Below are 55,960 nucleotides of genomic sequence, written 5' to 3'. Positions count from 1 at the left end.
CGCCCTCGACGCGGGTGCGGCGGGTCTCGGCCGACTCCAGCGTCGTCGAGTACACGACCTTGTCGGCCGCCCGCCACATCTCCTGGAAGTCGCGGATGAACGCGAACTCCTCCGCCAGTGCCCAGGTCTGCTCCCACGCGCGCATGACCTCGTACATGCGCCGCCCGTACAGGTACGTGCGCACCCGCCCCTCGCGCTCCGTGATGAAGCGGTGCACGGCGGGTCGCGGCTCCGCCCAGGCGAATCCGCCGTCCGCGTCGTTCACGTAGCCGTCGAGCGACGCGATCGAGCTGTAGATGAGCGCGCCCACGTCGGCCTCTCTCCGTGGCCGGCTTCGGGACCGCCCACGGGCGCGACCGTAGGCCTCCCGCCTCCGTCCGGCAATGTCCGCCGGGGCCTCTGGCGCGGATCGACGGGTCGCCGCTGCTCCTGGTGGCGCTCCCGGCGGTCGGCGCCCCCTCCCGGACCGCGTACCGTGGTCGTGCCGCAGGGAGCGGCCGTGAAGGGTTCGGGATGAAGATCAGCCAGCTGCGCCACTTCGTGGCGGTCGCCGAGGAGCTGCACTTCGTGCGCGCCGCCGAGCGCCTCGGCATCTCGCGGCAGAAGCTCGACTCCTCCGTCGCCGCCGTCGAGCTCGACCTCGGCAAGCCGCTCTTCGAGCCCGGTGCCGCCGCCACGACCCTCACCGCGGCCGGGCGGCAGCGCCTCGCCTCGGCCCGCGAGGAGCTCGCCGCGCTCGGCGACGAGCCGGAGGCGGCCCCGAAGTCGGGAGGCAAGGCCAAGGCCTCCAAGGGGACCGGGCGCGCCCCGATCGTCAAGGGCCAGCCGAAGCCCTACAAGCGCCGCCAGTCCCGCTGACGCGCAGCGTCCGATCGACGGAGGTGGGCCCTACCGGGCTCGAACCGATGACATCCACGGTGTAAACGTGGCGCTCTACCAACTGAGCTAAAGGCCCCCGTCGCGGGAGCACCCGCGGACGATCGACTCGATCCTACGGCAGGCGGAGCGGCCCCCTGCGGGCACTAGCCTCGGCACATGACCGCCGACAGCGACTCCCGCGCGAGGCGGCGCGCCGAGAGCCGCTGGCCCGCCTCCGCCGCGATCCTGGTGGCCGTCGCACTGAACGTGGCCGGCCACAGCGCCGACACCTCGGTGGTCCGCCTCGTCGCCGCCGGCATCACGCTCGCGCTGCTCGTGCCGCTGTTCGTCGTCAACCCGCACCGGCTCGACAGCGAGACGCGCTGGTCGCGCGGGGTCTCCATCGCCCTGGCGGTCGTGCTCGCCGTGGCGAACCAGGTGAACGTGGTCGCCGTGGTGATCGACCTCGTCGACGGGACGGCCGACGGCCCGCCGCTGCTGCTCACCGCGCTCCAGGTCTGGGTCACCAACGTCGTCGCGTACGCGCTGCTGTTCTGGGAGCTCGACCGCGGCGGTCCGGTCGCCCGCGGAACGCTTCCCCGCACCGAGCTGCCGGCGGCCGACTTCGCCTTCCCGCAGGACACCTACCGCGACACCGCGCCCGAGGTCGCCGCGACCTCCTCCGAGCGCGCCGACTGGCGGCCCGGCTTCGTCGACTACCTCTCGGTCTCGACGACGAACACCATGGCGTTCAGCCCGACCGACACGATGCCGCTGTCGAGCCGGATGAAGCTCCTGATGATCGCCGAGGCGTTCACCGGATTCGTCCTGCTGGCTCTCGTGATCTCGCGGGCCGTCAACATCCTCAGCTGACGACCGGGGCGGTCCGCCTCCGGAGGGTCAGACGTGCGCGGGGGCGAGCGCGTCGATCGCGGCGCGGTAGGCGTCGATCGAGCGCGCCTCGCCCGGGGCGGTCATGAACGTGTCCCGGATGACGCCGGCCTTGTCGATGAGGAAGGTCGCGCGGGTCGCGTAGCCCTTCGCCTCGGTGAACACGCCGTACTGCTTGGCGACGTCGCCGTGCGGCCAGAAGTCGGAGAGGAGCGTGAAGTCGTAGCCCTGCTTCTCGCCCCAGGCGCGCAGCGTGTGCTTGGAGTCGACCGAGATGCCGATCAGCTCCACGTCGGCGTGCTCGAAGAGGGAGAGGTTCTCGCGCAGCGCGCAGAACTCGCCCGTGCAGGTGCCGGAGAAGGCGAGGGGGAAGAACACCAGGGCGACGTTGCGCCGCCCGTGGAAGTCGCCCAGCTGGATGCGCTCGCCGTACTGGTTCGCGAGTTCGAAGTCGGGAGCCAGGGTCAGCTTCTCGAGAGCCATCGGTCCGATGTCCTTCCGTGCGCACGAGAGTCGCGCGAGCACGAGGGGCAATGCTAGACCCGCTCCGCGCAGACTCCAAGGAACGGCCCGTCTCCCCCGATCACGGGCCGGTCGACGCGTCCCGTCTGGCGCTCTCCTACAGTCGTCGGCGCCCATTCCTCGTGGATCACCACAGTGCGATTCCAGGTTCGGGGCACGGGAATCGCTAGGCTGACGGAGGTGCCCGCGCGCGGCTCGTCATCCGAGCCCCGGATCCGCGGATCCGCACCGCTTCATGAGAGTGATGTCTCGGGCACGATCTGCCCCCAGAGAGAGGTCGAGGGTGACTGTTAACGATCAGGACCCGTATTCCGTCGGTCACGTGGACTCGGACCCCGAGGAAACGTCGGAGTGGAACGAGTCGCTCGATGCGCTCGTCGAGGAGCGGGGCCGGGGTCGCGGGCGCGACGTCATGCTCAGCCTCCTCAAGCGCTCCAAGGAGCTCCACCTCGGCGTGCCGATGGTGCCCACCACGGACTACATCAACACCATCGCGCCCGAGAACGAGCCCGACTTCCCGGGCGACGAGGACGTCGAGCGCCGCTACCGCGCGTGGATCCGCTGGAACGCGGCCATCCTCGTGCACCGCGCGCAGCGTCCCGGCATCGGGGTCGGCGGCCACATCTCGACGTACGCGTCGAGCGCCTCGCTGTACGAGGTCGGCTTCAACCACTTCTTCCGCGGCCAGGACCACCCGGGCGGCGGCGACCAGATCTTCATCCAGGGCCACGCCTCGCCCGGCCCGTACGCGCGCGCCTTCCTCGAGGGACGCCTGAGCGAGCACCAGCTCGACGGATTCCGCCAGGAGAAGTCGCACCGGGGCGGCGGGCTCTCCAGCTACCCGCACCCGCGGCTCATGCCGGAGTTCTGGCAGTTCCCGACCGTGTCGATGGGCCTCGGCCCGATCAACGCGATCTACCAGGCGCAGGCGAACAAGTACCTCACCAACCGCGGCATCAAGGACGCCTCCGACCAGCAGGTCTGGGCGTTCCTCGGCGACGGCGAGATGGACGAGGTCGAGTCGCGCGGTCAGCTCCAGGTCGCCGCGAACGACGGCCTCGACAACCTGAACTTCATCGTCAACTGCAACCTCCAGCGCCTCGACGGACCCGTCCGCGGCAACGGCAAGATCGTGCAGGAGCTCGAGTCGTACTTCCGCGGCGCGGGCTGGAACGTCATCAAGCTCATCTGGGGCCGCGAGTGGGACGACCTGCTCGCCCGCGACACCGAGGGCGCGCTGCTCGACCTGATGAACAAGACGCCCGACGGCGACTTCCAGACCTACAAGACGGAGGACGGCGCCTACGTCCGCGAGAACTTCTTCGGCCGCGACCCGCGCGCCAAGAAGCTCGTCGAGGGCTACTCCGACGAGCAGATCTGGGGCCTGCGCCGCGGCGGCCACGACTACCGCAAGATCTACGCGGCCATGAAGGCCGCGACGGAGCACAAGGGCCAGCCCACCGTCATCCTCGCCCACACCATCAAGGGCTACGGTCTCGGCCGCAGCTTCGAGGGCCGCAACGCGACCCACCAGATGAAGAAGATGACGCTGGACAACCTCAAGTCGTTCCGCGACACCATGCGCATCCCGATCACGGACGCGCAGCTCGAGGAGAACCCCTACCTGCCGCCGTACTACCACCCCGGTCAGAACGACGAGGCGATCGAGTACCTGCAGGAGCGCCGCCGCGCGCTCGGCGGCTACCTCCCCGAGCGCCGCTCGAAGTACACGCAGCTGAACCTTCCCGAGGACTCGGCCTACGCGGTCGGCAAGAAGGGCTCCGGGACGCAGGAGATCGCCACCACCATGGCGTTCGTCCGCATCCTGAAGGACATCCTCCGCTCGAAGGACTTCGGCAACCGCGTCGTCCCGATCATCCCGGACGAGGCGCGCACCTTCGGCATGGACGCGTTCTTCCCGAACGCGAAGATCTACAACCCGCGCGGCCAGCACTACACGTCGGTCGACCGCGAGCTCCTCCTGGCCTACAAGGAGAGCCCGCAGGGCCAGATCCTCCATGTCGGCATCAACGAGGCGGGCGCCCTCGCGGCGTTCACCGCGATCGGCACCTCGTACTCGACGCAGGGCGAGCCGCTCATCCCGGTCTACGTCTTCTACTCGATGTTCGGGTTCCAGCGCACGGGCGACGCGATCTGGGCGGCCGGCGACATGATGTCGCGCGGCTTCATGATCGGCGCCACCGCGGGACGCACCACGCTGACCGGCGAGGGCCTCCAGCACGCGGACGGGCACTCCCCGATCCTCGCGGCGACCAACCCCGCCGTCGTGAGCTACGACCCGGCCTACGGGTACGAGATCGCGCACATCGTGCAGTCCGGACTCGAGCGCATGTACGGCGGGAAGCACACCGACCCGAACGTCATGTACTACATCACGGTCTACAACGAGCCGATCGTGCAGCCGAAGGAGCCGGAGGACGTCGACGTCGAGGGCATCGTCCGCGGCATCCACCGCATCTCCTGGGGCCAGTGGGACGGGCCGAAGGCACAGCTCCTCGCCTCGGGCGTCGCGGTGCCGTGGGCGATCGAGGCGCAGAAGCTCCTCGCAGAGGACTGGGGCGTCTCGGCGGACGTCTGGTCGGTCACCTCGTGGAACGAGCTGCGCCGCGACGGCATCAAGGCCGAGCAGCACAACTTCCTCCACCCCGAGGACGCCGAGCAGGTGCCGTACGTGACGCAGAAGCTGGCCGACGCGAAGGGCCCCTTCGTCGCCGTCTCGGACTTCTCGCACCAGGTCCCCGACCAGCTGCGCCAGTTCATCCCGGGCGACTTCGCGACGCTCGGCGCGGACGACTTCGGCTTCTCGGACACCCGTGCGGCGGCGCGGCGCTACTTCCAGATCGACGGCCCCTCGGTCGTCGTGCGGACGCTGCAGCTGCTCGCCAAGCGCGGCGAGGTCGACCCCTCGCTCGCCGTCCAGGCGATCGAGAAGTACCGCCTCCTCGACGTCAACGCCGGCACCACCGGCAACGCGGGCGGCGAGAGCTGACGGACGAGTCCGTGCTCTCGCAGGAACCCGCACCGTCGAGTGCGCGGGGTCCTGCTCCTGCGGCGGAGCGTCCGGCCACCCGGCCGGGCGCTCCCCGCACGAAGGAGCAGACCCTCGCCTGGCTGCGCACCCTCGCCGGTGAGCTCTCGACGCAGACGATCAAGCGACTCGAGGACACGCTGCCCTGGTACGGCAGCATGCCCCCCGGTCGGCGCTCGGCGGTCGGCCTCGTCGCCCAGGCCGGCATCACCTCGTTCATCTCGTGGTTCGACGACCCGTCGGCCACGCCGTGGATCGCGGCGGACGTGTTCGGAGCCGCTCCCCGCGAGCTGCTGCGCTCCGTCTCGCTGACGCAGACGCTGCAGCTGATCAAGGTGACGGTCGAGGTCGTCGAGGACCGGATCAAGAACGGCGGGGAGGACCTCCGCGAGGCGATCCTCCTCTACTCGCGCGAGATCGCCTTCGCCGCGGCCGACGTCTACGCGCGCGCCGCCGAGGCCCGAGGACTCTGGGACGCGCGCCTGGAGGCGCTGGTCGTCGACTCGATCCTCACGGGCGAGGCCGACGACGAGCTGCCCAGCCGGATCGCCGCCCTCGGCTGGCACGGCCACGGCGAGGTCGCCGTCCTGGTGGGCACCGCCCCCAAGATGCTCGACGTCGACCAGCTGCGCCGCACGGCCCGGCACATGGACGCCGACGTGCTGATCGGCGTGCAGGGCAGCCGGCTCGTCCTGGTCATCGGCCGCGCCGAGCCGAGCGAGAACGCCACGGAGGAGACCGGTCCGCCGGTCGCGTTCCTCGAGATCGCGGAGGCGCTCGAGCCCGGCTTCGGGACGGGCCACCTCGTCCTCGGCCACGAGGTGCCGACCCTGGTCGAGGCGTCCCGCAGCGCCCGCGCGGCCCTCGCCGGGTTCGCGGTCGCCCGCTCCTGGCGGAACGCGCCGCGACCGGTCAACGCCGACGACCTCCTTCCCGAGCGCGCCCTCGCCGGCGACCCGCTCGCCCGCCAGAGCCTCATCACGCAGATCTACCGGCCCCTGCAGAAGCACTCGACCGAGCTGCTGACCACGCTGTGGGCCTACCTCGACAACGGCCGCTCGCTCGAGGCGACCGCCCGCGAGCTGTTCGTGCACCCGAACACGGTGCGCTACCGCCTCAAGCGGGTCGCCGAGGTGATCGGCTGGGACGCGACGGGCGCCCGCGAGGCGCTCATCCTCCAGTCCGCCCTCATCCTCGGCTCCATGAGCGACCCGGACGGCGCCGTCCGCCGGAAGCCGTCCCGACGCTGAGGCCCTCCGCTCGCCGAACCCCTCCCGCCCCTGAACACTTGTAGACCCGCGACAAGCTCTTTGTGCTTTGTCAGTGGCTCCACGCGCCGCACGTGCGAGCGCAGATCGGAAGACTGGATACCGTGATCGTCGTCGTCGCCCCGGGTCAGGGCTCCCAGACCCCCGGATTCCTCGCCCCCTGGCTCGAGATCCCCTCCGTGGCCGAGCAGGTCGCCGCGCACTCGGAGGCGGTCGGCATCGACCTCGCCGCGCACGGCACCGTCTCGGACGCGGACACCATCCGCGACACCGCGGTCGCTCAGCCCCTGATCGTCTCCGCGGGACTCGTGAGCCTCGCCGCCCTCCTCGAGGGTGGACGGCGCGATCGCATCGCGGGCATCGCCGGCCACTCCGTCGGCGAGATCACCGCGGCCGCCGGAGCCGGAGTCCTCACCGAGGCCGACGCGCTGGTGTTCGTCCGCGAGCGCGCCCGTGCCATGGCCGCTGCGGCCGCCGCCGAGCCGACCGCGATGAGCGCGGTCCTCGGCGGCGACGAGCAGGCCCTGATCGCCCGTCTCGACGAGCTCGGCCTCGAGCCGGCCAACTACAACGGCGGCGGGCAGATCGTCGTCGCCGGCGCGGTCGACGCGCTCGAGGCGCTCAAGGCGGAGCCGCTCCGCGGGACCCGCGTGATCCCCCTGCAGGTGGCCGGCGCCTTCCACACCCGCTACATGGCGCCCGCCCGCGACTCCCTCGCCGGCGTCGCAGCCGGGCTGACCCCCTCCGACCCGACGCTCCGGCTCTGGACGAACCGCGACGGGTCGGTCGTCGACTCCGGCGCCGCGTTCCTCGAGCTGCTCGTCGGCCAGGTCGCCTCCCCCGTCCGCTGGGACCTCTGCATGGCGGCCTTCGCCGACGCGGGCGTCACCGGGATCATCGAGCTGGCACCCGCCGGCGCGCTGGTCGGCCTCGCCAAGCGCGGCCTCAAGGGCGTGCCGAGCATCGCCATCACGACCCCCGACGACGTGGACGCCGCCCGCGCCTTCCTCGACGAGCACGCCGCCTAGCAGGAGAGACCCCATGACGACCCCTTCCCTCACCCAGTCCAGCGGCAGCGCGTACACCCGGATCCTCGGCATCGGCGCGGCACGCGGCGACCTCGTCGTCCCGAACGACGACCTGATCGAGCCGATCAACTCCTCCGACGAGTGGATCCGCCAGCGCACCGGCATCATCGAGCGCCGCCGCGCCTCCGCCGACATCCACGCGGTCGACCTCGCGACCACCGCCTCCCTCGAGGCGATCGAGAAGGCGGGCATCCGCCCGGACCAGATCGGCGTCGTGCTCGTCTCCACGATCAGCAACACTGTGCAGACCCCGTCGCTGGCCGCGCTCCTCGCGGACCGCATCGGCGCGAACCCCGCCCCGGCGTACGACATCTCGGCCGCCTGCGCCGGCTACACCTACGGCATCGCCCAGGCCGACTCCTTCATCCGCTCCGGCCTGGCCGAGTACGTGCTCGTCGTCGGAGCCGAGAAGCTGTCCGAGCTGGTCAAGTCGACCGACCGCAGCATCTCCTTCCTCCTGGGCGACGGCGCGGGCGCCGCGGTCGTCGGCCCCAGCGACACCGCCGGCATCTCGAAGACCGTGTGGGGTTCCGACGGCTCCAAGTGGGACACCGTCGGCATGGACAACCCGCTCGCGGCCTACCGCGACGGCACCGCCGAATGGCCCACCCTCCGCCAGGACGGCCCGTCGGTCTTCCGCTGGGCGGTCTGGGAGATGGCCAAGGTCGCCAAGCAGGCGCTCGCGGAGGCGGGCGTCCAGCCCGAGGACCTCGCCGCGTTCATCCCCCACCAGGCGAACATGCGCATCATCGACGAGCTCGCGAAGCAGCTGAAGCTCCCCGAGACCGTCGCTATCGGCCGCGACATCGAGACCACCGGCAACACCTCCGCCGCGTCGATCCCGCTCGCCACCCACCGCCTGCTCGAGGAGCACCCGGAGCTGCACGGCGGACTCGCGCTGCAGATCGGCTTCGGCGCCGGACTGGTGTTCGGCGCGCAGGTCGTGGTGCTCCCGTGACCGGCGCGACCCCACCCCTAAACTGACCTACGGTCACTGACGAACACCCGAAAAACCCCCAAGGAGAGAACCATGGCACTGTCCAACGAAGAAGTCCTCGCCGGCCTGGCCGAGCTTGTCAACGACGAGACGGGCATCGCCACCGACTCCGTCGAGATGGACAAGTCGTTCACCGACGACCTCGACATCGACTCCATCTCGATGATGACCATCGTCGTCAACGCCGAGGAGAAGTTCGACGTGAAGATCCCCGACGACGAGGTCAAGAACCTCAAGACGGTCGGCGACGCGGTCCGCTTCATCGTCAAGGCGTCCGAGTAGTCGTCGCCCGCGCACCCCGTCCTCGTGGCGGACACCCCGGCCGGCGATCGTCGGCCGGGGTGAGCCCGGCACCCACCCACACGGAACAGAGAAGCTCGTCATGACCAAGAAGATCGTCGTCACCGGAATCGGTGCCAGCACTCCCCTCGGCGGGACCGCCCGGGAGTCCTGGAACGCACTCCTCGCCGGCGAATCAGGCGTCCGCTCCCTCGAGCAGGACTGGGTCGCCCAGTACGACATCCCGGTCACCTTCGCCGCCCAGGCCAAGGTCCGCCCGGAGGAGGTGCTCTCCCGCCCCGAGGCGAAGCGCCTCGACCCCTCCAGCCAGTTCGCGCTCATCTCGGCCCGCGAGGCCTGGGCCGACTCCGGCATCACCGACGTCGACCCGCTCCGCGTGGGCGTCGACTACTCGACCGGCATCGGCGGCCTCTGGACCCTCGTCGACGCGTGGGACACCCTCCGCGAGCGCGGACCCCGCCGGGTCCTCCCGATGACCATCCCGATGCTCATGCCCAACGCGGCCGCCGCCGCCATCAGCATGGCCATCCCCTCCCGCGCCTACGCCCGCACCGACGTGTCGGCCTGCGCCTCCAGCACCGAGGCCCTCGCGAACGCCTACGAGCACATGCAGCTCGGCCTCGCCGACGTGGTCGTCGCCGGCGGCACGGAGTCGGTCGTCCACCCGCTCCCGATCGCCGCCTTCGCGTCGATGCAGGCCCTCTCGCGCCGCAACGACGACCCGGCGACCGCCTCGCGCCCCTACGACGTCTCCCGCGACGGCTTCGTCCTCGGAGAAGGCGCCGCGACACTCATCCTCGAGACCGAGGAGCACGCCCTCGCCCGCGGAGCCCGCATCTACGCGGAGCTCGCCGGCGGCGCCGTCACCAGCGACTCGTACCACATCACGGCGCCGGACCCCGAGGGCTCCGCCGCCGCCCGCGCCATGATCGGCGCCCTCGAGCAGGCCGGAGCCGCGCTCACCGACGTCACCCACGTCAACGCCCACGCGACGAGCACCCCGGTCGGCGACATCGCCGAGTACCGCGCCCTGCTGCGCGTCTTCGGCGACCACCTCCCGAACATCGCCGTCTCCGCGACCAAGGCGTCCACCGGCCACCTCCTCGGCGGCACCGGCGCGCTCGAGGCCATCTTCACCGTGCTCGCCCTCCACGAGCGCACCGCACCCCCCACCATCAACCTCTTCGAGCAGGACCCCCAGATCCCCCTCGACGTCGTCACCAGCCCCCGGGCCCTCGGCGACGGACCGCTGGTCGCCATCTCGAACTCGTTCGGGTTCGGGGGGCACAATGCTGTTGCCGCTTTCCGGACGGTGTAGCGGGGCGTAGCCCCGCTCCACCGTGCGGAAAGCGGGCTGCGCCGCTCCTTGCGCGGCGCAGGCGCGTCCGCTGGGGTGGGGGGCGGGGTTCCCGAGGGCCGGTGCGGTGCGGCGACGGTGATCCGCTGGAACGCGGATCCCCGGATACGCCTCGTGCCGCGAGAGATCTGCGCCGCCGTCTGGTGCGGGCTGGTGAGCACGCCGTGCTGGTGGGGAGCGCGGGCTTCGCCGCGGCTCGGGTCGGATGCTCGGATCAACGAAGCTGTCCGGGTGGGAGCGCGGGCTTCGCCGCGGCTCGGGTAGAAAGCTTCGGTTCAAGCAGCTGTGCTCGAAGGGAGCGCGGGCTTCGCCGCGACTCGGGTCGGATGCTCGGATCAGGGCGGCTGCGCTCGTGGGGAGCGTGCGACTCGCCATTACTCGAGCCGTCGGTGTCGTGCGCAACAGAGGTGCGGGCGGCTCCACGAGCTTTCCGACGCCCTCCGCCGGAACGCGGTGCTCCGCCGACCGTCTGGTCGACGTGCGCAGCGAGCGGCAACCGCGAGGCGACGGCGCGACTTCGAGGCGGACCTCTGCCGGAACGGGGGGGGTCCGCTGGCCGCCTGGTTCAGGGGTGCGGGAGCGAGCGGTGCCCGCGAGGCGTATCCGCCGATCCGCGTGCCAGCGGATCGGCGTCGCCGGACGCAAGCCGCTCCAAGGAACCCGACCACCTCCCCGAGCCGACTGCGCGACGCCGCGCGAGGAGCGGCGTCGAACGAACTCAGCCGACCCCGTGCATCCAGACGACGGGGGCGAAGTCGCCGCCGTAGCGGAAGGGCTCGAGCTCGTCCTCCCAGGCCTGGCCGAGGGCGAGGCGCAGCTCGCGGTGCAGCTCGATGGGGTCGGCGCCGGCGAGCTCCATGGCGGAGCGGATGCGGTCCTCGGGCACGACGGTGTTGCCCGCGCTGTCGGTCTGGGCGTAGAAGATGCCGAGCTCGGGCGTGTGCATCCAGCGGCCTCCGTCGACGCCGGGCGAGGGCTCCTCGGTGACCTCGTAACGGACGTCGGCCCAGCCGCGGAGAGCGGACGCGATGACGGCACCGGTTCCGACCGGGCCCTCCCAGGCGAACTCGGCGCGCAGTGTGCTGCGGAGCACGGGCTGCTCGATCCAGGCGAAGTTCACGGCACGACCAAGGGCGCGACCTGTCCCCCACTCGAGGTGGGGGCAGAGCGCGCGGGGGGCGGAGTGCACGAAGAGCACACCCCGAGTCTGCTGCGCCACCATGGTGTCCTCCGTTCGTCCCGGTGCGTCTTCCCCAACGACCCGGACCACGGAACACTCTGCGGTGCGCCTTCTTCGATTATGACGGTGGACATGCCACCATGCCCGATCATGCAGGAGCGGCGGACCTCCGTCAAGGCGGCTCGCCGCGCCTGCTCGACCGGCCGTGGGCGGCTCCTGCCTATACTCGGGTCGTCCGCGCCGCCGGACGCCGCACACCGCCAGACGCCCGCCGGGAGGAGCACCGTGTCCGTCCGCGACGGCCTGCTCGCCCTGCTCACGCTCGGCCCCGCCTACGGCCTCCAGCTGCACGCCGAGCTCCTCGACCGTGCCGCGCACCGGCCCCGGGTCAACGTCGGCCAGATCTACTCGACGCTCGAGCGCCTGCGCGAGCGGGGCCTCGTCGTCTCGGCCGGGTCCACCGACGACGGCCTCCCCCTGCACGCGCTCACCGACGAGGGCCGCGCGGAGGCGGCCGCCTGGCTGACGGGTGACGGAGCGTCCCCGGAGGAGGACTGGGACGACGTCCTCGACCGGGTGCTGCTGGCCTCGAGCCTGTCCGGCGCCGACCTCGCCGCCGTCCTCGACGCGTACGAGAGCTCGCTGCCCGCCACCGCCGACGAGCAGGCGGAGGAGGAGGACGCGCACCCGCAGCGCCGCCTCGCCGCGATCGCCGCCGGCGTGCGGGAGGAGGCCCTGCGGCGCCTCCTCGAGGCGGCCCGCGACGAGCTCACGGGCGACGGACCGGGACGGGGCGTCCGCGGATACGCTCTCGAGCGTCCCCGCCGGGGCCGTCGAGCCTCGAGCTAGGACGAGACAGGCGCGGGTGCCGTCGCCTAGGGTGGTTCGCATGTCCCGCACCCCCCTCGGTCTCCGCGTCCCCTCCCGGGCGCGCCGGCGCCTCGTCGCCGCCGGAGCGGGCACGGTCCTCGTCCTGTGCGCCGCCCTCGCCGCCCCGCTCTCCGCGTCCGCCGCCTACGACCCGTCCGACTACCCCTCGTGGTCCGATGTCGAGGCCGCGAAGTCGAGCGAGAGCGCCACCGCCGCCGAGGTCGACCGCATCACCGCCTTCCTCGCCGACCTGCGCGACCAGGCCGCCGCCCTCACCGACGCCGCCATCAGCCGGGCCGCCGAGGCGGACGCCGCGCAGAGCGCTCTCGACGAGGCGACCCAGCGCGTGAGCGCCCTGGAGGAGCGCGCCTCCGCCGCCCGCTCGGACGCCGACGCCGCGAAGGAGCAGGCCGGCCGTCTCGCCGCGCAGCTCTACCGCAACGGCGGGACCGATGCGACGCTCAACCTCCTCATCGGCGGCGACGAGTCGAGCGAGCTGCTCTACCGCCTCGGCACCATGACGCAGCTCACCCAGCAGACCAGCCGGCTCCAGACCGCGGCGCAGTCGACCGAGAACCAGGCCGTCTCCCTCGCCGCTCAGGCCGAGCAGGCCCGGGGCGAGCGCGTCTCCCTCGCCACCGCCGCGGCCGACGCGCTCTCGGTCGCCCGCTCCGCTCAGGCCGAGGCCGACGCCAAGGTCGCCGACCAGGAGAAGTACAGCCAGGAGCTCTACACCCAGCTCGCCTCGCTCAAGAACACCACCGCCGAGATCGAGCGGGAGTACGCCGACGGCCAGGACGCGAAGTCGGCGTTCGAGGAGCAGCAGCGCCTCTCCCGCCTCGCCGCCGAGGCCGAGGCCGCCCGCCAGCGCGCCGCGTCGGCTCCCGCCGCGGCCGCTGCTCCGGCAGCGCCCTCCAACAGCGGAGGCGGAGGCGGCGGAGGAGGCGGCCCGGTCGAGCTCGGCGACGACGACCCGACCGGCGCGCGCAACAGCTCCGCCAAGACCATCGCCGCCCTCGGCACCTACGCCGGACGCACGGACGGCCTCTCCCCCGCGCAGGCCCAGGCCTACGCCCGCACCGCTGTCGGCCGCTTCGGCTGGGGCGCCGACCAGGTCGACCGGTGCCTCATCCCGCTGTGGAACGGCGAGTCGGGGTGGCGCTGGAACGCGCTGAACCGCTCCTCCGGCGCCTACGGCATCCCGCAGGCCCTCCCGGCGAGCAAGATGGCCAACTCGGGAGCCGACTACCAGACGAACGCGGCGACGCAGGTCGACTGGGGTCTCTCGTACATCAAGAGCGCCTACGGCTCGCCCTGCAACGCGTGGTCGAGCTGGAACAACCGCTCGCCGCACTGGTACTGATCCCGCGTCTCACTTCGCCTGGTCGTAGGAGTCGACGACGGCGACGGTGACCGGGAAGTCGACCTCGCCCTCTCCGAAGAGCGAGCGTCCGGCGCGCACCGCCGCCTCGCGGACGATCGCGGCGACCCGCTCGCCGACGTCGGCGGGAGCGTGCACGATCACCTCGTCGTGCAGGAAGTAGACGAGGTGCGCCCGGCCGACCGCGCCGCCCTCGGCGCGCAGTCGCGCCCGCAGCTCGCCCATCCAGCAGAGCGCCCACTCGGCCGCGGTCCCCTGCACCACGAAGTTGCGGGTGAAGCGTCCCCATTCGCGCGCTCGCGCCGCATCCGCCGAGAGCCCCTCGGGTCCGGGAGGCGAGCTGCGCCCGAGCCACGTCGAGACGCTCACGCCGCGCTCGCCCGCCCGAGCCGCCGCCTCGACGTGCGCGACCGAGCGCGGGTAGGCACGGGCGAGCCTCGGGAGCAGCCGCCCGGCCTCGCCGCTCGTCGCCCCGTACATCGCCCCCAGCATCGCGACCTTCGCCCTCGGCCGGTCGGGGACCACGCCGGCGTCGACGATGCCCTGGTAGAGGTCGCGGCCCCGCCCGGCGGCGGCCATGGCCGAGTCGCCCGAGAGCGCGGCGAGGATGCGCGGCTCGAGCTGCGCGGCATCCGCGACCACGAGGCTCCAGCCCGGATCCGCGGTGACCGCGGCGCGGATCTGCCGCGGCAGCTGCAGCGCCCCTCCGCCCGAGGTCGCCCAGCGGCCGGTGACGACGCCGCCCACCACGTACTCCGGCCGGAACCGTCCGTCGCGCACCCACGCGTCGAGCCATGCCCAGCCGTTGGCGGTGAGCAGCCGGGAGAGCTTCTTGTACTCCAGGAGGGGCGGCACCGCGGGATGCTCGAGGGACTGCAGCTCCCAGGAGCGCGTCGACTCGACCGGCAGCCCCGCGCGCCGCAGCGCCTTGAGGAGCTCGGCCGGCGAGTCGGGATTGAGCTCGGGCGCGCCGAGCTCGTCGCGCAGACGGACGGCCAGCGCCTCCAGCAGGGCCGGGCGGCCGCCGAAGAGCGGGCGGGGGCCGAGCATCCCGGTGAGCACCCGGTCGTGCACATCGGCGCGCCACGGCAGCCCCGCGTGGGCGATCTCGCGAGCGATCAGGGCGCCGACGGATTCGGCGGCGAGCAGCAGGCGGAGCCGGCCGGCCTCGGCGGCGCCGGAGAGCGCCTCCTCCTGCAGGGCCAGCTCGAGGACGGGGTCGAGCTCGTCGGAGCCGCCCGCCGCCTCCTCGAACCCGATCAGCGTGTCCTGCGCGGCGGGGGCCGCGGCTCCCGCGTCCCACGGGTCGAGGGGCGAGCGCGCGAGAGCCGATGAGGCGGCGGAGACCGAGCGGCGGAGGATCGCGCGGGCCAGCCGGAGGTCGTGGCACCGGGCGACGACCACCCCGGCCGACAGCAGTGCGGGGTACCAGCGCGCGGTGTCGTCCCAGACCCAGCGCGGGCGCTCCGGCTCCCGCTCCCGGACGAACGCCGCCAGCTCGGCCGGCCCCCTGCCGCTCCCGGCCTCGGCGCCGCCGACGGGGTCGACCGCCCGCCACGCCCCCGTGGGGCCGCCGACGAGTGCGAGGAGCATCGGGCCATTCTCCCCCGTGGCGGACACGGAGGCCGCCGTCGTGGGGACGGCAGGGCCCCCTCTCGCTGAAGGAGTCACGCCGACGGCCGCGAGGGCGGGTAGCCGGGGAAGGGCTTCTCCTGCGCCGTCGGCGGCTGATGGGCCCACAGGGCGGCCGCGATGGTGTCCATCGAGCGGGAGTAGCCCACGAGCGTCCGCCTCTCCGGCTCGGCCGCCCAGGTCACCGCGCGGAACCAGGTCTCGCGGTACGGGCCGGTCTCGATGCGGCGCACCAGGCCGATCCGGCCGGTGCGCAGGGCGTCGACCATCACCCACTCGTCCTGCCCGCTGCTGCGCAGCATCTGGAGCGGACTCCACTCGATCATCGCGCCTCCCACCGGTCGATCCGCGGCCGTGGCGAGCACGAGCGCCGCGGCGTACACTCGCAGACTATCGAACACATGTTCGAACGGCCAACCGGGTCCGGCGAGTGAACGGGAGCACGACGATGGCGGTGACCGACGAGACGGCGCTGGTCTCGACCGACGGCGAGGGAGTGCCGATCGCGCTCGAGTGGCGGGGCGGGAGCTACCGGGTGACCGACCGGCCGACGGTGTGGACCTGCACGAGCGAGTGGTGGGCGCCCCTCGAGGGGTTCCCGCCGACGTTCGGGCGCACACCGGTGAGCATCGGCGGCTGGCGCTTCCAGGCGACGGACCTCGCGACCGGCGGAGCGTTCGTGCTCGACGTGGTCGCGTCGACGGAGCCGCAGTGGAGCGTGGTGCGGATCTACGAGTAGTGCCGGCGCGAGGCCGGCCGGGCGGCTACTTGTCGGCCGACCAGGGCGCCCGCGTCATGGCGATGAGAGCCGCGATTCCGGAGACGAGGCCGACACCGGCGATGGCGGACACGACGAGCCAGAGAACGAGTTCCATGCCGCCAGTCTACCGAGCCCCGGAGCGGATCCTCTCCGCCCCGCTTCCATCCCCCGGCTATGGAATAGCCTGGGCAGAGTGACCGACGCCCCCACCCGCGCGAGTGTCGGACTGCGCTCGGAGCGCGGCCCGATCCTGCTGTCCCTGATGATCTCGACCGCTCTGGTCGCCCTCGACGCCACGATCCTCTCGACGGCCGTGCCGTCCATCGTCGCCGACCTGGGGGGCTTCGAGCAGTTCCCCTGGCTGTTCTCGATCTACCTGCTGGCCCAGGCGGTCTCGGTCCCCCTCTACGGCAAGCTCGCCGACGTGATCGGGCGCAAGCCCATCATGCTGATCGGCATCGCCCTGTTCCTGGTCGGCTCGCTCCTGTGCGGCCTCGCCTGGAGCATGCCCGCGCTGATCGCGTTCCGAGCCCTGCAGGGCCTGGGGGCCGGAGCGATCCAGCCGATGGGCATCACCATCGCCGGCGACATCTACACGGTCGCCGAGCGTGCGAAGACCCAGGGCTACCTCGCGAGCGTCTGGGGCATCTCCTCTGTCGTCGGGCCGACCCTCGGCGGCGTGCTCTCGGACCTGGGCGCCTGGCGCGGCATCTTCCTCGTCAACATCCCCCTGTGCCTCCTGGCGGCGTTCCTCCTGATCCGCAGCTTCCGCGAGACCACGCGGGGCGAGAAGCAGCGGATCGACGTGGCGGGCGCCTCCGTGCTCGCCGTGGGCACCGCGCTGCTCATCCTCGGGCTGCTCGAGGGCGGCAGCGCCTGGCCGTGGCTCTCCCCCGCCGGAGTCGGCGTGTTCGTCGTCTCGGCCCTCGCGTTCGCCGGCTTCGTCGCGATCGAGCGGCGAGCTGCCGCCCCGGTGCTCCCCCTCTGGGTCCTCACGCGGCGCGTGCTGATCTCGACCAGCCTGGTCTCGGTGACCGTCGGCGCGATCACGCTCGGCGTCACCTCGTACTTCCCGACCTTCGCGCAGGGCGTGCTCGGCAGCTCCGCCCTCGGCGCGGGCTTCGCCGTCGCGGCGATGACGCTCGGCTGGCCGGTCGCGGCGAGCCTGTCGGGCCGGCTCTACCTGCGCATCGGCTTCCGCAACACGGGCTTCCTCGGAGCGGGGCTCGTCGTGATCGGCACGGCGCTGACCATCCTGCTCGGCGCCTCCTCGACGCTGTGGGAGATCGCCGGCTTCTGCGTGCTGATCGGCGCCGGCATGGGGCTCGTGGCGACTCCGACGCTGATCCGGGCGCAGTCGAGCGTCGACTGGAACGAGCGCGGAGTGGTCTCCTCGACCAACTTCTTCGCCCGCAACATCGGCAGCGCCGTCGCCGTGGCCGTGTTCGGCGCGATCGTGAACGCGAAGGCGGGCGGCGGCGTCCCCGCACCGGCGGACCTCGCCGAGGGCACCCGCTTCGTCTGCATCGCGCTCACGGTCCTCGCCGTGGGCATGCTCGCCGCGGTCTGGGCGATGCCGAAGGAGGGGCGCACCGCGCCCGGAGAGGATCGGGCGGCGGAGGCCGAGCCCGACGCGGCCCGGCCGGACGCGGCCCAGCCCTAGCCTTCAGGCGGCGCCGTCGGTTCTCGTCGTCAGCCGGAGCGGCGCGCCGCGGCCGTCGCTCGCAGTCGGTCGCGGTGGGTGCGGCGCACCCGGTGCGTCCAGCGCTGCAGGGACGACCCCATCCCGGGGTGCCGCGCCAGCGTGTGGAGAGCGCGGTCGAACCGGCGGAGCATGTCCGCGAAGGCGCCGAAGGGGCGGGCCGAGATGCCGACCTCGAGGTGGCGGTCGAGCACGATCCGGTGTCGGAGTCCCAGGTGCACGCTGATCTCGACGTCGTCGTGCACGTAGGCGTCGTGCCGGTGCATCTCCTCCGCGATCTCCTCCCACGCCGACCGGCGGACGGCGCAGTTGGAGCCGAAGAGCGGCCAGTTGGCCAGCGCCGACCCCATCAGCACGAAGTAGGCGTCCATGTAGGCGACCCGCGCGATCACCCGGGCGATCGGGCCGAGCTCGTCGAAGCGTCCGGGACCGGTCACCGCTCCGACCTCGGGATCGGCGAAGTGGCCGGCCAGGCGCGCCAGCCAGTCGGGTCCCGGGCGGGAGTCGGCGTCGAGCCGTGCGAGGACGTCGCCGTGCGCCTCGTCGAAGCCGTGCGCCGTGCTCGCCGGGATCCCGGCTCCGTCGTGCCGCACCACCCGCGCGCCCGCCGCTCGCGCGACGGCGGCGCTGTCGTCGGTGCTCCCGTCGTCGACGACGACGATCTCGAACGGAGCGAGCGTCTGCTCGCGGAGGAGCTCGAGCAGCTGCTCGAGGTGGCGGGCGTCGTCCTTCACGGGGACGACGACCGAGATGCGCCGGTGATCCATCCGCCCAGTCAACGCGATCGGGGCGCTCAGCGGGGACACCGCCACGCGTCTCGCGCGAGCCCGGACCTGTCAACCGGCTCCCGAGCGCGTCGGATCCCCTGATGGGATCGACCCGTGTCCGCCGGATCGGCGGCCCGATCGAGACAGGAGACGACATGACCCAGGGACCTCGAGACTTCCGGCCCACCCGTGCACTGGTGACCGCTTCTGACTCCGGCATCGGCCGGGCGACCGCGGTGGCACTGGCCGAGGCGGGCATGGACGTCGGCATCACCTGGCACAGCGACGAGGAGGGCGCGCAGGGCACGGCGGAGGAGGTGCGCTCCCTCGGCCGGCGCGCCGAGATCGCGCGCCTCGACACGACGGATCTGGAGGGCGCGGGCGACGTGATCGACGACCTCGCGGATCGACTGGGCGGGCTCGACGTCGCCGTCAGCAATGCGGGCGGAGGCGGAGGCGAGCCCTTCCTCGAGCAGAGCCTCGACAGCTGGCGCTCGACCGTCGCCCTGAACCTCGACGGAGCGTTCGTCTGCCTCCAGCGCGCCGCGCGGCGCATGGCGGCCCAGGGCACGGGCGGCAGGATCATCGCGGTCACCAGTGTCCACGAGCACCAGCCGCGGGTCGGCTCCGTCGCCTACACCGCTGCCAAGCACGGGCTGGGCGGCCTGCTGAAGGTGGCCGCACTCGAGCTCGGCTCCCTCGGCATCACCGTCAACGCCGTCGCCCCCGGGGAGATCGCGACGCCGATGAACGACGCCGAGGATGTGGACCCCGTCACGATCGACCGCCCCGGCATCCCCCTCGGCCGCCCCGGCGACGCCCGCGAGATCGCGGCGGTGGTCGCCTTCCTGGCCTCTCCCGCCGCCTCCTACATCACCGGATCCTCGTACGTCGTGGACGGCGGGATGCTGCAGATGGGGCCGCAGGCCGGCTCCCACCTCCGGCAGGACGACTGGCGCGAGGCCTGAGCCGCCGACCACGGCGCCCGCCCGCCGGGTACTCTCGAAGAGGTGCTCCGGCGGGCGGGGCGCCTGCTCCGGGATGTAGGTGACGCACGTGTGGTTCCGGCGTCGACGCAGGTTCAAGATGGAGCCGTACGACCCCGATGAGAACCCGTCGCGCGAGCCCGCCTCCGTCGAGGAGGCCGCCGAGGAGGGCCTGATGCTCGCGCAGTACGCGAGCCGGATGGCCGTGAAGAACCGTGTGCTGATGGACGGCCTCGGTGCTGACGTCCCCTTCGACTCGGGCCGCTACTCCGTCGTCGCCGCGGAGGAGCTCGAGAAGCTGGCGCGCGAGTCCGAGGCAGCCGCCGAGCGCCTGCGCGGCATCGCCGCCGACGTGACCTCGGTGGGCGGCCGCTCCGACCACGTGCACGACTACCGCTCGGCCGACGTCGACAACCTCGACCACCGCGAGCGGCTCTCGCTCCTGGTCGCCGACTCCCTCCACAGGCGGGCGCAGGACGAGGAGTACCTCGCGACGCTCGTCGACGACGCCCGCCAGGACGCGTGGCGCGAGCTCGCGCAGTCGATCGAGGAGACCCTCGACCGCACCTCGCGGATCGACCCGGACGACGAGGAGTACCGCCGCGACCGCTCGGTGCGGATGGCGCTCGTGGTCGTCGACGACCTGGTCAAGCTGGCGGAGGAGCGCGGCGTCAGCCTCGAGGACTGACGGGCTCGTCGTGGGACGCCGGGACGGGGCTCAGGCCCAGCCGGCGCGGAACGACTCGGTCGCCTCGGCGGAGCGCTCCCGGACCGACTCCAGCAGCTCCTCCATGGTGGAGCTGCGGAGGAACGCGAGGCGGTCGAGCTCGGTGACCGGTGCGACGCCGGCGAGCTGCCAAGCGTGCGCGGCCGGATCCTCGGCGAGCTCGACGACCGCGCCGTAGCGCTGCTCGACGAACTCGCTCGCGACCGCCAGTGCCGTGCGGACCGCCGACTCCGCCGCAGCCAGCGCGGGGGCGTGCTTCTCGTCCCACTCCAGATCGGGCAGCAGGCGGACCTCGGCGCGCGGGTACGGGTCGTCCTCGTACCAGCGGACGACCTCGAAGCGCTCCTCGCCCACGGAGTCGAGCGTGACGAACGACTCCGCCCCGTCGATGTTCAGGATGCGCGCGCGGGCGCCGACCGCGAACCGCTGGTCGCCGCCGCCCACCTCCTGGCCGCGCTCGATGAGCACGACGCCGAACGCGAGGGTCTCGTCCTCGAGGACGTCGCCGAGCATCCGCAGGTACCGCGGCTCGAACAGCCGGAGCGGGAGCGGCATGTGCGGCAGGAGCACGGAGCCGAGCGGGAACATCGGAAGATCAGGCACAGGATCAGGCAATCACGTCGAGCGGGGAGCGGCCAGTACGGGCGCGGCGCGTCGGGACGTGCTAGCGCATCGCGCCACCGTGTCGTCCGCTCGCGGATGCTCGCCACGCCCCGGACGATCTCCGACGGCCCGGACCCACCCGCGAGGCGCCCACTCAGACTGGGAGCATGGATCTCGCTGACCTCCGCGCCGTCGTCCGCGCGGACCTGGCCGCCAAGGGCCACGCCTCCGACCGGCTCACCGTCCTCGTCCTCCGACTCGGGCAGTACTCGAGCTCTCGGAGGACCCGGCTCCCCCTCCACCTCGTCTACCGCCTGGTCGATCTCGTCTGGACCCGCATGATCGTCGGAGCCGAGCTGCCGCCGGCCGCTCAGGTCGGGCCCGGCCTGCGGCTCCCCCACTGGGGCCGCGGCGTGATCCTGCACCCGCGCACGGTCATCGGGAGGAACGCGTTCATCTACCACGGCGTCACCATAGGCGAGTCGAAGGGTCGGACGCCCGTCATCGGCGACGACGTCTACATCGGCGCCCGCGCGACGATCGTCGGGGACGTGACCGTCGGCGACCGTGTGCGGGTCGGAGCCGGCGCCGTCGTTGTCCGCGACGTCGCATCCGACTCGTCCGCGGTCGGCGTGCCGGCGAGGACCGCGTCGGCGCCGTCCTGAGGCACGGCCCGTCGGCCTGACGGGGCCGGACCGTCCGCTCCGACGAGAACGACATCAGGTGGAGGCCCGACCCGGCGCTGGAGAGGAGGAACCACCGCGGGTGGAGCGGAGTAGGGCGTACGGGACTTGAACCCGTGACCGACGGATTATGAGTCCGCTGCTCTGACCGGCTGAGCTAACGCCCCGCGGCGGCCGTCCGAGCGGCCGTCAGGTGGCGGCGGGTGCGGACGCTGCGTCGGAGGCCGGATCGGCCACCGGCTCCCCACGATACAGGCTCTCGAAGGTGCTGATCGTGCGGTTGATGTCGTGCGCGGCGACGATTTGGAGGGAGGCGCGCTTCATCGCCTCGAGGTCCTCCTGGTCGGCCGTGAGCACGGCGGTGAGGCGGTCGGCGAGGGCCTCGGCGCTGCCCGGCGCGAAGAGGTAGCCGTTCTCGCCGTCGTGGACGAGGTGCGGGAGGGCCATCGCGTCGGCGGCGACGACGGGGAGGGCCGAGGCCATCGCCTCCATCGTCGCGATGCTCTGCAGCTCGGCGATGGACGGCATGGCGAACACGGTGGCGCGCGTGTACGCCTCCTTGAGCTCGGCGTCCGAGACGTAGCCGGTGAAGCGCACGCGGTCGGCGATGCCGAGGGTCGCGGCGAGCTGCTGGAGGTTGCGCATCTGGTCGCCGCCGCCGACGATCTCGAGCTTCGCGTCGAGCGCCGGATCGAGCAGGGCGACGGCGCGGAGCAGGACGTCGATGTGCTTCTCGCCGGTCACGCGGCCGACGAAGAGGATCGAGTCGCCGGCGCGGGCCGAGAAGTCGGGCGTGTAGTTGTCGGCGTCGATGCCGCAGGAGATGGCGTGGACGCCCCGGAGGCCCGTGTACTTCTCGAGGAACTGCGCGGCCTTGCGGGTCGGCGTGGTGACCGCCTCCGCCCGGCCGAAGGTGCGGCGCGCGGCCCGCCACGCCATTGCCACGGCCTTGGCCTGCACGGCCTTCGGCAGGAGGGTGAACTCGAGCATGTTCTCGGGCATGAAGTGGTTCGTGCCGACGATGCGGATGCCGCGCTTGGCCGCCTCGATCCCGAGGCCGCGGCCGACGATGATGTGCGACTGGAAGTGCACGACGTCGGGCTTCACCTCGTCGAGGATGCGCGCGCTGTTCTGCCGGATGCGCCACGGCATCGCGAAGCGCAGCCAGTCGTGCGGGTACCAGCGCCAGCTGTAGAGCCGGTGCACGATGATCCGCTGGCCCTCGTGCGTCTCGACCCGGGTGCCGCTCCAGCCGTCGGCCGAGGGGGCGACGACGTGGACCTCGTGGCCGCGCTGCGCGAGACCGGCGGCGAGGCGCTCGGCGAACTTCGCGGCTCCGTTCACGTCGGGAGCGAAGGTGTCGCAGCCGATCACGACCGTCAGCGGTCGGGAGTCGGGCGATCCCGGTCGGGACGCGTCGCGGGGATCTGACACGGGAGGTCCTATCGGTGTCGTGCCGCTCGGGGAGAGAAGGGAGCGATCGGCGGAGGTCGGTCGGTTTCGTGGCTCTCGGCGCGGACCCATTGTAGGCAGAGGAGTCCTCACCACTCGGGATCCCGCGCCGTCAGCGCGCCTGCGGGTGGTGCTTGGCGAGGAGGAAGACGCCGTAGATGGCGACGGCACCGGCCGCGATGAAGAGCGGGATCGCCCACGGGGCCGCGTACTGCGCCTCTCCGAGCACGACGATGCCGATCGCGACGGCGACCAGCGGGTCGATGACGGTGAGGCCCGCCACGACGAGGTCCGGCGGGCCGGAGGAGTAGGCGTTCTGAACGAAGTACCCGCCGAGCGCGGTCGCGGCCAGGAGCGCCACGATGCAGACCACCGTCAGCGGGTCGAACTCGCCGTACTTGATGCGGTTGAGCACGACCTTCGCGAGAGTCGCGACGAAGCCGTAGACCACTCCGGCGCCCACGATGTAGAAGATCGCCTTCGCTCCGCGGCGGAAGACGCGGAAGGCGACGACGAAGACCGTGAGCACCACGGCGAGGATCACGAGGATCGTGATGAGCTCGGGCGTCTGGATGGACTTGTCGACCGCGTTGAACGCCGCTACGAGGACGAACGTGCCGACGCCTCCGACGCAGAGCACGATCGCCCGGATCGACGCCGCGTTCAGGCGCACCCGGCTGACCCGCGCGTTGACGACCGCGGTGATCACGAGCGCCACCGCTCCGAGCGGCTGCACCACGATGAGCGGGGAGAAGCCGAGGCTCGTCAGCTGGAAGACGATCGCGAGACCCAGGAGCAGGGTGCCGATCACCCACGAGGGGCGCGAGAGCAGCGCGACCAGCTGTCCGCCGCTGAGCCCGGAGGAGCCGGAGCGCTTCGAGAACCGCTCCACCTTCGCCACTCCCCGGTGCTGGAACTGCGCGCCGAGGGAGAGGAACACCGCGCCCACGAGAGCGATCGGGATGCCGATGAACTTCGCCGGGTCGTTGAGGAGTTCGGCGAGATCGGCGGGCATGGGTCGACCCTACCCAGAACGCCTCCGGGAGTCCTCCGACGCACGGGTGAGGGGCTGAGCCCAGCGGATGATCCTCGCGGACCCGGTCGGCGGCCCCGCGGTACCCTGTCCACCATGGCCGTCCTCCCCATCCGCATCGCCGGCGACCCCGTCCTGCACTCCCCCGCCGCCCCCGTCACCGAGTTCGACGATGCGCTGCGCACCCTCGTCGCCGACATGTTCGAGACGATGGACACCGCCCCCGGAGTCGGCCTCGCCGGCCCGCAGGTCGGCGTCCCGCTGCGCCTGTTCGTCTACGACTACGCCGACGACGACGGCACCCCCCGCCGCGGCGTCGCGATCAACCCTGAGCTGTTCGTCACGCCGACCCCGCTCGGCGAGGCGGACGAGGACACGGAGTCGGAGGGGTGCCTCTCCTTCCCCGGCGAGCGCTTCCCGCTCCGCCGCTCCGAGCGCGCGATCCTCCGCGCGGTCGACCTCGAGCAGGAGCCGTTCGAGATCGTCGCGGACGGCTGGTTCGCCCGCGTGTTCCAGCACGAGTTCGACCACCTCGACGGCGTGCTCTACATCGACCGCCTCGAGCACGACTACCACAAGCCGGTCGCGAAGATCACCCGGAAGCGCGGCTGGGGCGGCCCCGGCGTCTCGTGGCTGCCCGGCGTGGAGCACCTCGAGGACTGACTCAGGCCAGGTCGACCCCGTGCACGCCGTTGTGGTGGCGGATCGCGGGGAACGAGGCGGTGACGCTCCGGCCGACGCCGGGCGTCCGCTTCTCGGTCACGTCACCGCCGAAGAGGGCGGCCCGCTCGCGCAGCTCGGCGAGCGCGGGGCTGTCGATGCGCTCGGTGAGCGAGCGCAGATCCGCCTCGAGAGCGCTGGCGTCCTGCTCCGCAGCGCCGTGCTGCTCGCGGTCGTCGTCGACCTCCACCCGGAGGCCGGTGGTCGTCCATCGGGAGCTGATGCGGACCTCGGTCCCCGCGCCGCCGGTCTCCAGCGCCGAGTCGAAGGCGTACTCGAGCACCCGGAGCACGGCCACCTCGGCGCCGTCCTGCAGCGGGAACGGCTCGCCGAACGACTCCTCGCGGACGCTCAGGCCTCGCTCGCGGGCGCCCTCGATCAGGGGGACGGAGCCGCCGGTGCGCGGCAGCTCCCCCGGATCGACGGAGGCGACGGTCGCGATGCGGCGCAGCTGCGCCAGCGAGGCCTCGGCCGCCCGCACGGCACGCTGCGCCGACCGCGCGGCTGCGGCGGGGTCGCGGTCGATCGTGAGACGGACGCTCTCGGCCTCCTCGACGACGTGCGCGGCGCTGCGGACCGCGAGCTGCTCGAGCTCGCCGACGATGCGGAGCCTCGCCTCCTGCTCGCCGACCGCCAGCTCGAGGCGGACGACGCGCGCCGCCTCCTCCGCACGGCTCTCGGCGGCACGGCGCTCGGCGCCGACGGCGCGGCGCCACAGCACGACGACCGCGACCAGGGCGATCAGGGCGAGGACGAGGACGACTTCGAGCACGACGGCCTCCGGGGGGACGGGACGGGTTCGGCACAGGAGCGCCGGAGAGAGATCGTACCCGCGCCGCGGACAGCGGACCTGAGGCCGCGGAGGGGGTTGCGGAGCCGTACTCAGCCGTCGGAGCGCACGGAGCGGGTGACGGTGAAGCGGCGGTCGCGCGCCACCACCGTGGTCGGCCCGACCGCGCGGCGCAGCTCGGCCGGATGCGCGAGGTGGGAGTTGAAGACCGTCCACAGCACGCCTCCGGGGCGCAGCACGCGGCCGGCCGCGCGCAGCATGCGCCGGGCGACGAGGTCGGTGACGGCTCCGTCGGAGTGGAACGGCGGATTGCAGAGCACGACGTCGACGGAGGACGCCTCCAGAGTCGAGGCGTTGTCGTCGCGGAGGACGCGGACGGCCAGCCCATTGGCCGCCGCGGTCGCCCGGGCGGACTCGACCGCGGCACGCGAGGTGTCCGTCGCGGTCACGGCGAGGTCGGGGCGGGCCCGGGCCACCACGGCGGCGAGCACGCCGGTTCCGCAGCCGAGGTCGAGTGCGGTGCCCGCGGGGAGGGAGTCGAGATCGAGGGCGGCGAGGAGGGCGCGGGTGCCGAGGTCCAGTCGTGCACCTGCGAAGGCTCCCGGCAGTGCGACGACCTCGAGGTCGAGCTCGTCCAGACGGCGCCGCTCGGGCCCTGGCGCGGGCGGCTGGTCGGGGAGCGCGCCGCTCGCGAGCAGGGCGCGCGACTTCTGCCGGGCGAGGGAGACGTCGATCCGCTCGTAGCGCACGGCGAGCACGTCGTTCATCGTGCGGGTCATGTGCTTGATGCGGCCGGCGCCGATCAGGGTCGCCGCCGGGTTCGCGAGTGCGGTCCCGGCCGCGACGGCGGCCAGCGCGTCGAGCGAGCGCGGCAGGCGCAGGAGCACCGCGTCGGCGTCGCGGACGGCCTCCGCGACGGAGTCGACGATCTCGATCGGCGCGAGATCGACGCCCGACCCCCGCACCGTCTCGAGGTTCTGCGCGAGAGCGCGCTCGGCGGTGATCGAGTCCTGCACGACGCGCACGGCACGGCCGTCGGCGGCGAGGCCGAGGCTCAGTGCCCCGTAGGCGTCCCCGATCACGGCGAGGCGGCCGCGATCGGCGGCGAGGTCGAGCAGCAGACGGTCACTGGCGTCGACGGCGACGAGATCCGGCGCCTCGACGTCGGGGCGGCGGCGCAGGAGAGCGAGCACGTCCTCGCGCATCGCCCCTCCGATCGTCGGTCCGAGCGGGTGGGCCCTCGAGGGCGACCGCTCGCGGGCACGAAAAAAGGGCCCGAGAGTGGAGTCCCGGACCCTTCGCTCCCCGACTTGGACTCGAACCAAGAACCTACCGGTTAACAGCCGATTGCTCTGCCAATTGAGCTATCGAGGATCATCCGACCGCCCGGAGGCGATCAGCGCGGTACTACTTTAGCAAACTCTCCGCGAACGCAAAATCGGGCGCGCACTCAGTAGCCGGAGCCCGGGTCGACGCGGCCGACGAACGGCCCGCCGGCGGCACAGGCGGCCACGTTGGCGCGCACGCGCTCGGCCAGGAGCGGCGCGGTGATCTCGGGGGTGTCCGCGCTGTGGGGCGTGATCAGGCACCGGGGCTCGCTCCAGAGCGGATGCCCGTCCGGCAGCGGCTCGGGGTCCGTCACGTCGAGCGCGGCGCCCGCGAGACGGCCTTCGGCGAGGGCCGCGACGAGCGCGTCCGTGTCGACGAGGCTCCCCCGGGCGACGTTGACGAGCACGGCGTGGGCGGGGAGCCGCGCGAGCAGACCCGCGTCGACCATCCGCTCCGTGCCCGCGGTGGCGGCGGCGGCAAGGACCAGCACGTCGGCGTCCGCCGCGGCCTCGGCGAGCCGCGACGCCGGCAGGGTGCGGGCCGCGCCCTCCACCGGCTCGTCTCCGCGGCGGACGATCGTCACCCGGCAGTCGAAGACGGCGAGCAGCCGCAGGAGCTCGCGAGCGATCCCTCCTGCTCCGACGATCACCACGGAGGCGCGGTGCAGCGTGACCGCCTTCTTCGGCCCCCACGACGCGGCGCGCGCCCGCTCCGGCAGCGAGCGCAGGAGGGCGAGCACCAGCGCGAGCGCGTGCTCCGCCACCGGCTCCGCGTAGGCGCCCTTGGCGCTGGTCCAGACCACGTCCGCGCGAGACGCGGCGAGCACGGGCGCGAAGACGTCGACGCCGGCCCAGGGCAGCTGCACCCAGCGGATCGACGGGTGCTCCTCCAGCACAGCGGCCAGCTCGTCCGTGCGGCCGTAGGACAGCCAGAGCAGCGCGTCCGGACTCCCGTCGAGTCCGACGACCACTCCCCCGCCCGACTCGACCGCCTCGGCGAACACCGGCTTCGGCCGCGGGAGCACCGCGACGCGCGGGACGGTCACTGGTCGGCCGCCTCGACGCGCTGCGCTCGGGAGGCGTCGAAGCGCTCGTACTCGGCGAAGGCCGCTCCGAGCTCGCGCACGTAGGGGTGCCGGGCCTCGATCAGCACGTCCAGCAGCGGCCCGTACGCGACGACCTCGCCGCCGACGAGCACGGCGATCCGGTCGGTCGCCCGGCTCAGCACGTCGATGTCGTGGCTGACCACGACGGCCGCGAATCCCTCCCGGCGCCGCAGGTCGGCGAGGAGGTCGACGATCGACTCGCGCACCGTCGCGTCGATGCCCGAGGTCGGCTCGTCGGCGATCAGCACCTTCGGCCCGAGCACGAGCGAGCGGGCCACGGCCACGCGCTGGCGCTGGCCGCTGGAGAGCTCGTAGGGGTAGCGGTCGAGCAGGAACAGCGGCAGGTGCACGGAGTCGAGCAGCGTCGCCACCCGCACCGCCGCGGCCTTCGGGTCGTAGTGGCGGTCGCGGAGGAAGATCGGCTCGGCGATCAGCTCCGAGACGGTCAGCTCGGGGCGGAGGGCCGCTCCGGCGTCCTGCGCGAGATGCGCGACGTCGACGGTGAAGCGCTTGAGCTCGCGGGCGGGGAGCGAGCGGAGGCGGTGCCCCGCGACCGTCGCGTCCCCTCCGATGATCACCGGGCGCGTGCGGCCTCCGTCGTGCCCCAGGCCGTCGCCGCCGAGCACGCGCGCGAGCGTGGACTTGCCCGAGCCGCTGCCGCCGAGGATCCCGAGCACCTCCCCCGGCTCCACGCGGAGGCTCACTCCCCGCAGCGCCGTCCACCGGCGGCTGATGCCGCGCGGCGGGTACTCGACGCTGAGGTCGTCGACGACGATGGGGGCCTGATCCTCGGCGGTCCGGCTCACGCCCGGCGCTCCGCCTCGACGATGCTGCGCAGGAGCTCGCGCCTCGAGGCCTGCTCGACCGGGTCGGGCACGGGCAGAGAGGCGAGCAGGCGCTGCGTGTAGGGGTGCTTCGGCGCGGCGAGCACCTCGGCCCCCGTCCCCTCCTCGACCAGCTCGCCGCGGTAGAGCACCGCGATGCGGTCGGCGAGCAGGTCGACCACGGCGAGGTCGTGGCTGATGAACAGGGAGGCGAAGCCGAACTCGCGCTGCAGCTCGGCGAACAGCTCGAGCACGCGGGCCTGCACCGACACGTCGAGCGCCGAGGTGGGCTCGTCGGCGATCAGCAGCTTCGGCTCGAGGGCCAGGGCCCGGGCGAGGCTGGCGCGCTGGCGCTGGCCGCCGGAGAGCTCGTGCGGGTAGCGGTCGCCGTAGGAGCGGGGCAGCTGCACCGCCTCCAGGAGCTCGTCGACGCGCGAGCGCGCCCCGGCGGCGTCGCCGGCCCGTCCGTGCACGATCAGCGGCTCGGCCACGCACTCCGCGATGGTGAGCAGCGGGTTGAAGCTCGACGCCGGGTCCTGGAACACGAAGCCGATGTCGCCGCGGACCGGCCGGAAGGCGCGCTCGCGGATGCCGCGCATCTCCTTGCCGAGGACCTTCAGCGACCCGCCGGTCACCGGCGTCAGGCCCGCGATGGCACGCCCGATGGTGGTCTTGCCCGAGCCGCTCTCGCCGACGAGGCCGAGCACCTCGCCCGCGCGGATGCGCAGCGAGACGCCGTCGACCGCGACGAAGCCGGGACGGCCGAGCCGGCCGGGGTACTGGATCCGCAGGCCCTCGGCGGCGACGAGCGTCTCGGCCTCGGGGGCCTCGGCGCGCTCGACGGCGCGGACGCGGGCGCGCTCGACGCCCTGGCCCACGTGCGGGACGGCGGCGAGGAGCTTCCTCGTGTACTCGGCCTTCGGCGCCGAGAACAGCTCGGAGACCGTCGCCTCCTCGACCAGCTCGCCCTGGTACATCACGGCGACGCGGTCGGCCAGATCGGCGACGACGCCCATGTTGTGGGTGATCAGCACGATCGAGGTGCCGAACTCGTCGCGGCACCGGCGGAGCAGGTCGAGGATCTCGGCCTGCACGGTCACGTCGAGCGCGGTGGTCGGCTCGTCCGCGACGATCAGGCCGGGATCCAGGACCAGGGCCATCGCGATGACGACGCGCTGCTTCTGGCCGCCCGAGAACTGGTGCGGGTAGTAGTCGACCCGCTTCTCCGGCTCCGGGATGCCGACGGTGCGGAGGACGTCGATCGCGCGCTTGCGCGCCTCCTTCTTCGAGACGGAGCCGTGGGCGCGCAGTCCCTCCGCGATCTGCCAGCCCACCGTGAAGACCGGGTTGAGTGCGGTGCCCGGCTCCTGGAAGACCATGGCGACGTCGGTGCCGCGCAGCTCCCGGAGGCGGGCCTTCGGCACGGAGACGACGTCGGTCGCCGCGCTGCCGTCCTTCTTCGAGAGCAGGACCACTCCGGAGGCGGTGGCCGTCTCGGGCAGGAGGCCGAGGATGGTCTTCGCGGTCACGGTCTTGCCGCTGCCGGACTCGCCGACGATCGCCAGGACCTCGCCGCGCTCGACGCGCAGGCTCACCCCGGCGACGGCGCGGACGGCGCCGCGGTCGCTCGCGAAGGCGACCTCGAGGTCGGTGATGTCCACGATCGGACGCGCTGAGGCGTCCCGGACGATGCGCTGGTCGCTCATCGCGTCTCCTCCACTCCGGCGACGGGGTCGTGCCCCGGCGTCTCCAGGCCGTCGGCGGCGAGGACGCCGCCCGGCACGACGGACGTCGCGGCGACGTCGCCGGCACCGGCGGCCACCGCGCGCCGACCGCGCAGGCGCGGGTCGGCGAGGTCGTTCAGGCTCTCGCCCACGAGGGTGATGCCCAGCACCACGAGCACGATCGCCAGGCCCGGGAAGACCGAGGTCCACCAGATGCCGCTCGTGACGTCCGACAGCGCCTTGTTGAGGTCGTAGCCCCACTCAGCGGCCGACGTCGGCTCGATGCCGAAGCCGAGGAAGCCCAGGCCGGCGAGGGTCAGGATCGCCTCGGAGGAGTTCAGTGTGAAGATCAGCGGCAGCGTGCGCGTCGCGTTCCGCAGGACGTGGCGGAACATGATCCGGGGCGTCGACGCTCCGATGACCTTCGCCGACTCGACGAAGGCGTCGCCCTTGATCCGCACGGTCTCGGCCCGGATCACGCGGAAGTACTGCGGGATGTAGACCACGGTGATCGAGACCGCCGCGGCGAAGATGCCGGCCCAGAGGTTCGACTGCCCGCCGGAGATGACGATCGACATCACGATCGCCAGCAGCAGGGTCGGGAACGCGTAGATCGCGTCGCAGATCACGACGAGCACGCGGTCGAGCCAGCCGCCGAGGTAGCCGGAGACGAGGCCGAGGAAGACGCCGAGGAAGATCGACAGGACCACGGCGACGACGATCACGAGGAACGCGGTCTGCGCTCCCCAGATCACTCGCGAGAGGACGTCGTAGCCGCCGACGGTGGTGCCGAGCAGGTGCTCCGCGCTCGGCGGCTCCTGCGCGCCGAACGACTCGCCGCCCGAGCGCAGCTGCGAGTAGCCGTAGGGCGCGATGAGGGGCGCGAACAGGGCCACCAGCAGGAACGCGCCGGTGATGATCAGGCCGGTGACGAGCATCCCCCGCTGGAGGCCGACGCTCTGCCGGAGCTGGTGGACGACCGGCAGACGGTCGACGAGACGACGGCGCGGACGCGCCGGGGAGGTGGTGCTCATGCTCAGTACCTCACTCGCGGGTCGATGAGCGCCGCGATGACGTCGACGATGAAGTTGGTCAGCGCCACGATGACGGCGAGCAGGGCGACGATGCCCTGCACGGCCACGAAGTCGCGGGCCTGGAGGTACTCGGCGAGCTGGAAGCCGAGGCCCTTCCACTCGAAGGTGGTCTCGGTGAGGACGGCGCCGCCGAGCAGCAGGGCGATCTGCAGGCCGATCACAGTGATGATCGGGATGAGCGCCGGCCGGTAGGCGTGGGTGCGGACGAGCCGGAACTCGCTGACGCCGCGCGAGCGCGCCGCGTCCACGTAGTCGGTGCCGAGCGTGCCGATCACGTTGGTGCGCACCAGGCGCAGGAAGATGCCCGCGGTGAGCAGCCCCAGTGCGACGGCGGGGAGCACCGCGTGCGAGAGCACGTCCGAGATCGCGGCCGGGTCGCCGGTCTGGATCGCGTCGATCAGGTAGATGCCGGTCTTGTTCTCGAGGAACTGGAGCGAGAGCTCGGTGCTCGTCGAGGCGCGCCCGGCGACGGGGAACCACTTCAGCCAGACGGAGAACACCAGCTTCAGCAGCAGGCCCGCGAAGAACACCGGAGTCGCGTAGCAGAGGATCGCGAAGATGCGCAGCACCGCGTCGGGGGTGCGGTCGCGGTGGTAGGCGGCGAGCATCCCGAGCGGGATGCCGACCAGGAACGCCACGATCAGGGCGTAGAAGGCGAGCTCGACCGTCGCGGCGCCGTAGGTGAGGAGCACCTCGGTCACGGGGCGGTTGTCGCTCAGAGTGGTGCCGAAGTCGCCGGTCAGCAGCTTGCCGAGGTACTCGAGGTACTGCACGATCAGCGGCCGGTCGTAGCCGGCGGCGGCCACACGCTCGGCGAGCTGGTCGGCGGTCAGGCGGCCGCCGAGGGCCGCCGTGATCGGGTCGCCCGTGGAGCGCATGAGGAGGAACACCAGCGTCACGAGGATGAAGACGGTGGGGATGATGAGCAGGAAGCGGACGAGCAGGTAGCGCCCGAGTCCGCCCCCGGAGCCGCGCGGTCGCCGGGTGGGCGCCGTCGCCGCAGCCGTCGTGGCTGTCGTCACGTGATGCCTTTCGTGGAGAACGGCCGGCGCCTCCTGTCGGGGAGGCGCCGGCCGCGAGGGGGTGGATCAGCCCTTGCTGAGTGCCGCGTAGCGGAACTTGAACGAGGCGTCGAGGGTGTCCTCGGCTCCGCTCACGGTGCTGCCGACGACCGCGACCTGCGAGCCCTGCAGGTAGGGGACGGTCGAGAGCTGCGCCGCGACCTTCTCCTGGATCTGCTCGATCAGCGCGGTGCGCGCGTCGGCGTCAGTGGTCGAGACCTGCTGCGCGATCAGGCTCTGCACCTCGGCGTCGTCGAAGTGGTTCGCGAGGAAGTTCTCCTTGATGAAGAACGGCGAGAGGTAGTTGTCGGCGTCGGAGTAGTCGGGGAACCAGCCGAGCTGGTACGCCGGGTAGACGTCGCTCGAGCGGTCCTTCGAGTACTGCACCCACTCCGTGGTCTGCAGGTTCACGGTGAAGAGGCCGGTCGACTCCAGCTGGTCCTTGATCAGCGCGTACTCGTCGCCCGAGGACGGACCGTAGTGGTCGTTCGAGTACTGCAGGTTCAGGGTGACCGGAGCGGTGACGCCGGCGGCCTCGAGGGTCGCCTTCGCCTTGTCGGCGTCGGGCGCGCCGTTGCCGTCGCCGTAGAGCGACTTGAGCGGCTCGACCGCGCCGGTCAGGCCGGCGGGGACGTAGGAGTAGAGGGGGGTGTAGGTGCCCTTGTAGACCTGGTCGGCGATCTCGTCGCGGTCGATCAGGTCGGCGACGGCCTGGCGCACGGCAAGGGCCTTGGCGCTGTCGGCCTCACCGGTCGTCGCGCCGAAGGGCTGGGTGTCGAAGTTGAAGACGATGTAGCGGATCTCGCCGCCGGGGCCGTCCACGACCTTGACCGTGTCGTTGCCGCGGAGGTCGTCGATGTCCGTCGCCGAGAGGCTGCGGAACGCGACGTCAATGTTCCCCTCCTGGATGTCCAGCTTGAGGTTGGACGAGTCCGCGTAGTACTTGACGTTGACGGTGTCCGTCTTCGCCTCGCCGAGAACGCCCTGGTAGTCCGGGTAGGCCTTGTACTGGATGAGGTTGTTCACGTCGTAGTTCGCGATCGTGTACTGGCCGGCGAAGGCGTCGCCCGAGACGATGTCGGCGTCCGCGGTCAGCTCGTCGGCCGAGAAGACCTCCTCGTCCACGATCGGGCCGGCGGGGCTCGAGAGGATCTGCGGGAAGGTCTGGTCGTTCTCGGACTTCAGCGTGAAGACCACGGTCGTGTCGTCCGGAGCCGCGACGCTGTCGAGGTTCGCCAGGAGCGAGGAGGGGCCGTTCTCGGCCGCGATGCCGACCTGGCGGTCGAAGGAGAACTTCACGTCGGAGGAGGTGAGGTCGTGGCCGTTGGCCCACTTCAGTCCCTCCTTCAGCTTCACGGTGTACTCCGTGGGAGCGGTGAACTCCGCCGACTCGGCGATGTCGGGCTCGACGTCCGGGCTGCCGTAGGGGGTGTTCATCAGGAACGGGAACACCTGGTTCATCACGGCGAACGAGCCGTTGTCGTAGGAGCCCGCGGGGTCGAGCGTCGTGATCTTGTCGGTGGTGCCGATGGTCAGGGCCCCTCCGGCGCTGCCGCCGGACGAGTCGTTCCCGCCGGCGGCGCAGCCCGTCAGCACTAGCGCGACCGCGGCGAAGCCTGCGGCGGCGGCCAGTGCACGGGTGCCGCGAGTGGATGCGGAATTCATCTCCGTCTGCCTCTTCCTGTCAAGGATGGGATGCGGGCGCGCTCCGGGCGCGCGGACTCTCGGCACACAGATCTCCTGTGGGCTGTGGCGTCACGACACTGGACGCCCGCATTGCTGTTCCTCATAGGTAACACAGTTGGAAGCGCTCTCCGAACCGGCACAGGCGTGCGGCCGATTTCTTCACACGACCGCAACACGCTCACTCCGAGCGCAGCGCCCGCTTCTCGCGCTCGAGCTCGACCAGTCGCACCTGCACCGCGCGCGCCATCACCGGATCGGCGGACGCGCGCTGGAGCGCCCCGCGCAGCTCGGCGATCTCGCGGAGCAGGTCGCGCTCGATGAGTGAGATCGCCACGTCGCGGGAGTAGCGGGCGAGCCCCTCCTCGTCGGCGGCCGGGATCGGCGCCACCGCGAGCTGGCGCACCAGCGAGGCGAAGGGGCCGGGGACGTCGTCGGCGACGTGCTCGACCCAGTCGCGGTCCTCCGCCCGCTCGAGGTTCGCGACCACGGCGTCGCGGACCACGCGGAGGGTCTCGTTGGTGACCGCCGCGTGCGCCGCCCGGGCCAGGAGCTCCGGACCCATCGCCTGGGGCAGCTGGAGCATCGCCATCAGCGCCTCGCGCTCGATGCGCGTGACGACGTCGACGGGGAGGTCGGCGATGCTCGCGCCGAGGGGCGCCTCGGCCGCGGACGATTCGCCGCCGCCCCGCCCGCCCTGCTGGTCGCGGCCCTCGGGTCCGGAGGAGCGGGGCCGGGATCCGGCGGAACGCACGGCGGAGTTGACCTCGGCCATGTCCAGGCCGAGCATCCGGGCGAGCTCGCGGGAGTAGCCGGGCCGCAGCGCCGGGTCGCGGATCTCAGCGACGACCGGGGCGGCCGCGCGCAGGGCCGCGATCCGGCCCTCGACCGTCTCGAGGTCGTAGCGGTCCAGCAGCTGCCTGATAACGAACTCGAACATCGGCTTCTTGTCGTCGATGAGGCGGCGGACGGCGTCGTCTCCGCGGTTCAGGCGGAGGTCGCAGGGGTCCAGGCCCTCGGGCGCGACGGCGACGAAGGTCTGCGCGGCGAAGCGGTGCTCCTCCTGGAACGCGCGCATCGCCGCCTTCTGGCCCGCCGCGTCGGGGTCGAAGGTGAAGACGACCTCGCCGACGCCGCTGTCGTCGCCCAGCACCCGGCGCAGCACCTTGATGTGGTCGACGCCGAAGGAGGTGCCGCAGGTGGCGACCGCGGTGGTGACGCCGGCGAGGTGGCAGGCCATGACGTCCGTGTAGCCCTCGACGACGACCACCCGGTGCCCGCGGGAGATGTCCCGCTTGGCGAGGTCGAGCCCGTAGAGCACCTGGGACTTGTGGTAGACGGGCGTCTCGGGGGTGTTGAGGTACTTGGGGCCCTTGTCCTCCTCGAGGAGGCGGCGGGCGCCGAAGCCGACGGTCTGGCCGGTCACGTCGCGGATCGGCCAGACGAGGCGGCCGCGGAAGCGGTCGTAGACGCCGCCGCGGTTGTTGCTGCTGACCATGCCGGCCGTGGTCAGCTCCTCCTCCGAGAAGCCGCGGCGCTTGAGCGCGGTCGTGAGCCCGTCCCAGCCGTCGGGTGCGAAGCCGACGCCGAAGCGGTCGGCGGCGGCGCGGTCGAAGCCCCGCTCGCCGAGGAAGCGCCGACCGACGTCGGCGCCCGGGGTCGCGAGCTGCTCGCGGAAGTACTCCTCCGCGGCGTCGTTCGCGGCGAGGAGGCGCGCTCGCCCGCCGGTCTCGGGCGCGCGGCCGTCGCCGTCCTCGTACTGCAGCGGGAAGCCGATCCGCCCGGCGAGGCGCTCGACGGTCTCGCTGAACGAGCTGTGGTCCATCTTCATGACGAAGCTGTAGACGTCGCCCGACTCCTGGCAGCCGAAGCAGTGGTAGAAGCCGGCCTGCGGGCGGACGTGGAAGCTGGGGCTGCGCTCGTCGTGGAAGGGGCAGAGGCCCTTCAGCGAGCCGATGCCGGCCGACTTCAGCGTGACGTACTCGCCGATCACGTCGCCGATGTTCACCCGCGCCTTGACCTCCTCGACATCTGACTGTCGGATCCGAGGCATGGGGTCCATCGTATCGGCCGCCGGGGCCGCCGAGCCGGGGTGGGGAGAACTGCACCAGGGCGGCGCGGATCACCCCGAGACCTGTGATCCACCCGCACCCCGAGATCAGGGTCATCCCTGATCCGCACCGGCCCGCCGTCTCCGAGAATCGACCCATGCCCCCTGCCGCCTCCCGCCCGCCTCTCCTGCGTGCTCTGCTCGTCGCCCTGCTCGGCGGTCTCGTCCTGGGCGGGCTCACCAGCCTGCTGCAGGGCTTCCTTCCGCCGTCGGTGAGCTCGTTCGCCAACTCCTCCGGGGGCTGGTCCATGCTCGTGTTCGCGCTCGTGCGCCTCGGCGGCGCCCGACCGGCAGCGGGGGCCGCGCTCGGCCTGCTGAGCTTCTGGGCGCTGCTCGAGGGCTACGACCTGGTGACGGCGGCGCGCGGCTTCGGCTACTCGCCTCCCTTCACGGACGTCTTCTGGCTGCTCGCCGTCCCCGCCGGGCCGATCCTGGGCGCCGCCGCCGCGCTCACTCTCCACGGCTCGAGGACGTGTTGCGTCCTGGCCGTCGCGCCGCTCTCGGGCGTGCTGATCGGCGAGGGCGTCTGGGCGCTGGGCGCGGTCGCCGACACCACGAGTCCGGTGTACTGGTGGCTCCAGATCGTCCTGGGCGCGGGCTTCCTCGTCCTGGCCGTCGTGCGGAGGAGGCCGCGGGCACTCGTCTCGCTCGCGGCGCTCGGCGTCACCGCGGCGGCCGCCGTCGCCTTCTCCGTCGTCTACTCCGCGCTGTGAACCGTTCGAACGGGTCGTCGCGGACCCTCCGCGCACTCGCGGGTTCCGCCCTCCTCCTGGCCCTCGCAGGGTGCACCACCACGGCGGACACCCCGGTCGCGCCGCCGTCGTCCGCCTCCGTGCCGTCGTCGGCCTCCTCCGCCACCCCTCCTCCGATCGACGTCTCCGCCGAGCTGGCCGCGCTCGAGAACGAGTTCGACGCCCGGATCGGCGTCAGCGCCGTCGACACCGGCTCGGGTCGCCGGGTCGATCACCGGGCCGACGAGCGCTTCGGCTTCGCCTCGAGCCTCAAAGCCCTCGCCGCGGCGGAGTTCCTGCGCACCGTCCCCGCCGCCGAGCGGGACGAGGTGGTCACCTGGACCGTCGCCGACGTCGAGGCGGCGGGCTACTCCCCCGTCACGGAGGAGACCACCGCCACCGGCCTGCCGCTGTCGCAGCTCGCCGAGGCGGCCGTCCGCCGGAGCGACAACACAGCGCTGAACCTCGTGCTCCGGCGCCTCGGCGGACCCTCCGCCCTCGACCGTGGACTCGAGGCTCTCGGCGACACCACCACCGAGGTGGTGAACGAGGAGCCCGCGCTGAACACGATCGAGCCCGGCAGCACCGAGGACACCACCACCCCGGCCGCGTTCACGGCGGACCTCGCCGCGGTCGCCACAGGTGACGTGCTGTCCGCGGAGGACCGGGCGCTCCTGCTCGACTGGATGAGCGGCAACGCGACCGGCGACACTCTCGTCCGGGCGGGCGCTCCGGCCGGCTGGAGCGTCGCGGACAAGTCCGGGGGCGCCGGCGGGATCCGCAACGACGTCGCCGTGGTGACGCCTCCCGGGCGGGACGCGGTCGTGCTGTCGATCCTCTCGGCGCGCAACGACACCGAGGCGGACTACGACGACGCGCTGGTCGCCCGCGCCGCGGCCGTCGTGCTGGGAGCCCTGCGGTAGCGTCCGCCCGGCGTCAGCAGTGCCGGTTCACGTAGCCCGGTGCGCCACGGGGGACGACGTCGCGGTCGCGGAGGGTGACCGAGATGCTCTGGCCCTGCGCGGCGCAGGCCTCGAAGTAGGCGGACCGGCCGTTGTCGGTGTACTCGATCTCGTAGACCTGGCGCCCGTAGACGTCCGTGTACGCCGCGCACTCGTCGTAGACCTGGCACTCCTCGACGACGGCGAAGTCGAAGCCGACCGTCCTCTTCCCGGCAGCGGCGAGGTCGGCTCCGTTCTTCTGGCCGATCGCCAGGCCGGAGCGGTGAGCGCGCGCCGTCAGGAGGGTGGCGAACGCCAGCGCCTGCGACTTCGTCAGCCTCCCGCCCGAGCGGGTGTAGCTGTCCAGATTGTCGGCCTCGACGGCGTCGAAGCAGTGCTCGGCGCATCCGTCGATCCAGGCGCCGACGATCGCGAGCAGAGCGGTCCGCTTCGCGGAGGTCGAGACGTCGAAGAGGTACTCGTCCGGCCAGCCCGGATCGGCGAGGGGCTTCCCGTCCGCTCGCCTCACCAGGAGCTCGGGGTGCCGCTTCGCGAAGGCGGCGCTCTCGCCCGGCTGGGTCTGGAAGGCGTTCACGTAGCAGATGCTGTAGCGGCCGGCGGCGGGCGCGTCCGTGCGGTCGCGGTCGACGATGGTGACGCTCGACGCCGGAGCGTAGGCGCCTCCCAGCTGGTAGTCGAGGACGCCGTTCGCGGGAGGGAGCAGCGGAGCCGCCGAGGCCGCGGCGGGCTGGACCAGCAGCAGCCCCGCGACGACCAGGGCGAGGAGGCCGAGACGGGGCCGACGCGGCCTCATCCGGGAGCTCCCGGCGTGCGCCCTGCGGCTCGCACGCCCGTGGCCGCCGGCAGCGCGCCGAGTGCGAGCTCGCCGATGACCGCGATGCGGTCCGCCGGTGCTCCATCGCGAGCCTGCGTCGACATCCCGCTGAGCACGGCGACGACGAAGGCGGCGACGGATCCGGCGTCCGTCTCCGGCGGCACGTCGCCCTCCTCGATCCCGCGCTCGACTCGTGCAGCGACGAGCGCCTCCATCTCGCGGTGACGGGCCTCGAGCCGCGGCTCGCTCAGCACGAAGCAGCCGGCAGGAGTGCCGGGCGCGGAGTACCCCTCCGCACTGACTCGGACGACAGCGGCGACGGCCTCGCGCGCCGTCGGCCGGTGCGAGTACAGCATCGGCTTGCTCATCCCCGACCGTGCCGCGATGCGGTCGACCCGCGCTCCCGCCAGCCCGTGCGCCGCGAACTCCTCCGTCGCCGCCTCGAGGATCCGCTGCCGTGTCCGCTCCGCTCCCACGCCCTCACCGTACCCGCCGCCCCGCGCCCCTCCGCGCCTCGCGGCGCGGTGCCCTCCCCGCCCTCCGAGCCGACCGGCCGACCCGCACACCAGCACATCGCCTCAGACGACGCACCCGGCTCCCTGGAACCCACCACCCCGACAAGCCGACCGCGGTGACGCCTGGCGGTGACCGGCGTGCACCGGCACCGCTGAACGGCCGATCCGCGTCCCAGCGGATCGCCCTAGGCGGACGCACCCCGCATTACGAAACGCACCACCCCGACAAGCCGACCGCGGTGACGCCTGGCGGTGACCGGCGTGCACCGGCACCGCCGAACGGCCGATCCGCGTGCCAGCGGATCGCCCTAGGCGGACGCACCCCGCTCCCTGGAACGCACCACCCCGCGAAGCCGACCGCGCCACGCCGGGCAGGGACCGGCGTGGAATCGAGCACCGCCGACCGCGCCGAGCCGGGCAGAGACCGGCGTGCCACCGGCACCGCCGAACGGCCGATCCGCGTGCCAGCGGATCGCCCTAGGCGGACGCACCCCGCTCCACGAACCGCACCACGTCGCCAAGCCGACCGCGCCACGCCGGGCGAGGACCGGCGTGGGATCGAGCACAGCCGAACGGCCGATCCGCGTAACAGCGGATCGCCCTAGGCGGACGCACCCCGCTCCCTGGAACGCACCACCTCGGCAAGCCGACCGCGGTGACGCCGGGCAGGGACCGGCGGCACAGCTGAGCCGGGCGCCGCCCGGCTCAGCGCATCAGCACAGCCTCTCGAACCAGGCGAGGGCGCTCTGGTCGGTGAGGTTGGCGACCTGGTCGACGACGACGCGGCGGCGGGCGTCGTCGTCGGGGGCGGCGTGCCAGTCCTCGGCGAAGCCGGGCTCGAGGGATCCCGGGCCGCGGTCGAGGAGGGTGTCGGCGAGGCGGGTGAGGACTTCGCGCTGCTGGGCGTAGATGGGCTGGCGGGTGTTCCGCGACATCACGAACGTCGCGACGATCCCCTTGAGCACGGCGATCTCGGCCTGCTGCTCGCGGGGGACGACGACGTGGCCGCCGAAGCGGACGAGGTCGGGGTGCTGGTACGCCTCGCGGGTGGCCTCGGTGGCGGCGGCGGCGAAGCGGCCGATGAGCTGGCTGGTGAGGTTCTTGAGCCGGGCCTGGTCGCGGCGGGAGCCGTCCCAGGAGGAGACCCACACGTCGAGCGAGTCGAGACGGTCGAAGGCGGCGACGAGCTCGTCGTGTCCGACCTCCCCGCCGACCCAGGAGTGCATCGACTGCACGAGGTCCTCGTGGTCGGCGCGGGAGCCGAGTGCTTCGACGTCGATGTAGCCGGAGACCACCGCGTCCTCGAAGTCGTGCACGGAGTAGGCGATGTCGTCCGAGAGGTCCATCACCTCGGCCTCGATGCAGCGCACCCCCTCGGGGGCGCCCTCGCGCATCCAGGCGAACGCGGGGGCGTCGTCGGCGTAGAAGCCGAACTTGGCGCGCCCCGACGGGTCGGCGACCGAGCGCGTGTCGGGCCAGGGGTACTTGCAGCTCGCGTCGATGCTGGCGCGGGTGAGGTTCAGCCCGTAGGGGCGGGCGTCGTCGCCGAACACCTTCGGCTCGAGCCGCGTGAGCAGCCGGAAGGTCTGCGCGTTGCCCTCGAAGCCGCCGATCCCCTCGGCCCAGGTGTTGAGCGCGCGCTCGCCGTTGTGCCCGAACGGCGGATGCCCGATGTCGTGCGCGAGGCAGGCCGTGTCGACGACGTCGGGGTCGAGGTCGAGGCTCGTGGCGAGCTCCCGGCCGATCTGCGCCACCTCGAGCGAGTGGGTCAGGCGGTTGCGCGCGAAGTCGACGCCCGCCGTGGGGCTGAGCACCTGGGTCTTCGCGGCCAGGCGGCGGAGCGCGCTGGAGTGGAAGAGCCGGGCGCGGTCGCGGGCGAAGTCGGAGCGGCGGGTCGAGTGGTCCTCCGGCAGGAATCGCTCGGTGTCGACGAGCGAGTACCCCCAGAGCGCGCGGTCATCCACCGCTGTTGTGGATCTCGGCGGCCGAGACCGCGTCGCGCTGCCCGGCGTCGAGCTCGCGGGACTCGAGCCAGCGGTCCGGGAGGGAGGGGACCTTGGGCGAGCCGGCGCGGCCCCGCTGCCCCTCGGCCGCCTCGCCCGGATAGGGCTGCGTCCAGTCGAGCGTCGCCAGGAGCTCGTCGAGCTGCGCGAGCGACTCGACGGTGGCCAGGCGAGCGCGGAGGTCGCCGCCGACGGCGTAGCCCTTGAAGTACCAGGCGACGTGCTTGCGGATGTCGCGGCAGCCGCGCTCCTCGCTCTCGAAGAAGTCGACGAGCAGCTCCGCGTGGCGGCGGAACGCCTCGGCGACCTGTCCGAGCGAAGGGCGGAACCGCTCGTCGGAGCCGGCGAACGCGGCGGCGAGGTCGCCGAAGAGCCAGGGGCGCCCGAGGCAGCCGCGACCGACGACGACTCCGTCGCAGCCCGTCTCGGCCATCATCCGCAGCGCGTCCTCGGCCGACCAGATGTCGCCGTTGCCCAGCACGGGCACGCTCGTGACCGTCTCCTTGAGCGTGGCGATCGCCGACCAGTCGGCGTGCCCGCTGTAGAACTCGGAGGCGGTGCGCGCGTGCAGCGCGATCGACGCGACCCCGGCGCCCTCGGCGGCACGGGCGGCCTCGAGGTAGGTGAGGTGGTCCGGGTCGATGCCCTTGCGCATCTTGACGGTGAGCGGGACGTCGCCGGCGGCCTTCACGGCGCCCTCGACGATCTGCCGGAACAGCGGGAGCTTCCACGGCAGGGCCGCTCCCCCGCCCTTCCGGGTGACCTTGGGCACGGGGCAGCCGAAGTTGAGGTCGATGTGGTCGGCCCGGTCCTCGGCGACGAGCATGGTGACCGCCTCGGCGACGGTGACCGGGTCCACTCCGTAGAGCTGGATCGAGCGCACCGACTCGCTGGGGTGGTGGCGGATGAGGCGCATCGACTCCGGCGTGCGCTCGACGAGCGCGCGGGAGGTGATCATCTCGCTCACGTAGAGGCCGTTGCCGAACTCGCGGCAGAGGCGGCGGAACGCCGTGTTGGTGATGCCCGCCATGGGGGCGAGCACCACCGGCGCGTCGAGTTCGAGGGGGCCGATCCGGAGCGCCGGCGCGGTGCGCGCGGGCGGGGCGGCCGTGAGAGTGGAGGACATCGGTATCGATTCTCCCAGATCCTGTGTTGGGGAAGGCGGAGTGACGAGCGGAGAGGTGGAGAGATGAACGGGAGCACACCTGTGGAGGACGGTTCGCAGCGGCTGGAGGCGGACGCGTCCGCCCGCGGCCTTGCGGTCGAGATCGTGGAGAGGCCCGCTGCCGGCAGCCTGCACGAGGCGGCCGCGCTGCTGGGCATCGAGCCCGGCGACATCGTGAAGTCGCTCGTAGTGAAGCGCCACGACGGCGGCTACCTGTTCGCCCTCGTCCCCGGCGGGCGGCAGATCGCGTGGCCGAAGCTGCGCGCGGTGGTCGGAGTGAACAAGCTCCGCCTCCCGGACGAGACGGCCGCCCTCGAGGCGACCGGCTACCGGCGCGGCACCATCACCCCGATCGGCTCCACGACGGCCTGGCCGGTCTACGCCGACGAGCGGATCCTCGGCCGCCGCGTGGCGATGGGAGCCGGCGCCGACGGGCGCAGCGCCTTCGTCGACGCGGACGCCCTCGTGGCCGCCTACGGCGCGACCGTGGCCGACATCACCGTGGAGGAGCCTCCGCGCTGATCGGCGGCACCTCGGCCTGCGCTTCCGCGGCCTGAGGCACGGCGCAGACGCCGTCCTCGCACAGCGGCCCGCCGGAGTCGCCGAGCATCTCGAACGGCCCGCTCACGCGACGGCCGCCCGCTGCTCCAGCACGTGCTCGAGGACCTCGGTGAACGCCGCCGGCTCCTGGGCGCCGGAGACGCCGAAGCGCCCGTCGAGGACGAAGAACGGCACCCCCGAGATCCCGTACTCGCGGGCCTGGGCGATGTCGGACTGCACCCGCCCGAGGTAGCGCCGGTCCTCGAGAGCGCGGCGCGTCTCCGCCGGGTCGAGCCCGACCTCGCCGGCGAGCGAGGCGAGCACCTCCGGATCGGCCAGATCGCGGCCCTCGACGAAGTACGCGCTCAGGAGACGCTCGACGAGCTCGAGCTGCAGTCCGTTCTCCTTGGCGTGGTGGAGCGCCTGGTGGGCGGTGACCGTCTTGACGTGGCGCACCGACTCGAAGTGGTAGTCGAGGCCGACGCCCGCCGCGATCGCCGTGACGGAGTCGAGCATCTGCTGCGCCTGCGCCTCCGGGATCCCCTTGTGCTCGGCGAGGAACGCCGCCTCTCCCCCGCGGTAGTCCTCCGGCGTGTCCGGCGAGAGCTCGAAGCTGCGGTACTCCACGACGACCTCCGGAGCCTCGGGGTGCGCGGCGCGGAAGGCCTCGAGACCGCGCTCGAACCGGCGCTTCCCGATGTAGCACCAGGGGCAGGCGATGTCGGACCAGACGTCGACGGACAGGGGGCTCGGCTCGGCACTCACCCCCAGGACAACGGAGGGGGCGCCCCGCTATTCCCGCAGCACGCGGACAAGCTCGTCCACGTCGGACTCGTCGTTCCAGAGGTGGAAGGCGATGCGGAGCCGGCCGCCGCGGCCCGAGACGCGCAGACCCGCGGCCTGCAGCAGCTCCAGGTCCGCTCCCCCCTCGTCCGGCCAGGACACGAGCGCCCGGTGCTGAGGCTCCCGGTCCAGCCGCTCGCACAGCAGGTCGCCGAGGCCGGAGGCGTGCGCCCAGACCGCGTCGAGGTCGAGCGAGCGGAACAGAGCGAGCGACGCCTCGGCGCCGGCGAACGCCTGCCAGGCCGGCGAGACGTCGAAGCGGCGGGCGTTCTCGGCCAGGTGCATGGCCGGACCGTAGCAGGACGACCACACGTCCTCCCCCGAGTACCAGCCCGCCTGCACGGGGACGAGCTCGGCCGCGTAGGCGGGCGAGACGGTGAGGAACGCCACTCCGCGCGGCGAGCACAGCCACTTGTAGGCGTGGGTGAGGGTCGCGTCGAAGCGGGAGGCGTCGACCGGCAGGACGCCGGCCGCCTGCGTGAGGTCGCACGCGGTCCGCACTCCGTGGCGCGCGGCCGCCTCGAGGACGGCGTCGAGATCGGCGAGCGCTCCGCTGCTGGACTGCACGGCGGAGAAGACGACGAGGTCGTCCCCGTCCTCGACGGAGTCGGCCAGCGCCTCGAGCGCGACGGAGCGCACGGTCACTCCGCGGTGCGCCTGGGCGAGGAAGGGGAACACGATGGAGGAGAAGTCGCCGTCCACGCAGAGCACGCGGGCCCCGTCGGGCAGCGAGGCGGCGAGCACGGCAGCCATGGCGGAGGTCTGCGAGCCGATCGCGACACGGTCGACCGGGACGCCGGCGATCGCGGCGAACGAGGCACGCGCGCGCTCGGCGACAGCGCCGTAGGCGGCGGCCGTGCTCTCCCCGGACGACCAGCCGTCGAGGTCCGCCCGCAGCGCCTCGACGGTCTCCCGCGGCGGCAGGCCGAGGGTGCAGGCGTTGTGGTAGCCGCGGGCACCGGCGAAGCGCGCGCGCAGGTCGGCGGAGTTCGGCAGTGCGGTGCTCACCTCTCGAGGATGACGCTCGGGAGCCGGATCGCCAAGACCGGGGAGCGACCGGGCGCGTCGGCGGCGGGCCCGGTCAGCGGGCGGCGAGAGCGTGCGCCTGCTCGAGCACGGCGACGACCTCGCGGGCCTCGCGCACGTCGACCGGCGAGGGAGCGCCCTCCTGGAGCGACCGCGCGACCTGCTCGAGGAACGCGGCGTAGCGTCCCCGCTCGCTCGGCACGGCATGCGCGCCGGAGTCGTCGACGAGGACGCCCCATCCCTCCGGCGCGACCTCGCCGAAGCCGTCGTCGTCCGGTCGGGCGCCGCCGGTGCGGAGCGCGGTCTCCTGCGGATCGAGACCGTCGACGCTGAAGGCGGCGCGGGTGCCGAGCACGCGGAAGCGGGGGCCTGTCGCCCGGGCGACGCGGCTCATGGTGAGGTGGGAGCGGACGCCGCTGTGATGCAGGAGCGAGACGAACGCATCGTCCTCGCTCGCCGAGCCCTCGTGGATGGTCCGGGTCTCGGCCGCCGTGACGACCGCCGGGCCGAACAGCAGCAGCGCCTGGTCGACCAGGTGGCTGCCGAGATCGAAGAGGATCCCGCCGCCCGCGGCCGAGCCCGTCTCGCTCTGCCACCGGCCCGTCTTCGGCGCGCTCCAGCGCTCGAAGGTCGACTCGAAGCGGAGGACCTCGCCGAGGACGCCTTCGACCAGGAGGCGGCGGAGCGTGAGCAGATCGGCGTCCCAGCGCCGGTTCTGGAAGACGAAGACGGGCGCACCGCTCCGCTCGGAGGCGGCGATGATCGCGTCCGCGTCGGCCGTGCTCGGTGCGAAGGGCTTGTCGATCACGACGGCGACACCGGCCTCGAGCACCCGGACGGCCTGCTCCCGGTGCACCGACGGCGGCGAGGCGAGCACGACCAGCTCCGGCCGCTCGGCGAGCACCGCGTCGAGGTCGGGCACGATCCGGGCCTCCGGATGCGCGGCGGAGGCCGCGGCCCTCCGACCGGCGTCGCGGGTGGAGACGGCGACGACCTCGAACGCCGGGTCGGCCGCGAGGAACGGACCGTGGAAGACGCTGCCGGCGAGCCCGAAGCCGACGATCCCGGCCCGGATCACGAGGTGGCCCCCGGCACGTCGACCGCGCCGCCGAAGCGGCGGGAGCGGCCGGAGTAGTGCTCGATCGCGTCCCAGAGGTCGGTCCGCGTGAAGTCCGGCCAGAGCCGGTCGAGGAACACCATCTCGGCGTAGGCGCTCTGCCAGAGCAGGAAGTTGCTGGTGCGCTGCTCGCCGGAGGAGCGCACGAAGAGGTCGACGTCCGGCATCTCGGGCACGTAGAGCGCCCGGGCGATCGTCTTCTCGGAGATGCCGGAGGGCTTGAGCCGCCCTGCCTGGACCTCGGCGGCGAGCCGCTGCACCGCGTCGGCGATCTCGGTGCGCCCGCCGTAGTTGACGCACATGGTGAGGGTGAGCACGTCGTTGTCCGCGGTCATCCGCTCGGCGAACTGCAGCTCGTTGATCACCGACGCCCACAGGCGCGGCTTCCGGCCGGCCCAGCGGATGCGCACGCCCCACTCGTTGAGCTGATCGCGGCGGCGGTGCAGCACGTCGCGGTTGAAGCCCATCAGGAAGCGCACCTCCTCGGGCGAGCGCTTCCAGTTCTCGGTCGAGAACGCGTAGACGCTGAGGTGCTTCACGCCGATCTGGATCGCTCCGGCCACGACGTCCAGCAGCGCCGTCTCGCCGCGCTTGTGCCCCTCGATCCGCGTCAGGCCGCGGGAGTTCGCCCAGCGGCCGTTGCCGTCCATCACGATGGCGACGTGCCCCGGAACGGCCTTCCGCGGGATCGCGGGCGGATGGATCCCGGTCCAGTCGAGGGGGCGGTACGGCTCGGCGTCCTTGTGGGTGAAGGGCTTCATCGGGTGACGTGCTCCAGGGATCTCAGACCGCGTTCGAGGTGGAACTGCGTGTAGGCGGCGACCACTCCGCTCGCCCGCGACCGCGTGGTCGGCTCGGTGGTCTCGGCGTGGGCCCAGTCTCCCGTGAGCAGCGCACCCAGCAGGACCACGACCTCCGGAGCGACCCGCGGTGCTCCGGGCGGCGTGCAGTCGGCGCAGACGACGCCTCCGAGCTGCACCACGACCGCGCCGTGGGGCCCGGGGGCGCCGCAGCGCGCGCAGTCCTCGAAGCTGGGCGCCCAGCCCGCGATCGAGAGCGCCCGCAGGAGGTAGGAGTCGAGCGTCAGCACCGGCTCGTGCTCGTGCTTCGAGAGCGATCGCAGGGCCCCGACGAGCAGCAGGTACTGCTGCAGGGAGGCGTCCGCGTCGGTGAGGCGGTCCGCCGTCTCGACCATCGCGCTCGCGGCCGTGTAGCTGTCGTAGTCGGCGGCGATCAGCGCACCGTAGGCGCCGAGCGACTCGGCCTGCGTGACGATGTCGAGGCTCCGGCCCTCGTAGAGCTGGAGGTCGGCGACCATGAACGGCTCGAGCCGCGAGCCGAACTTGGAGCCGGTCTTGCGCACGCCCTTCGCCACCGCGCGGATCTTGCCGTGGCTGCGCGAGAGCAGCGTCACGATGCGGTCGGCCTCGCCCAGCTTGTGCGTGCGGAGCACCACGGCTTCGTCGCGATAGGTGGGCATCCACCGATTATCCCCCCGACCCCCGACACCCGGCTGGCAGCCCGGCCGGAGCAGGGCCCGCGCCGTGGAACGATGTCCGGGTGGCAGCCTCCCTCTTCGAGATCCCGGCCTGGGCCGACCTGCTCGCGATCGCCATCGGCTGCCTCCAGGGCGCGATGTTCGCGGGCGAGTTCCGCGACCGCCGGATCGACCTGCTCGGCGTCACGATCATCGGCACGGCCACCGGCCTCGGCGGCGGCGTGCTCCGCGATCTGCTGCTCCAGACGCCCCTGGTGGCCCTGCACACCGACGCGTACCTGATCGTCGCGGTGACCGCCTCCCTGCTCGGGATGCTGCTCCAGCACCTGCTGAACCGGGTCGACGGGACGATCACCGCCCTCGACGCGCTGACCCTCGGGCTCTTCGGCGCGATCGGCACCACGAAGGCCCTGTCGCTCGGCGTGCCGGAGGTGCCGGCCGTGTTCGTCGGCACCGTCTCGGCCGTCGGCGGATCCGTCGTCCGCGACATCCTGCTGAACCGGCCGATCGCGCTGATGCACGTCGGCTCGCTCTACGCGGTCGCCGCCTCGGTGGGCACGGGCGTCCTGGTCCTCGCGCTGCGCTTCGGAGTGACGATCGACTTCGCCGCGCCGCTCGCGGTGGGCGTGACCACGGTCATCCGCCTGCTCGCGGTCCGCTACGGCTGGAGCCTGCCCGAGCAGCGCGCGCTCAGCGGGGTGCCGCGCCTGCGCTGGCGCCGCCGGACCTAGCGGCGGCCGACCCGGACGCAGGGAGCGGAGTCCCGCGCGGTCCGCGCACGGGAACGCCGGGGGAGGCGCGACGCGTCACGGCTCCCCCGGCGGGGATCGGGCCCGATCAGGCGGAGGCGCCGGCCAGCTCGCGGACCGGGACCTCCTCGCGCAGGGCGCGGTTGACGGCCGAGACGATGGCCTTGAGGGAGGCGGTCGAGATGTCGGCGTCCACGCCCACGCCCCACAGGGTGCGGCCGTTCACCGTGCACTCGACGTACGAGGCGGCCAGCGCGTCGCCGCCGGCGCTGAGCGCGTGCTCGACGTAGTCGAGGACCCGGACCTCGACGCCCTGCTGCTCCAGCACGGCCTCGAAGGCGTTGATCGGGCCGTTGCCCCGCGAGCTGGCCGAGACGCGCTCGTCGCCCACCCGGAGGACCGCGTCCAGCGCGATGCTGCCGCCCAGATCGCTCGACGTGTTCGTGCGCAGCAGCTCGAAGCGGCCCCACTTCTCGTCGGCGCGCTCGGCGGGCGCGGGCAGGTACTCGTCCTGGAACACCGTCCAGATCTGCTCGCTCGTGACCTCGCCGCCCTCGGCGTCGGTCTTGGCCTGCACGACGCCCGAGAACTCGATCTGCAGCCGGCGCGGCAGGTCGAGCGCGTGGTCCGTCTTCAGCAGGTACGCGACTCCGCCCTTGCCGGACTGCGAGTTGACGCGGATGACCGCCTCGTAGGAGCGGCCCAGGTCCTTCGGGTCCACCGGCAGGTAGGGCACGGCCCAGGTGAGCTCGTCGACGCTGCGGCCGGTCCGCTCGGCCTCGGCCTGCATCGCCTCGAAGCCCTTCTTGATGGCGTCCTGGTGCGAGCCGCTGAAGGCGGTGAAGACCAGGTCGCCCGCCCAGGGGCTGCGCTCGGGCACGGGCAGCTGGTTGCAGTACTCGGCGGTGCGCTTGATGCCGTCCATGTCGCTGAAGTCGATCTGCGGGTCGATCCCCTGAGTGAACAGGTTCACGCCCAACGCGACCAGATCGACGTTGCCGGTACGCTCGCCGTTGCCGAAGAGGCAGCCCTCGATCCGGTCGGCACCGGCCAGGTAGCCCAGCTCGGCCGCCGCCACGGCCGTGCCGCGGTCGTTGTGGGGGTGCAGCGACAGCACGATGTTCTCGCGCTGCGCGAGGTTGCGGCTCATCCACTCGATCGAGTCGGCGTAGACGTTCGGGGTGGCCATCTCGACGGTGGCGGGCAGGTTCAGGATGACCTTGCGCTCGGGAGTCGGCTCGAAGACCTCGACGACCCGGTCGCAGATCTCGCGGGCGAAGTCGAGCTCGGTGCCGGTGTAGCTCTCGGGCGAGTACTCGTAGTAGACGGCCGTGCCGGGGACGGTCGACTCCATCTCGCGGCACTTGCGGGCGCCGGCCAGCGCGATGTCGATGATGCCCTGGCGGTCCTTGCGGAACACGACCTCGCGCTGCAGCACGCTCGTGGAGTTGTAGAGGTGCACGATCGCCTGGCGCGCGCCGCGGATCGACTCGTAGGTGCGCTCGATCAGGTGGTCGCGGGCCTGGGTCAGCACCTGGATGGTGACGTCCTCGGGGATCGCGCCCTCCTCGATGAGGCTGCGCACGAAGTCGAAGTCGGTCTGGCTCGCGCTCGGGAACCCGACCTCGATCTCCTTGTAGCCCATCCGGACCAGCAGATCGAACATGATGCGCTTGCGCTCGGGGCTCATCGGGTCGATGAGCGCCTGGTTGCCGTCGCGGAGGTCCACGGCGCACCAGCGGGGCGCGGTCGTGATGCGCTTCGACGGCCAGGTGCGGTCGGGCAGGTCCACGGCGATCAGCTCGTGGAAGGGACGGTACTTGCCGATCGGCATGGGCGACGGCTTCTGGTTGTTCAGCATGAGGTGCTCTCCCGGCGCAGTGGTGCGCACGTGTCTGTTCTCGCTCGTGACCGATCCCGCTCGCGTGCGGATCCGCTGGTGGGCGGTGCCGGTCGGGCGGTCTCGCGGGGATCCGGATGCGGATCGACCTCGCGGGCGAGGGATGGTTCAGCCGACGACGGACTCCGCGACGAGGATGGCCTGAGGATCAGATCTCGTCGCGGCGGAGAAGGAGGAGCTGTCCGAAGCGCACCCGGTCAGGGTAGCACCGCCCCCGCGGCGCGTCACCCCGGCGTCCCGCGCTAGGAGACCAGGCCGTTCTCGTAGGCGTAGACCACCAGCTGCACGCGGTCGCGCAGGCCGAGCTTGCCGAGGGTGCGGCTGATGTGCGTCTTCACCGTCGCCTCGCTCAGGAACTCGGCCCGCGCGATCTCGGTGTTGCTCATCCCCCGCGCGGCCAGGTGGAAGATCTCGCGCTCGCGGTCGGTGAGGGTCGCGAAGGCGGGCGGGGTCTCGCGTCCGCTGCCCGCCGCCCCGAAGTGCTCGAAGAGCTCGCGGGTCGCGGAGGCGGCGACCACGGCGGTCCCCGCGTGCACGGTGCGGACGGAGGCGAGGAGGAAGCCGGGCTCCGTGTCCTTCAGGAGGAAGCCGCTCGCGCCCGCCCGGATGGCGCGCGCGGCCGCCTCGTCGAGGTCGAAGGTCGTCAGCACGAGGATGCGCGGAGGCTGGACCCGCCGCTCCTGCGCGTCCGCGAGGATCCGCCGGGTCGACTCGATCCCGTCGACGCCCGGCATCCGGATGTCCATCAGCACGACGTCGGGGGCCAGCCGCGCGACCAGCTCCGCGCCCTCCGCTCCGTCGGAGGCCTCGCCGACCACCTCGAAATCGGGCTGCGAGCCGAGCAGCATGCGGATGCCGGCGCGGAAAAGGGCCTGGTCATCGACGAGGACGAGGCGGATGGTGTCGGTCATGCGGGGCTGCCTCCGGAGGCGAGGGGTGGGGCGGTGCGGGCGAGGGACGGGGAGGAGGGCAGGCGCGCGTCGACGACGAAGTCGTCCCCGACCGGGCCGGCGGCGAGCACTCCCCCGACGAGCGCGGCGCGCTCGCGCATGCCGACCAGGCCGTGGCCCTCGCCCGGCAGGGAGTCGCGCTCGACGTCGGCGCACCGGGCGTTGCGCACGGTCAGGGCGAGCTCGCCGCCGTCCTGGCGCAGGGCGATGTCGAGCGGCGAGCCCGGGCGGCCGTGGCGGAGAGCGTTCGTGGTCGCCTCCTGGGCGATGCGGTACAGGGCCAGACCGACGGCGCGCGGCACCGCCTCCAGGTCGACGGAGAGCTCGGCGCGGACGGGGGCTCCGGCTCCGCCCACGCTGTCGAGGAGGGCCGGCAGGTCGCGCGCGCCGGGCTGCGGGCCGTCGCTCTGCGAGTGCCGCAGCTGGGCGAGGAGCACGCGCACGTCGCCGAGGGCGTCCCGGGCGACGGAGGAGATGGTGAGCAGCGCGGTGTCGGTCTGCTCGGGGCTGGTGGCGCCGAGGTAGCGCGCGCCGTCGGCCTGCGCGATCACGACGGCGAGGGAGTGGGCGACGACGTCGTGCATGTCGCGGGCGATCCGGTTGCGCTCCTCCACGGTGTCGAGCTCGCGCTGCGCCCGGGCGCGCTCCTGCTCGGCCTGCGCGCGCAGGGTCTGGCCCTCACGCGCCCGGCGGACCGACCGGGAGAGCAGTCCGATGGTCCAGGAGAGGCCGAGCGTCGCGAGGATCCCGCCGAAGGTGGCTCCGGCCGACAGGAGGCCGTCGTAGGCGCTCGCGACGAGGTCGAAGACGAGGACGAGGTAGACGACGGCGACCACAGCGCCGAGGACGGCCGACACCGCGCCCGCGATCCGCACCCGCCGCGACTCCGACGCGCCGGCGCCGAAGAGGACGGCCAGGATGGCCAGATCCGCGGGTCCGGGAGCGAGGCTCGCGCTCATCTGCAGGGCGGCGCCGGCCCAGGCGATCGAGAGGGCGAGGACCGGGGACCGCCGGTGCAGCACCAGCGCGACCGCGAGCACGCCCGCGACCAGCAGCTGCATCGCGCCGTCCACCCCGGCGAACGGGAGGCCGGCGACGAGGAGGAGCACCAGCGCCTGACCACCGGCGACCCCCACCGCGAAGGGGTCCTGCGGACCGGCGACCCGGGTCAGCAGCGCGTCGATCCGATCGCCCGCGAGGACCGGCGCCCGCAGCGCGTTGAGGTACACGAGGACCTTCGCCGCACCGAGCACGGAGGCGACCGCGAGGGCGACCAGGGCGAGGACCACGAACTCCACGCGCGCCGGGAGCCCGGACGGATCGAGCGGGCCGGAGAGGCCGAGCGCGACGGTGACGCCGCCGATCCCGGCGAGGATCAGGCCGCCCGCGAGCGCCAGGGCACGGGTCCAGGGGCCCACCCGGCGGGTCGTCTGCCAGAGGACGACCAGGCCGACGAGCACCCCGTCGACGGGGACGCCGCCGAGCAGGACGCCTCCGTCGGCGAGCGCGCCGACCGCGACGAGCGAGGGGGCGAGCGCGGGCAGGAATCCCGCGACCGCGAGGGCCAGCGCGAGCACGAGGCCGCCGGCGATCCGCTCGGTCGGAGTGACCCCGGTGAGCCCGAGCAGCAGGTGGAGGGCGGCGAGCAGCGCCCCGGCGATCGGCAGGGCCGCCGGTCGGTCGAGGAGGGCGCGCATGAGGATCACGCTACGGGTCCGCGCGCCCGGGGGCGTCGTCCTGGAGGGTGACCGCCGTCGTCCTCCGGCGTCAGAAGCCCAGGCGCCCCAGCAGCTTCGGGTCGCGCTGCCACTCCTTGGCGACCTTCACCCGGATGGAGAGGAACACGCGGCGGCCCAGCAGGCGCTCGATCTGCTCGCGGGAGACGGCTCCCACCTCGCGCAGGCGCTGGCCGCCCTTGCCGATGATGATGCCCTTCTGGCTGTCGCGCTCCACGAAGACGTTGGCGTAGATGTCGATCAGCGAGCCGTCCTCGCGCTCGACCATGTCATCGAGCGTCACGGCGAGGGAGTGCGGCAGCTCGTCCGACACGCCCTCGAGGGCGGCCTCGCGGATGAACTCGGCGATCCGCGAGGACAGGTCCTCGTCGGTCACCGCCTCCTCCGGGTAGAGGGCGGGCGAGACCGGCATCAGGCGCAGGAGCTCGACGGACAGGACGTCCAGCTGCTCCTCGGTCACGGCCGAGATCGGCACGATCGTGTCCCACTCGCGCAGCTCCGAGACGGCGAGCAGCTGCTTCGCCACGGACTTCTTCGAGGAGAGGTCGACCTTCGAGACGATCGCGACCTTCCGAGCGCGCGGGAAGGAGTCGAGCTGCTCGTTGATGAAGCGGTCTCCCGGGCCGATCGGCTCGTCCGCGGGGAACAGCATCCCGATGACGTCGACGTCGCCGAGGGTCGAGGTGACGAGCGAGTTCAGCCGCTCTCCGAGGAGCGTGCGCGGCCGGTGGATGCCGGGGGTGTCGACGACGATCAGCTGGCCGTCGGTGCGGTGCACCACGCCGCGGATAGCGCGCCGCGTGGTCTGGGGCTTCGAGCTCGTGATGGCGATCTTCTCACCGACGAGGGCGTTCGTGAGCGTCGACTTGCCCACGTTCGGGCGGCCGACGAAGGACACGAAGCCCGCCCGGTAGGGTGCGGCGGCGGGAGTGGTGTCGGTCATCGTGCGTCCTCGTGCTGATCGCCCGTGGCTCCGCGGGTGGGAGCCGTGCTCGGGCTGGGGGTGGTGGTGCCGCCGTCCGCGATGATCGCGACGGGGCCGGTGCCGGGCTCGCCGGCGGTGTCCAGATCGGGATCGCGGCGGACGATCACCGTGGAGATGGTCCCACGGCGCGGGTCCGCCTGCTCGGCCTCGAGCAGCACTCCGCCGATCCGCGCCGTCGCGCCGCGCTCGGGGAGGCGCCCGTAGGCCTTGGTCAGCAGTCCGCCGACCGAGTCGACGTCGTCGTCCTCGAGGTCGAGCTCGAACAGCTCGCCGAGCTCGTCCACCGGCAGGCGCGCCGAGACGCGGTAGACCCCGGGCGCCGTCTCCTCGAAGAGGTCGACCTCGCGGTCGTACTCGTCGGAGATGTCGCCGACGAGCTCCTCGATGAGGTCCTCCAGCGTCACCAGGCCCGCGATGCCGCCGTACTCGTCGACCACCATCGCGAGGTGGTTGGACTCGAGCTGCATCTGGCGGAGCAGCTCGTCGGCCTTCTTCGACTCGGGCACGAACAGCGCGGGGCGCGCGAGATCGGCGACCGTGTCGTCGTCGTCCGGCCGCTCGTAGGTGTGCCGGGCCACGTCGCGCAGGTAGAGCACGCCGAGGACGTCGTCGACGCCGTCGCCGATGACGGGGAGCCGGGAGATGCCGCGGCTCAGCAGGAGCCCCATGCCGGCGCCGACGGAGGAGGTCGCCTCGATCGTCACCATGTCGGTGCGGGGCACCATCACCTCGCGGACGAAGGTGTCGTTGAACTCGAAGATCGAGTGGATCAGCTCGCGGTCGTCCTGCTCGAGCACGTCCTGCTCGGTCGCCTCGTCGACCATGCTGAGCAGCTGCTCCTCGGAGGAGAACCCCGCCGAGCGCCCGGTCCCCGGCGTCACCCGGTTGCCGAGGGCCACGAGCCCGTGCGCGACCGGGCCCAGCGCGAGCCGGAGCACGTGCACGAGCGAGGCGCTGGTGGACAGGACCGCGCGGGCGTTCGCGCGCCCGACGCTGCGGGGGCTGGAGCCGACCAGGACGAACGAGACCGCCGCCATGATCAGGACCGCCAGCAGGAGCGCGAGCCAGAGCTGCGGGACCTCGACGACCAGCACCGTGGTGACGAACACCGCGGCCGTCGTCTCGGCCGCGATCCGCGAGAAGTTGACGACGTTGACGTGGGCGCTCATGTCGCCCGCGATCGCGCGGAGAGCGCGGGCGCTGCGGGAGTGCTGGGCCATGTCGAGCAGGTCGCTGCGCGAGAGGACGCCGAGTGCGGCGTCGGTCGCGGCGAACCAGCCGCCGACGGCGACGAGCGCGAGGGCGGCGATGAGGAGCTGGAGAGTGGGCACTGCGCGCTCTAGCGGCGTCGCTCGCTGATGTGGAAGCCGACCAGGATGTCGCGCTGGATGCCGAACATCTCGCGCTCCTCCTCCGGCTCGGCGTGATCGAAGCCGAGCAGGTGCAGGAGCCCGTGGGCGGTCAGCAGCTGCAGCTCGTCGAGCACGGAGTGGCCGGCCGACTCGGCCTGGGACTGCGCGACCTGCGGGCAGAGCACGATGTCACCGAGGAGCCCCGCGGGGGTCTGCTCGTCCTCGGTCCCGGGACGCAGCTCGTCCATCGGGAAGCTGAGCACGTCGGTCGGTCCCGGCTCGTCCATCCACTGCACGTGCAGCTGCTCCATCGCGCCCTCGTCGACCAGCACGATCGCGAGCTCGGCGTCGGGGTGCACGTGGAGCGAGTCGAGCGCGTAGCCGGCGAGGCGCAGCAGGGCGGCCTCGTCGACGGGGACGCTCGACTCGTTGTTGATCTCGATGCTCACGGGGGCGGGCTCGTTCGTCCTGGTCGGCTCCAGCCCCCGCAGCGTCGGGCGCGCGAACGCCCGCGCGGTCCTGTCCACC

At 72.7% G+C, this 55,960-nt stretch carries 53 protein-coding genes and 3 tRNA genes (1 of these 56 cut by a window edge); 20 read left to right on the top strand and 36 right to left on the bottom strand.

Annotated features, from left to right (window positions below; all coding sequences use genetic code 11):
• Positions 1 to 310, bottom strand: partial view of a dihydrofolate reductase family protein gene (locus tag C5C37_RS11310; protein WP_104226668.1) — the 5' portion only. 251 nt of this gene lie to the left of the window's left edge; the window shows 310 of its 561 coding nt (coding positions 1–310); its start codon is at positions 308 to 310; its stop codon lies beyond the left edge, outside the window.
• A gap of 203 nt (positions 311 to 513) precedes the next feature.
• Here C5C37_RS11310 and C5C37_RS11305 point away from each other — a divergent pair, with 203 nt between their 5' ends.
• Entirely contained in the window at positions 514 to 858 is a 345-nt protein-coding gene (locus C5C37_RS11305; RefSeq protein ID WP_104223469.1) for a LysR family transcriptional regulator, read from the top strand.
• Between the two features lie 24 nt (positions 859 to 882).
• Here the strand turns inward: C5C37_RS11305 and C5C37_RS11300 are convergent.
• Positions 883 to 955 (bottom strand) — tRNA-Val (locus tag C5C37_RS11300).
• Between the two features lie 80 nt (positions 956 to 1,035).
• On the opposite strand from C5C37_RS11300, the gene C5C37_RS11295 reads away from it, so the two are divergent.
• Positions 1,036 to 1,731, top strand: coding sequence for a hypothetical protein (locus C5C37_RS11295; RefSeq protein WP_104226669.1), 696 nt, complete (start codon positions 1,036 to 1,038; stop codon positions 1,729 to 1,731).
• 27 nt (positions 1,732 to 1,758) lie between these two features.
• Here the strand turns inward: C5C37_RS11295 and C5C37_RS11290 are convergent, their stop codons facing one another.
• A complete protein-coding gene (locus C5C37_RS11290; RefSeq protein ID WP_104223507.1) occupies positions 1,759 to 2,232 on the bottom strand; it encodes a peroxiredoxin in 474 nt (157 codons plus the stop codon).
• Positions 2,233 to 2,554: 322 nt separating this feature from the next.
• Between C5C37_RS11290 and aceE the strand changes: the two genes are divergently transcribed.
• The 6 genes from aceE (at position 2,555) to C5C37_RS11260 (ending at position 10,291) form a co-directional block, all read left to right on the top strand.
• On the top strand, positions 2,555 to 5,281 hold the full coding sequence (gene aceE / locus C5C37_RS11285; protein ID WP_104223467.1) for a pyruvate dehydrogenase (acetyl-transferring), homodimeric type: 2,727 nt from the start codon (positions 2,555 to 2,557) through the stop codon (positions 5,279 to 5,281).
• A gap of 122 nt (positions 5,282 to 5,403) precedes the next feature.
• Positions 5,404 to 6,570 carry a CdaR family transcriptional regulator gene (locus tag C5C37_RS11280; RefSeq protein WP_181027189.1) on the top strand — a complete coding sequence of 389 codons (1,167 nt, stop codon included), beginning with the start codon at positions 5,404 to 5,406 and terminating at the stop codon, positions 6,568 to 6,570.
• 122 nt (positions 6,571 to 6,692) lie between these two features.
• Positions 6,693 to 7,616: an ACP S-malonyltransferase gene (locus tag C5C37_RS11275; protein WP_104250961.1), complete on the top strand. Its 924-nt coding sequence runs from the start codon at positions 6,693 to 6,695 to the stop codon at positions 7,614 to 7,616.
• A gap of 13 nt (positions 7,617 to 7,629) precedes the next feature.
• Positions 7,630 to 8,634, top strand: a complete 1,005-nt coding sequence (locus C5C37_RS11270) for a beta-ketoacyl-ACP synthase III (protein WP_104223464.1) — start codon at positions 7,630 to 7,632, stop codon at positions 8,632 to 8,634.
• Between the two features lie 72 nt (positions 8,635 to 8,706).
• A complete protein-coding gene (locus C5C37_RS11265; protein ID WP_104223463.1) occupies positions 8,707 to 8,955 on the top strand; it encodes an acyl carrier protein in 249 nt (82 codons plus the stop codon).
• Between the two features lie 100 nt (positions 8,956 to 9,055).
• On the top strand, positions 9,056 to 10,291 hold the full coding sequence (locus C5C37_RS11260; RefSeq protein ID WP_104226673.1) for a beta-ketoacyl synthase: 1,236 nt from the start codon (positions 9,056 to 9,058) through the stop codon (positions 10,289 to 10,291).
• Between the two features lie 757 nt (positions 10,292 to 11,048).
• Here C5C37_RS11260 and C5C37_RS11255 read toward each other — a convergent pair.
• The gene (locus C5C37_RS11255; protein ID WP_104226674.1) at positions 11,049 to 11,552 is read right to left on the bottom strand and encodes a DUF3145 domain-containing protein; all 504 of its coding nucleotides are present in this window, start codon (positions 11,550 to 11,552) and stop codon (positions 11,049 to 11,051) included.
• Between the two features lie 243 nt (positions 11,553 to 11,795).
• Here C5C37_RS11255 and C5C37_RS11250 point away from each other — a divergent pair, with 243 nt between their 5' ends.
• Together C5C37_RS11250 and C5C37_RS11245 are read left to right on the top strand one after the other, a co-directional pair.
• The gene (locus C5C37_RS11250) at positions 11,796 to 12,359 is read left to right on the top strand and encodes a PadR family transcriptional regulator (protein ID WP_181074586.1); all 564 of its coding nucleotides are present in this window, start codon (positions 11,796 to 11,798) and stop codon (positions 12,357 to 12,359) included.
• Between the two features lie 40 nt (positions 12,360 to 12,399).
• A complete protein-coding gene (locus tag C5C37_RS11245) occupies positions 12,400 to 13,743 on the top strand; it encodes a hypothetical protein (protein WP_258063522.1) in 1,344 nt (447 codons plus the stop codon).
• A gap of 9 nt (positions 13,744 to 13,752) precedes the next feature.
• On the opposite strand, the gene C5C37_RS11240 is transcribed toward C5C37_RS11245, so the two are convergent.
• Complete coding sequence (locus C5C37_RS11240; protein ID WP_104260983.1) at positions 13,753 to 15,354, bottom strand: bifunctional 3'-5' exonuclease/DNA polymerase; 1,602 nt, start codon at positions 15,352 to 15,354, stop codon at positions 13,753 to 13,755.
• Between the two features lie 74 nt (positions 15,355 to 15,428).
• Entirely contained in the window at positions 15,429 to 15,719 is a 291-nt protein-coding gene (locus C5C37_RS11235; RefSeq protein ID WP_146082406.1) for a hypothetical protein, read from the bottom strand.
• A 128-nt stretch (positions 15,720 to 15,847) separates the two neighbouring features.
• Between C5C37_RS11235 and C5C37_RS11230 the strand changes: the two genes are divergently transcribed.
• Entirely contained in the window at positions 15,848 to 16,132 is a 285-nt protein-coding gene (locus tag C5C37_RS11230; RefSeq protein ID WP_146085219.1) for a hypothetical protein, read from the top strand.
• A gap of 283 nt (positions 16,133 to 16,415) precedes the next feature.
• Positions 16,416 to 17,816: an MDR family MFS transporter gene (locus C5C37_RS11225; RefSeq protein ID WP_104263019.1), complete on the top strand. Its 1,401-nt coding sequence runs from the start codon at positions 16,416 to 16,418 to the stop codon at positions 17,814 to 17,816.
• A 29-nt stretch (positions 17,817 to 17,845) separates the two neighbouring features.
• On the opposite strand, the gene C5C37_RS11220 is transcribed toward C5C37_RS11225, so the two are convergent.
• A complete protein-coding gene (locus C5C37_RS11220) occupies positions 17,846 to 18,622 on the bottom strand; it encodes a glycosyltransferase family 2 protein (protein ID WP_104223456.1) in 777 nt (258 codons plus the stop codon).
• Positions 18,623 to 18,777: 155 nt separating this feature from the next.
• Between C5C37_RS11220 and C5C37_RS11215 the strand changes: the two genes are divergently transcribed.
• Complete coding sequence (locus C5C37_RS11215) at positions 18,778 to 19,590, top strand: SDR family oxidoreductase (protein WP_104226704.1); 813 nt, start codon at positions 18,778 to 18,780, stop codon at positions 19,588 to 19,590.
• A gap of 118 nt (positions 19,591 to 19,708) precedes the next feature.
• The gene (locus C5C37_RS11210; protein ID WP_104223455.1) at positions 19,709 to 20,296 is read left to right on the top strand and encodes a hypothetical protein; all 588 of its coding nucleotides are present in this window, start codon (positions 19,709 to 19,711) and stop codon (positions 20,294 to 20,296) included.
• 30 nt (positions 20,297 to 20,326) lie between these two features.
• Here C5C37_RS11210 and C5C37_RS11205 read toward each other — a convergent pair whose 3' ends face one another.
• Positions 20,327 to 20,938 (bottom strand): LON peptidase substrate-binding domain-containing protein, encoded by a 612-nt coding sequence (locus tag C5C37_RS11205; protein ID WP_244229436.1) that lies wholly within the window; start codon positions 20,936 to 20,938, stop codon positions 20,327 to 20,329.
• 167 nt (positions 20,939 to 21,105) lie between these two features.
• Between C5C37_RS11205 and C5C37_RS11200 the strand changes: the two genes are divergently transcribed.
• Complete coding sequence (locus C5C37_RS11200; protein WP_104247517.1) at positions 21,106 to 21,603, top strand: DapH/DapD/GlmU-related protein; 498 nt, start codon at positions 21,106 to 21,108, stop codon at positions 21,601 to 21,603.
• 111 nt (positions 21,604 to 21,714) lie between these two features.
• On the opposite strand, the gene C5C37_RS11195 is transcribed toward C5C37_RS11200, so the two are convergent.
• The 3 genes from C5C37_RS11195 to C5C37_RS11185 form a co-directional block, all read right to left on the bottom strand.
• Positions 21,715 to 21,788 (bottom strand) — tRNA-Ile (locus tag C5C37_RS11195).
• Between the two features lie 22 nt (positions 21,789 to 21,810).
• Entirely contained in the window at positions 21,811 to 23,055 is a 1,245-nt protein-coding gene (locus C5C37_RS11190) for a glycosyltransferase (RefSeq protein ID WP_258063521.1), read from the bottom strand.
• Between the two features lie 130 nt (positions 23,056 to 23,185).
• A complete protein-coding gene (locus tag C5C37_RS11185; protein WP_104234188.1) occupies positions 23,186 to 24,088 on the bottom strand; it encodes a DMT family transporter in 903 nt (300 codons plus the stop codon).
• 114 nt (positions 24,089 to 24,202) lie between these two features.
• On the opposite strand from C5C37_RS11185, the gene def reads away from it, so the two are divergent.
• The gene (gene def / locus C5C37_RS11180; RefSeq protein WP_104223450.1) at positions 24,203 to 24,769 is read left to right on the top strand and encodes a peptide deformylase; all 567 of its coding nucleotides are present in this window, start codon (positions 24,203 to 24,205) and stop codon (positions 24,767 to 24,769) included.
• A gap of 1 nt (position 24,770) precedes the next feature.
• Here the strand turns inward: def and C5C37_RS11175 are convergent, their stop codons facing one another.
• The 10 genes from C5C37_RS11175 to dnaG form a co-directional block, all read right to left on the bottom strand.
• Positions 24,771 to 25,598, bottom strand: a complete 828-nt coding sequence (locus C5C37_RS11175; RefSeq protein ID WP_104223449.1) for a hypothetical protein — start codon at positions 25,596 to 25,598, stop codon at positions 24,771 to 24,773.
• Between the two features lie 110 nt (positions 25,599 to 25,708).
• The gene (locus C5C37_RS11170) at positions 25,709 to 26,821 is read right to left on the bottom strand and encodes a class I SAM-dependent methyltransferase (RefSeq protein ID WP_104297521.1); all 1,113 of its coding nucleotides are present in this window, start codon (positions 26,819 to 26,821) and stop codon (positions 25,709 to 25,711) included.
• 96 nt (positions 26,822 to 26,917) lie between these two features.
• A tRNA-Asn gene (locus tag C5C37_RS11165) sits at positions 26,918 to 26,990 on the bottom strand.
• Between the two features lie 76 nt (positions 26,991 to 27,066).
• Positions 27,067 to 27,990, bottom strand: coding sequence for an NAD(P)-dependent oxidoreductase (locus tag C5C37_RS11160; RefSeq protein ID WP_258064092.1), 924 nt, complete (start codon positions 27,988 to 27,990; stop codon positions 27,067 to 27,069).
• The gene (locus C5C37_RS11155; RefSeq protein ID WP_167305248.1) at positions 27,987 to 28,856 is read right to left on the bottom strand and encodes an ATP-binding cassette domain-containing protein; all 870 of its coding nucleotides are present in this window, start codon (positions 28,854 to 28,856) and stop codon (positions 27,987 to 27,989) included. Before C5C37_RS11155 ends, C5C37_RS11160 begins: the two co-directional genes overlap by 4 nt.
• Positions 28,853 to 30,580, bottom strand: a complete 1,728-nt coding sequence (locus C5C37_RS11150) for an ABC transporter ATP-binding protein (protein ID WP_104226684.1) — start codon at positions 30,578 to 30,580, stop codon at positions 28,853 to 28,855. The genes C5C37_RS11155 and C5C37_RS11150 overlap by 4 nt, the downstream gene beginning before the upstream one ends.
• Positions 30,577 to 31,632 carry an ABC transporter permease gene (locus C5C37_RS11145; protein WP_104226685.1) on the bottom strand — a complete coding sequence of 352 codons (1,056 nt, stop codon included), beginning with the start codon at positions 31,630 to 31,632 and terminating at the stop codon, positions 30,577 to 30,579. The genes C5C37_RS11150 and C5C37_RS11145 overlap by 4 nt, the downstream gene beginning before the upstream one ends.
• A gap of 2 nt (positions 31,633 to 31,634) precedes the next feature.
• Positions 31,635 to 32,714 carry an ABC transporter permease gene (locus tag C5C37_RS11140; RefSeq protein ID WP_104223444.1) on the bottom strand — a complete coding sequence of 360 codons (1,080 nt, stop codon included), beginning with the start codon at positions 32,712 to 32,714 and terminating at the stop codon, positions 31,635 to 31,637.
• Between the two features lie 66 nt (positions 32,715 to 32,780).
• Complete coding sequence (locus tag C5C37_RS11135; protein WP_104223443.1) at positions 32,781 to 34,418, bottom strand: ABC transporter substrate-binding protein; 1,638 nt, start codon at positions 34,416 to 34,418, stop codon at positions 32,781 to 32,783.
• Positions 34,419 to 34,617: 199 nt separating this feature from the next.
• Complete coding sequence (gene dnaG, locus C5C37_RS11130; RefSeq protein WP_104338951.1) at positions 34,618 to 36,489, bottom strand: DNA primase; 1,872 nt, start codon at positions 36,487 to 36,489, stop codon at positions 34,618 to 34,620.
• Positions 36,490 to 36,644: 155 nt separating this feature from the next.
• On the opposite strand from dnaG, the gene C5C37_RS11125 reads away from it, so the two are divergent.
• Together C5C37_RS11125 and bla are read left to right on the top strand one after the other, a co-directional pair.
• Positions 36,645 to 37,259: a DUF6518 family protein gene (locus C5C37_RS11125; protein WP_104338950.1), complete on the top strand. Its 615-nt coding sequence runs from the start codon at positions 36,645 to 36,647 to the stop codon at positions 37,257 to 37,259.
• Entirely contained in the window at positions 37,256 to 38,200 is a 945-nt protein-coding gene (gene bla, locus C5C37_RS11120) for a class A beta-lactamase (RefSeq protein WP_104338949.1), read from the top strand. Before C5C37_RS11125 ends, bla begins: the two co-directional genes overlap by 4 nt.
• Positions 38,201 to 38,213: 13 nt before the next feature.
• Here bla and C5C37_RS11115 read toward each other — a convergent pair whose 3' ends face one another.
• The 4 genes from C5C37_RS11115 to dusB form a co-directional block, all read right to left on the bottom strand.
• Positions 38,214 to 39,032: an endo alpha-1,4 polygalactosaminidase gene (locus C5C37_RS11115; RefSeq protein ID WP_104338948.1), complete on the bottom strand. Its 819-nt coding sequence runs from the start codon at positions 39,030 to 39,032 to the stop codon at positions 38,214 to 38,216.
• Positions 39,029 to 39,529: a TetR family transcriptional regulator gene (locus C5C37_RS17915; protein ID WP_181027184.1), complete on the bottom strand. Its 501-nt coding sequence runs from the start codon at positions 39,527 to 39,529 to the stop codon at positions 39,029 to 39,031. The genes C5C37_RS11115 and C5C37_RS17915 overlap by 4 nt, the downstream gene beginning before the upstream one ends.
• A 752-nt stretch (positions 39,530 to 40,281) precedes the next feature.
• Positions 40,282 to 41,532 (bottom strand): deoxyguanosinetriphosphate triphosphohydrolase, encoded by a 1,251-nt coding sequence (locus C5C37_RS11105; RefSeq protein WP_104260976.1) that lies wholly within the window; start codon positions 41,530 to 41,532, stop codon positions 40,282 to 40,284.
• Positions 41,525 to 42,697 (bottom strand): tRNA dihydrouridine synthase DusB, encoded by a 1,173-nt coding sequence (gene dusB / locus C5C37_RS11100; RefSeq protein ID WP_104223437.1) that lies wholly within the window; start codon positions 42,695 to 42,697, stop codon positions 41,525 to 41,527. Before dusB ends, C5C37_RS11105 begins: the two co-directional genes overlap by 8 nt.
• 63 nt (positions 42,698 to 42,760) lie before the next feature.
• Here dusB and C5C37_RS11095 point away from each other — a divergent pair, with 63 nt between their 5' ends.
• On the top strand, positions 42,761 to 43,258 hold the full coding sequence (locus C5C37_RS11095; protein ID WP_104223436.1) for an aminoacyl-tRNA deacylase: 498 nt from the start codon (positions 42,761 to 42,763) through the stop codon (positions 43,256 to 43,258).
• Between the two features lie 102 nt (positions 43,259 to 43,360).
• Here C5C37_RS11095 and C5C37_RS11090 read toward each other — a convergent pair whose 3' ends face one another.
• From C5C37_RS11090 to recO, 5 genes are all read right to left on the bottom strand, one after another.
• A complete protein-coding gene (locus tag C5C37_RS11090) occupies positions 43,361 to 44,041 on the bottom strand; it encodes a DsbA family protein (protein ID WP_104226692.1) in 681 nt (226 codons plus the stop codon).
• 27 nt (positions 44,042 to 44,068) lie between these two features.
• On the bottom strand, positions 44,069 to 45,127 hold the full coding sequence (locus C5C37_RS11085) for an aminotransferase class V-fold PLP-dependent enzyme (protein WP_104283503.1): 1,059 nt from the start codon (positions 45,125 to 45,127) through the stop codon (positions 44,069 to 44,071).
• A gap of 73 nt (positions 45,128 to 45,200) precedes the next feature.
• Complete coding sequence (locus C5C37_RS11080; protein WP_104338946.1) at positions 45,201 to 46,223, bottom strand: Gfo/Idh/MocA family oxidoreductase; 1,023 nt, start codon at positions 46,221 to 46,223, stop codon at positions 45,201 to 45,203.
• A complete protein-coding gene (locus C5C37_RS11075; RefSeq protein WP_104338945.1) occupies positions 46,220 to 47,023 on the bottom strand; it encodes an isoprenyl transferase in 804 nt (267 codons plus the stop codon). Before C5C37_RS11075 ends, C5C37_RS11080 begins: the two co-directional genes overlap by 4 nt.
• Positions 47,020 to 47,742 carry a DNA repair protein RecO gene (gene recO, locus C5C37_RS11070; protein WP_104223431.1) on the bottom strand — a complete coding sequence of 241 codons (723 nt, stop codon included), beginning with the start codon at positions 47,740 to 47,742 and terminating at the stop codon, positions 47,020 to 47,022. The genes C5C37_RS11075 and recO overlap by 4 nt, the downstream gene beginning before the upstream one ends.
• 80 nt (positions 47,743 to 47,822) lie before the next feature.
• Here recO and C5C37_RS11065 point away from each other — a divergent pair, with 80 nt between their 5' ends.
• Positions 47,823 to 48,491, top strand: coding sequence for a trimeric intracellular cation channel family protein (locus C5C37_RS11065; protein WP_104223430.1), 669 nt, complete (start codon positions 47,823 to 47,825; stop codon positions 48,489 to 48,491).
• A 106-nt stretch (positions 48,492 to 48,597) separates the two neighbouring features.
• Here C5C37_RS11065 and leuA read toward each other — a convergent pair whose 3' ends face one another.
• The 6 genes from leuA to ybeY all read right to left on the bottom strand — a co-directional run bounded on the left by leuA (position 48,598) and on the right by ybeY (position 55,881).
• Complete coding sequence (gene leuA / locus C5C37_RS11060) at positions 48,598 to 50,370, bottom strand: 2-isopropylmalate synthase (protein ID WP_104238221.1); 1,773 nt, start codon at positions 50,368 to 50,370, stop codon at positions 48,598 to 48,600.
• A 281-nt stretch (positions 50,371 to 50,651) separates the two neighbouring features.
• Positions 50,652 to 51,320 (bottom strand): response regulator transcription factor, encoded by a 669-nt coding sequence (locus C5C37_RS11055; RefSeq protein WP_104338944.1) that lies wholly within the window; start codon positions 51,318 to 51,320, stop codon positions 50,652 to 50,654.
• Positions 51,317 to 53,056, bottom strand: coding sequence for a sensor histidine kinase (locus tag C5C37_RS11050; protein ID WP_146085218.1), 1,740 nt, complete (start codon positions 53,054 to 53,056; stop codon positions 51,317 to 51,319). The genes C5C37_RS11055 and C5C37_RS11050 overlap by 4 nt, the downstream gene beginning before the upstream one ends.
• 70 nt (positions 53,057 to 53,126) lie before the next feature.
• On the bottom strand, positions 53,127 to 54,038 hold the full coding sequence (gene era / locus C5C37_RS11045; protein WP_104338942.1) for a GTPase Era: 912 nt from the start codon (positions 54,036 to 54,038) through the stop codon (positions 53,127 to 53,129).
• Positions 54,035 to 55,411 carry a hemolysin family protein gene (locus C5C37_RS11040; RefSeq protein ID WP_104223425.1) on the bottom strand — a complete coding sequence of 459 codons (1,377 nt, stop codon included), beginning with the start codon at positions 55,409 to 55,411 and terminating at the stop codon, positions 54,035 to 54,037. The genes era and C5C37_RS11040 overlap by 4 nt, the downstream gene beginning before the upstream one ends.
• 8 nt (positions 55,412 to 55,419) lie before the next feature.
• Entirely contained in the window at positions 55,420 to 55,881 is a 462-nt protein-coding gene (gene ybeY, locus C5C37_RS11035) for an rRNA maturation RNase YbeY (RefSeq protein ID WP_104223424.1), read from the bottom strand.
• Between the last annotated feature and the right edge of the window lie 79 nt (positions 55,882 to 55,960).

This window comes from Rathayibacter sp. AY1F9 (assembly GCF_002932155.1).
In the GTDB taxonomy this organism is placed as follows: Bacteria; Actinomycetota; Actinomycetes; order Actinomycetales; family Microbacteriaceae; genus Rathayibacter.
This window is presented reverse-complemented; position numbering and strand designations above follow the sequence as displayed.

Excerpts from the sequence above, each read along its gene's own strand:
- C5C37_RS11305 (WP_104223469.1), top strand. The coding sequence starts at position 514 with ATGAAGATCAGCCAGCTGCGCCACTTCGTGGCGGTCGCCGAGGAGCTG.
- C5C37_RS11295 (WP_104226669.1), top strand. The coding sequence starts at position 1,036 with ATGACCGCCGACAGCGACTCCCGCGCGAGGCGGCGCGCCGAGAGCCGC.
- C5C37_RS11290 (WP_104223507.1), bottom strand. The coding sequence starts at position 2,232 with ATGGCTCTCGAGAAGCTGACCCTGGCTCCCGACTTCGAACTCGCGAAC.
- C5C37_RS11270 (WP_104223464.1), top strand. The coding sequence starts at position 7,630 with ATGACGACCCCTTCCCTCACCCAGTCCAGCGGCAGCGCGTACACCCGG.
- C5C37_RS11265 (WP_104223463.1), top strand. The coding sequence starts at position 8,707 with ATGGCACTGTCCAACGAAGAAGTCCTCGCCGGCCTGGCCGAGCTTGTC.
- C5C37_RS11260 (WP_104226673.1), top strand. The coding sequence starts at position 9,056 with ATGACCAAGAAGATCGTCGTCACCGGAATCGGTGCCAGCACTCCCCTC.
- C5C37_RS11255 (WP_104226674.1), bottom strand. The coding sequence starts at position 11,552 with ATGGTGGCGCAGCAGACTCGGGGTGTGCTCTTCGTGCACTCCGCCCCC.
- C5C37_RS11245 (WP_258063522.1), top strand. The coding sequence starts at position 12,400 with ATGTCCCGCACCCCCCTCGGTCTCCGCGTCCCCTCCCGGGCGCGCCGG.
- C5C37_RS11240 (WP_104260983.1), bottom strand. The coding sequence starts at position 15,354 with ATGCTCCTCGCACTCGTCGGCGGCCCCACGGGGGCGTGGCGGGCGGTC.
- C5C37_RS11235 (WP_146082406.1), bottom strand. The coding sequence starts at position 15,719 with ATGATCGAGTGGAGTCCGCTCCAGATGCTGCGCAGCAGCGGGCAGGAC.
- C5C37_RS11225 (WP_104263019.1), top strand. The coding sequence starts at position 16,416 with ATGATCTCGACCGCTCTGGTCGCCCTCGACGCCACGATCCTCTCGACG.
- C5C37_RS11220 (WP_104223456.1), bottom strand. The coding sequence starts at position 18,622 with ATGGATCACCGGCGCATCTCGGTCGTCGTCCCCGTGAAGGACGACGCC.
- C5C37_RS11215 (WP_104226704.1), top strand. The coding sequence starts at position 18,778 with ATGACCCAGGGACCTCGAGACTTCCGGCCCACCCGTGCACTGGTGACC.
- C5C37_RS11210 (WP_104223455.1), top strand. The coding sequence starts at position 19,709 with ATGGAGCCGTACGACCCCGATGAGAACCCGTCGCGCGAGCCCGCCTCC.
- C5C37_RS11200 (WP_104247517.1), top strand. The coding sequence starts at position 21,106 with ATGGATCTCGCTGACCTCCGCGCCGTCGTCCGCGCGGACCTGGCCGCC.
- C5C37_RS11185 (WP_104234188.1), bottom strand. The coding sequence starts at position 24,088 with ATGCCCGCCGATCTCGCCGAACTCCTCAACGACCCGGCGAAGTTCATC.
- def (WP_104223450.1), top strand. The coding sequence starts at position 24,203 with ATGGCCGTCCTCCCCATCCGCATCGCCGGCGACCCCGTCCTGCACTCC.
- C5C37_RS11170 (WP_104297521.1), bottom strand. The coding sequence starts at position 26,821 with ATGCGCGAGGACGTGCTCGCTCTCCTGCGCCGCCGCCCCGACGTCGAG.
- C5C37_RS11150 (WP_104226684.1), bottom strand. The coding sequence starts at position 30,580 with ATGAGCGACCAGCGCATCGTCCGGGACGCCTCAGCGCGTCCGATCGTG.
- C5C37_RS11145 (WP_104226685.1), bottom strand. The coding sequence starts at position 31,632 with ATGAGCACCACCTCCCCGGCGCGTCCGCGCCGTCGTCTCGTCGACCGT.
- C5C37_RS11135 (WP_104223443.1), bottom strand. The coding sequence starts at position 34,418 with ATGAATTCCGCATCCACTCGCGGCACCCGTGCACTGGCCGCCGCCGCA.
- dnaG (WP_104338951.1), bottom strand. The coding sequence starts at position 36,489 with ATGCCTCGGATCCGACAGTCAGATGTCGAGGAGGTCAAGGCGCGGGTG.
- C5C37_RS11125 (WP_104338950.1), top strand. The coding sequence starts at position 36,645 with ATGCCCCCTGCCGCCTCCCGCCCGCCTCTCCTGCGTGCTCTGCTCGTC.
- C5C37_RS11115 (WP_104338948.1), bottom strand. The coding sequence starts at position 39,032 with ATGAGGCCGCGTCGGCCCCGTCTCGGCCTCCTCGCCCTGGTCGTCGCG.
- dusB (WP_104223437.1), bottom strand. The coding sequence starts at position 42,697 with ATGTCCTCCACTCTCACGGCCGCCCCGCCCGCGCGCACCGCGCCGGCG.
- C5C37_RS11095 (WP_104223436.1), top strand. The coding sequence starts at position 42,761 with ATGAACGGGAGCACACCTGTGGAGGACGGTTCGCAGCGGCTGGAGGCG.
- C5C37_RS11075 (WP_104338945.1), bottom strand. The coding sequence starts at position 47,023 with ATGAAGCCCTTCACCCACAAGGACGCCGAGCCGTACCGCCCCCTCGAC.
- recO (WP_104223431.1), bottom strand. The coding sequence starts at position 47,742 with ATGCCCACCTATCGCGACGAAGCCGTGGTGCTCCGCACGCACAAGCTG.
- leuA (WP_104238221.1), bottom strand. The coding sequence starts at position 50,370 with ATGCTGAACAACCAGAAGCCGTCGCCCATGCCGATCGGCAAGTACCGT.
- C5C37_RS11055 (WP_104338944.1), bottom strand. The coding sequence starts at position 51,320 with ATGACCGACACCATCCGCCTCGTCCTCGTCGATGACCAGGCCCTTTTC.
- C5C37_RS11050 (WP_146085218.1), bottom strand. The coding sequence starts at position 53,056 with ATGCGCGCCCTCCTCGACCGACCGGCGGCCCTGCCGATCGCCGGGGCG.
- era (WP_104338942.1), bottom strand. The coding sequence starts at position 54,038 with ATGACCGACACCACTCCCGCCGCCGCACCCTACCGGGCGGGCTTCGTG.